Below are 57,671 nucleotides of genomic sequence, written 5' to 3'. Positions count from 1 at the left end.
TTTGGAGCTCTTACAATGTAACCCACACCCGGATTCATAGTTGAAGATGCGTTAACCCAATCTCCTTGTCCAGAATTTGAATTCACTATTGTTGGATTCCATGTCCAATAAAAATTTGAAGGTGTTAATGGTGAAATATTATGTACATCAAAACCTGAAATTGGTGAAGACCAATACACATAATCTTGTAATTTTACAGAAGCAATTCGTTCATAAGAAATATTTCCTGTGTTAACAGCTAAATCATTTTCTTGTATTAACGAACCATTGTTTGAAATAGTAAAATTTCCATTATTGGTTACCTCATTAACTACTAAAATATAGTTGTTTGATTTGATATCGAAATTTACACCTGAATTTACCGCTAAACTGCAACATTCAAAATTACCATTCAAATTGGTATCATAATTTCCATCTACAATAACAGCAATTTGTTTATTAGGGCTTCCATTAGACCAAGTTGTACCGTTCCATGTAGTTGTAATATCCCCACAATTTATTTGTGATTTAGGCCCTATAGCGTAACCTCCTCTTAAATTTGTAGTAAATGTAGCTTGAAAAATTACATCAGAACCAAAAGCTGATATTGTTACTGGTATTTCCTCAATAGTGTAACTACTAAAATTAGTATCATTTACTAAACTAATTGAATTGTCAACAACTTTTATTACGTGTAATTCAGTTCTTGATCTACCTGTTGCTGATTCCCATGCTGTAACTTCTGCATTAGTATAATAAAATGAAACTGTATAGTTTCCAGTAGCATTATCATTTGTAGGATTAACATAAAAAGTTTTTGCCAAAAGATGATTTGAAATAATTGCATCAATAAAAGGCCACGTTGCTGCTCCTAATGAAACTTGACTTCTATCTACTTCTACAGTAGTACATCCATAATCAAAAGTTGATGCATTTTGAATAGTACCCATCACATTATTTGTTGCTGGATCATACCAATTTACTGTTTCATTATTTCTCAAAAGACCATTATCTTTATTGGTGCTATTTACTGCTTCCTGAATTACCGCAACAGTGCTCGAAAACACTCTTACATTATCAACTGCCATACCATAATTCCATCCTCCTCCATCTCTATAACGAAAAGCAATTCTAACATTTGCTTGTCCTAAATAAGGCGCTAAGTCTATTGTGTTTCCATTTACCCATGGGGTGAAATAGATTCCGCTACCTGTTGTAGTGCTTGTATTAGTCAAATTAAGAATTGTTGTCCAAGTAGTTCCTCCATTTACTGAAATACGAACTTCTCCAACTTCAGCTGCAGCAACATCTGCAAAAGCATGATCAAATGTTAAGGTAGCATTAGAGTATCCAACAAGACTAAATACTGGAGAAATCAACATATCATTGTTCTTATTACAATTACATCTATCATCATTAGTAAATGCAAACTGAGTTGTATTTGTATTTTGAACATTCCAAAATGTACTAGATGCTGAAGCTGTATTTCCTAATAAAAATAAATCAGAACCTGCATTACCTGTTGATGTAAATCCATTTGCACCAGAATTAAAATCGGCATTAATAATGTCAACAACAACTGATGGTGAAGGTGCATAATCATCATCATTAATTGTAATTAAATGATCTTTTAAAGTGCCTGTTGTGATTATTGCATCACCAGTAGTAGAAAGAGATAATCCAATTAAAATATTTTCGGTTGACTCTACAACACCATCATTGTAAATTCTAACTGTTACATTTTGAGAAGCGGTTGAGCCTGCAGAAAAAACAACAGATGATGGGAAAATATCAAAATCCAAACCAAGAGTTGCGCTACCAGATGTGGTAAAAGAAACTGTTGCATTTGCCGAAGGTGCTTTTTGAATTCCTACTGATAATACAACATCTTGATAACCGCAATCTGTACCTTCATTAATTAATGTTTCGTCTAAGTTGAATCCAATAATAGGAGCTGGCGGCTGACATTTAGTTGAACTTGCCAATTCCATTCTTCTTGGTGAAACAGTAAAAACAGTTCGAATTCTTGTTTTTTGATCTTCGGTAAAAATGTTCATACAAGCATCATCTGTATAATCCATATAGTTTTCAACCATATCTCTTGGATCAGGTGCAGCATCAACACAACTGTTTGTATTTGGGCAACCAAAATTAGCAGCATCTGAACCTGGGGTATCAGCACAAAAATCATCTACGCTACAGTTTCCATCTCCCCATATATGACGTAATCCTACCCAATGACCAACTTCATGTGTCATTGTTCTACCTAAATTATAAGTAGGATTATAAGAACCTGCGGCATATGCTTGTGAACCAAAGGCATCAAATGAAGAAACTACTCCATCTGTGTTTGCAGCACCTCCACTAGCTGACAATCCAGCTAATCCAGAGTTGTCTGGGAATTGAGCATAACCTAGAGTTCCTGCCATACCTCCACCAAAACGAACCGACCACATATTTAAATATTGTGTCGGATCCCAAATAGTAGTAGTTTTCATAGCATCAGTTGCAGCCATTGAAGTATAACTAGCAACACCGGTATTAACGCGATCTATACCATTTGTAGCCGCACCATTAGGATCGGTTTGTGCCATACAAAATTCGATTTCTATATCAGCACCCACTGGACTTGTATTATATCCAGGCGTACCTAACATACGTCTAAAATCTTCGTTTAACACTCTAATTTGAGAAAGTACTTGAGCATCGCTAATATTCTCACCAGTACCTACTGCATCTCCATCATGGATAACGTGAACTACAACAGGAATTGTTAAAACAGTTGCTCTACTAAGAGTACCATTTGCAACTTGACGTTTATATTCGGTAATTTTTGGAGCTAACCATTCTTCAAAGTCGTTAATGGATCCTCGCTCGGGGTGTTTGATTCTACTAAGAGAATCGGCTTCAGTTGATAAACATCGTATTACTCCAAATCGTCTAACAGATTCTTTATTGTGTTCTGTTAGTTTTAATTGTCTTTTTTGTTCGATTTGGGCTTTGGCTAATACAGTAATAAATAAAAATAATAATAGGTAAGTTTTTTTCATTGTAAATATGTTTGGGACAAATTTGAATGCAATGTAATAAAAAATAATCTTTAACAACTGTTAAAAAACAAAAAAACCGATTCATTTCTGAATCGGTTTTGATATATAAATTTTGGATTAACCTCCAAAGTCGTCGAAACGAACATTTTCTTTTGGCACACCCCAATCATCACACATTTTAACAACGGCTTGATTCATCATAGGCGGTCCACAGAAATAGAATTCGATATCTTCTGGTGAATCATGTAATTTCAAGTGATTATCTATAACAACATTATGAATAAATCCTACGAAACCATCACCTTCGCCATGTGGTCCATCTTTAACTTTCCAGTTATCTTCTGGTAAAGGTTCAGATAAAGCGATATGGAATTTGAAGTTAGGAAAATCTTTTTCTAAAGCTCTAAAGTGATCTACATAGAACAACTCACGTTTAGAACGACCTCCGTACCAATACGTAACTTTTCTTCCCGTTTTCACTGTACGGAATAAGTGGTATAAATGAGAACGCATTGGCGCCATACCAGCTCCACCACCTATGTATAACATTTCAGCTTCAGATTCGTTGATAAAGAATTCACCATAAGGTCCTGAAACAGTTACAGTATCACCCGCTTTTCTAGAGAAGACATATGAAGAAGCAACTCCTGGGTTTACTTTCATCCAATCGTTAGTAGCTCTATCAAAAGGAGGAGTAGCAATACGTACATTCAACATAATTTTTCTTCCTTCAGCAGGGTAAGAAGCCATAGAGTATGCTCTTTCAACCAATTCGTTATTTTTCATAACTAATGGCCACAACTTAAATTTATCCCACTCTAATTTAAATTTATCTGGTTCACCTGGGTGTTCAACTGGGTGAGCCGTGATATCAATATCCGTAAATTTAACTTCACAAGATGGGATTTCAATTTGGATATAACCTCCAGCTTCATAGTGCATATCTTCTGGTAACTCAACGATAAATTCTTTAATGAAAGAAGCTACGTTATAGTTAGAATATACTTTTGCTTCGAATTTTTTGATACCAAAAATTTCTTCTGGCACTTCAATTACCATGTCTTGTTTTACTTTAACTTGACAACCTAATCTCCAACCGTCAGCTAATTCTTTACGAGTAAAGTTTGGAATTTCTGTTGGTAAAGGTTCTCCTCCTCCATCTAATACTTTACATTTACATTGCAAACAAGAACCTCCACCACCACAAGCAGATGGTAAAAAGATTTTATTATTCCCTAAAGTTGTTAAAAGTGTTGCACCCCCACCAACTTCGATTTCATTTTCTCCGTTAATTTTAATCTTAACAGCACCAGAGTTAACTAATTTAGATTTTGCATATAATAGCATAAACACCATTAGTAAAATTAGCGCTAGGAAAGCTAAAATCGAATATGTAATTAATTCAAACATAATTTCAATTTTTAATGTTATACTATTATTTAACTATTTGAGTTGAATCTACCTTAATTGAATCTATTTTAACTGAATCTACGTCCATTTGAGTTGAATCAATCACAGGAGTTTCTACAACTGCAGGAGCTGGAGTTTCTAATTTAGCTTCTGGTTTTTTATTCAATAAGTTAATATCGATACCACCAAAACTCATAAAACCAACAGCCATTAAACCTGTTAAAATAAAAGTAATACCTAAACCTCTTAAAGGAGCTAATACATTAGAATATTCCATTTTTTCACGAATAGCTGCTAAAGCAACAATCGCAATTAACCATCCAATACCAGACGATAATGCAAAAGTGATTACGTGTCCAATATTTTGATATGTTCCAGTATCTACACGTAATTGCATGAATAACGAACCTCCTAAGATAGCACAGTTTACTGCAATAAGAGGTAAGAAAATACCTAATGAATTATATAATGATGGAGAGAATTTCTCCACAATCATTTCTACTAATTGTACTAATGTTGCAACAACTGCGATAAAAATGATAAGATTTAAGAAACTCAAATCCATATCTTTTAATGATGGATCTAACCAACTTAAAGCTCCTGCTTCTAACACATATTTATAAATTAAATAATTTAAAGGTGCAGAAATCACTAATACAAATGTTACAGCAATACCTAATCCAATAGCAGTTGATACCTTTTTAGAAACCGCTAGGTATGAACACATTCCTAAGAAGTATGCAAACACCATGTTATCAATAAACATGGATTTTAAAAATATATTGATATATTCAAACATAGCTATTATTTTTTCTCAATTAATTTTTTATTAATACCTCTTTGTACCCAAATGATAACTCCTACAGTAACCAAAGCCATTGGTGCCAATAACATAAAACCATTGTTTACATATCCATGAGCATAAGCTCCTGTTTTATCTACTGCATTTCCTAAAATTTCAATTCCGAAAATTTTTCCAGAACCAAATAATTCTCTAAAAAATGCAACAATCATTAAAATGATTCCGTAACCTAAACCATTACCAATACCGTCAAGGAAAGATTTCCACGGTCCGTTACCTAATGCAAACGCTTCTAAACGTCCCATTACAATACAGTTGGTGATAATTAATCCTACGAATACCGATAATTGCTTACTTACATCATAAGCATAAGCTTTCAATACTTGGTCAACTAAAATTACCAATGCTGCTACAATTACTAACTGCACTATAATACGAATACGAGCAGGAATTAAGTTTCTAATTAATGAAACAATAACATTACTCAATGCTACTACAGCTGTTACAGAAAGTGCCATTACAAAGGCATTTTTCATTTGAACTGTAACCGCTAAAGCCGAACAAATACCTAATACTTGAACTGTTACTGGGTTATCGTCATTAAATGGATTCGTAATTAACTTAATATTACTTTTTGAAAATAATCCTTCTTTATTGTTATCTGCCATGACGATTATTTTTTATTAGATTTTAAATATTTTTCATATGGTTTTAGACCTCTAACTAACATTTCAGTCACACCATTACCAGTTAAAGTAGCACCAGAAATAGCATCAACTTCACCATCATCTTTGTTGTCTTTACCAGTATATCCTTTAACTACTTTTAAACCTTGTAAGTTTCCGTTAGCATCAAAAACACTTTCACCTTTGAAACTGTTTTGGAAGTAATCCTGAGTAATTTCACCACCTAAACCTGGAGTTTCTCCTTTGTGGTCAAATACAATACCATCTACTTTTAAGTTTTCATCTATTGAAACATATCCCCAGATAGCATCCCATAATCCCATTCCTCTTACAGGAATAACATAGAATTTTTTACCGTCTTTTTCAGCGTTAAAAATTGGGAATTTACCTTTTTCTTTAGCAATATCAACAATAAAAGCATCTTTGCTTATTTCGTTTCCATTTTCATCAAAAACAATTTCACTAATGATATGTTTTTTATATGCTTCTTCAGAGGCATCTCTTTCTACAGCTACTCCAAACGATTTTAGAATGTACTGCATTTTCTCTTTCTTAATGTTTGCTTGTTGATCTGGCTTTAAAGCTGTTGCAGCAAATGCTAATGCAGAAGCTACTAACACTACCATTACAGTCGCAAACAAAAATGTATATCCGTTACTTTCTCTATTCATGACTATGCAGATTTTAATTGTTTAGACTTAGCCAATCTTCTCTTTCTCTTAGTAATGTTTCCATTAACTACGAAATAATCAATAGTTGGCGCTAAAGTATTCATTAATAAGATTGCCAACATTACTCCTTCTGGATAAGCTGGATTGAAAACTCTAATCATAATACTAAAGAATCCTATTAATAAACCATAGATGATTTTACCTTTTTCAGTTTGAGCAGCAGAAACTGGATCTGTTGCCATGAATACAATACCAAAAGCAAAACCTCCTACAACTAAATGATTCATCCAGTCAAAGTTCATCAAAGCAGTTAATCCAACAGCATTGAACATCATTGCTGTTAAAGCTGCACCAATAACTCCAGAAACCATGATTTTCCAACTACCAACTCCTGTTGCAATTAAAATAAATGCTCCAATAAGAATAGCTAAAACCGAAGTTTCACCAACAGATCCTGGAATAAATCCTAAAAACATTTCCATTGTTGAATAAGCAACATCTTTACCTTGTGCTAAAGAACCTAAGATTGTTTCTCCAGAAACTCCATCTATTGTACTAGCATCGCTAACCCAAATTTTATCACCCGACATGAATGTTGGATAAGCAAAGAATGCAAAAGCACGTGCTAGTAAAGCAGGGTTAAAAATATTCATTCCTGTTCCTCCGAAAGCTTCTTTACCAATTACAACAGCAAAAGCAACAGAAATTGCAAGCATCCATAAAGGCAAATCAACTGGCATAACCATTGGAATTAATAAACCAGATACTAAGTATCCTTCGTTTACTTCATGTCCTCTTTTTATTGCAAAAAAGAATTCAATTCCTAATCCAACTGCGTAAGAAACAACAATCATTGGTAAAATTTTCCATAAACCATGGATAAATAAATTACCAAAAGACATATCAGATCCTTCAATTTGAATGAAGTGTTGATATCCAGCGTTGTAAATACCGAAAATTAATGCTGGGATTAACGCAAGAACTACTGTAATCATAGTTCTCTTTAAATCAACAGCATCTCTAATATGAGCTCCGTGTTTAGTTGTATGATTAGGTACATATAAAAACGTATCTAATGCATTAATTGCTGGAGCAAATTTTTCAAATTTTTGCCCTTTCTCAAAAGGCTTTTTAATTTGGTCTATTTTATCTCTTAAAAACTTCATAGCTATTATCCTACTTCTTTTATCATTAAATCAAGAGCACCACGAATTATTTCTTGAGCTTCTAATTTAGATGTGTTAGTATAATCAATTAAAGCAAAATCTTCTGGAGCTACTTCGTAAATTCCTAAGCTTTCCATTTTATCGATATCGCTAGCCAAACAAGCTTTTAATAATTGCATTGGATAAATATCCATCGGCATTACCGATTCCATTTCACCTGTTACAACTAAAGCTCTTTCTTCACCATTTAAATTAGTGTTTGGCGCATATTTTTTTCCAGGCATCAACCAAGACAATCCTGTTCTTGATGCACTATGAATACTTGGTGATGCAAATGGCATCCAACCAAACATTCTGTAAGTATTACCTTCTGGAATAACAGTAACTACATTACTGTAGAAACCTAAAAATCCATTAGATGTTACTTTTTTACCTGTTAATACATTACCAGAAATAATTCTAACATTATCTCCGTTTATATTATTAGCAACCACATCAGCTATTGAAGCACCAGCAACAACATTATAATATTGAGGCTCTTTAACTTCTGATCCTGCTAAAGCTATGGTTCTTGTTAAATTCAATTTACCTGTCAAGAATAATTCTCCAATGATAGCTACATCTTGTGGCGCAACAGTCCAAACTCTTTCACCAGCACAAATAGGGTCAATTTTTTCAATTTGAACCCCTACATTACCTGCTGGGTGAGGACCATAAACTTTATGTAACGCAACACCTTTAACCTCACTAAAAATCGATTTACCTTTACCTTTTAAAGATAAATGAACTTTACCAGAAGTCAATTTGGTTAAAGCTTCAATACCAACTTTGAACGCTTCCATTTTACTTTCTAAAACAAACTCCACATCAGCTTCAAGAGGAGCTGTTGCATAAGCTGAAATAAAAATAGCTTTTGGAGTATCAGCTGAGTTAGCAATCACATCGTAAGGACGTTGATTGATAAATGGCCAACATCCAGAAGCTAACAAATGAGCTTTTACTTCTTCTGTTGATAAATCATTAGGATTTTTCTTGCTATGCTCTACGAAAACATCTTGTGAATCAGCCGCAATAAGAATCTCTAAAATAACTCTCTTTTCACCACGTTTGATTTCTTGAATTTTTCCGCTTACAGGAGCAACGAATTTCACTTTCTCATCTGCTTTAGAATAGAAAATTACTTCTCCTGCTTTAACGTTATCTCCCTCTTTTACAACCATCTTTGGAGTTACTCCATGGAAGTCTGAAGGCTTAACAGCATAGACTTTCGAGCGAGTTACTTCAGCTACTTTGTGAGCCGCTTCACCCTTCAACTTAAGGTCTAAACCTTTTTTAATTCGAATGTCTTTTGACATATTTTTGAAGATATGAGTTGTTAAAAATTTACTATAAAACGTGCAAATTTAATCAAATACATAACAGCTTACCAAAAATATAGCCATGCATTTTACTTATTTATAATGATTCTAAACTAAAAAACCTGATTAATTTAAATTGGATTACTTTTATACTTAAAGTTTTACTATTTTTACATATTTAAAACACGAAAATGAATAAATTTCTATCCATATTTGGCCTGCTAATTTCATTTGTATCATTCTCACAATCAAATGTTGAAATTGATCCGCCTTTTAATATTAAAACGATATCTTTCACAGTAAACAACAATAATGTTATTCCTTTTTTTAGATTAGGCGAATCTTTTGAATTGAGTTTTGATGATTTGTATGGAGATGAAGCGGATTACTATTACACCATAACCCAATACAATTACGATTGGTCTTCTCCATCCAACTTGGCAAAAGTAGAATATCTTAATGGTGTAGATAATCAAAGAATAATTACGTATGAAAATTCATTTAATACGTTACAACTATATTCGCACTACAGACAAGTTTTTCCCAATCGTTTTAATCAAATTACAAAAAGTGGTAATTACTTGATTTCTATACTAAATGACGAAGGCGAAGTTGTATTTACAAGAAAAATTGTAATTTATGAAGAACAAGTTTCAATTGGACTTTTGATTAGAAGAGCCAGAGACTTTGATAGTATAAATGAGAAACAAAATATTGAAATGACCATTAACTATGGTGATCGAATTTTACAAAATCCGATTGAAAATGTTAAAGTAACTCTTTTTCAAAATGGAAATTGGAAAACCAGCATTTCTAATATCAAACCTCAATTCACACTTGGAAGCGAATTAGTATATAGATACAATAAAGAAACACAGTTTTGGGCAGGAAACGAAGCTTACAGTATAGACAATAAAATAATAAGAGCTACAAATAATACGGTTGCTAGAGTAACATCAGGTGATAATATTTACAATACCTATCTTTATGTAAATACACCTAGAAAAAACCAACCTTATACTTATTTTCCCGATATTAATGGGAATTTCTTTATTCAGAATGCAAATGCAACAAATTCTAATATTGAATCAGATTACTCGTGGGTTTATTTTGCTTTAAACACCCCAAAAATGTTAGACAAAAACATCTATATAGTAGGTATGTTTAACAACTATGCTTTAAGTGATGAATACAAAATGGAATTTAATAGTAAATCGGGGTTTTATGAAAAAGCAATTTTATTAAAACAAGGATTTACAAACTTTCAATATGTAATTGCAGATGCATCAGGCAAAATAGATAACCAAAATGCCATTGATGGGAATTTTTTCCAAACCGAAAACAATTATACAGCTATAGTATATTACAGAGGCAACAATGATAGATACGACAGAGTTATTGGAATTGCAAACACAAATAGCGAAGTTATCAAAAATTAAAAATGGGAAGAAAAGACTTAAAATATAGAGGTTCTTGTTGTCTAAATTGCGAAACCCCATTAGATAAAAGCGAAAAATTTTGTCATCAATGTGGGCAATTAAATTCAACCAAAAAACTAACAATTAAAGATTTCATTGAAGAGTTTTTTGCAAATTTTTATGCGTACGATTCTCGATTACGAAATTCGTTACTCTCTATTTTTTCAAAACCTGGTGTTTTAGCCTTGAAATATAACGAAGGAAAACGTCACACCTATGCAAATCCATTTCGTTTATTTTTAAGCGTATCTATTTTATTGTTTATCACCTTTAATTTTACAGAAGGAGATGAAAATACTTCACCTAATAATGTACAACAAAAACAAACAGAAGATCAAATTATTGAACAAATAAAGAAAGATACTGCCGCTTCCCAATTAGTAAATTCTAACAAAAAAATTATTGATAAGTTATCTAAAAAAGAAATTGAATACAGTAGAGATTCCATTTACAACAAAGAATTTATCAATAAGAATATATCATCTGGATTAAGACCTATTATTTATAAGGCTTTGTCTTTTAGAAATTTCCACAGAAAATATCCAAAAAAATCTACCAATGAAGCTTTATCAGAGTTAGGATACGAGAATAACCTGCTAAATACTACTTTTTTTAACAAATCAAAACTCTTTAAATCAAATGAAATTGAAGATGAATTTTTAGATTATTTTTATCAAAAACTACCATTTTTCATATTTTTATCATTGCCTATTCTAACCTTAATGTTTTGGTTGGTTTTCTATTCAAGAAAAATCAATTACACAGAACATTTAGTCTTTACTTATACTTTTTTTACATTTATTTTCATTTGCTTAATGATATTGAACATCATTTCTTTAGTAAGCGAAACATTAGCTTCCTTTTTTGAAGGAATATCATTTGCATTCCTATTTCCAATTTATCTCTATAAATCTTTAAGAAATTTTTATCAACAAAGCCGTTGGATTACAATTCTAAAATTCTTAATTTTGAATCCGTTATTCTTTTTATTATTAGGTATTTGTATTGTAATAATGATGTTTATAGGAATAATTTTATTTTAATTTATGGTAAGTCAAATTACAAGAGGCATAAAAATTTCAGTATTAACTAGTTTTGAAGGAACTTACTTCAAGAACTACAAAATTCATTTTGCCTTCTCCTATCATGTTACCATAGAAAACCAAAGTAAAGATTCGGTTCAATTAACCACACGTCATTGGGAAATATACGATGCCCTTAACAATTTAGAAGTTGTAGATGGCGAAGGTGTAATTGGTAAAAAACCTGTTATTAAGCCTGGCGAAAGTTACACCTATTCTTCTGGATGTTTACTTTCTTCTCCTATTGGTGCCATGAAAGGCTACTTCAATATGGTTAACTTTACCTCAACTAGAAGTTTTAGAGTTATTATTCCCACTTTTAAACTTAGCGCTCCTTTTGCTATTAACTAAATAGCAAACAAATTAGCTTCGTAACATTTGTTATCGATAATTCAAAATATACTTCGTATTTTTGTATTCGTTTACGATAATTTCGTAAATCAATGCACAAAATTGTCTAATTTCAAAATACAACACCATGTTAAAAGGATTTTTTAATGTCCCTAAAGCGGTTAATGAACCGGTAAAATCTTATGCTCCAGGTTCGCCTGAACGAGCAAAAGTTGCAGAAACATACAAAGCCATGTGGAATGCTCAAGTTGAAGTTCCATTATATATAGGTAGCGAAGAAATCAAAACTGGAAACACAAAAAAAATGTCAGCACCTCATGACCACCAACACATTGTAGGTGTTTATCATCAAGCTGATAGAGCCTTAGTAGAAAAAGCCATTACCGAAGCATTAGAAGCTCGTAAAAAATGGGCAGCTTTATCTTGGGAAAATCGTGCTAGTATCTTCTTAAAAGCAGCTGAATTATTAGCGGGTCCATACCGCGCTAAAATCAATGCAGCGACTATGATTGCACAATCAAAAACAATTCACCAAGCCGAAATTGACTCTGCTTGTGAATTAATTGACTTCTTACGTTACAACGTAGAATTCATGACAAAAATTTACGCAGACCAACCAGCCTCTACTTCAGACATGTGGAACCGTGTTGAATACAGACCATTAGAAGGTTTTGTATATGCTATTACTCCTTTTAACTTTACCGCTATTGCAGGAAACTTACCTTCAAGTGCTGCATTAATGGGAAATGTGGTAGTTTGGAAACCAGCAGCAACTCAAGTATATTCTGCTAATGTGATTATGCAAGTTTTCAAAGAAGCAGGTTTACCAGACGGTGTTATCAATATGGTAATGGGTGATTCTGGAATGGTTTCTGACGTAGTTTTATCAAGTCCACATTTAGCAGGAGTTCACTTTACAGGTTCGACTGGTGTTTTCAATGACATTTGGAAAACTATCGGAAATAACATTGCAACTTACAAAACCTATCCAAGAATCGTTGGAGAAACTGGTGGAAAAGATTTCATCATTGCACATCCATCAGCTAATGCAAAACAAGTAGCAACCGGAATTTCTCGTGGTGCTTTTGAATTCCAAGGACAAAAATGTAGTGCAGCTTCACGTGTTTACATTCCACAAAGTTTATGGCCAGCGGTTAAGTCTAATTTAGAAGCAGATTTAGCTTCAATGAAAATGGGTTCTCCAGAAGATATGAGTAATTTCATTACAGCAGTTATTTCAGAAGCTTCATTTGACAAATTAGCACGTTACATTGATCAAGCTAAAAACGATAGCGATGCAGAAGTTATCATGGGTGGAAATTATGACAAATCAAAAGGGTATTTCATTGAACCAACAGTTATCTTAACTACAAATCCAAAATATACTACTATGGAAACCGAATTATTCGGACCAGTAGTTACGATTTATGTTTATGAAGATGCTAAATGGTCTGAAACATTAAAATTAGTTGACGAAACTTCAGAATACGCTTTAACTGGTGCGGTATTTAGCCAATGTCGTTATGCGGTAGAAGAAGCTACAGTTGCGTTACAAAATGCAGCAGGAAACTTCTATATCAACGACAAACCAACAGGTGCTGTTGTAGGAATGCAACCATTTGGAGGAGCAAGAGGTTCTGGAACTAACGATAAAGCTGGTTCAGCACAAAACTTATTGCGTTGGGCTTCTGTTAGAACAATTAAAGAAACTTTCGTAACACCAGAAGATTATAAATATCCGTTTTTAGGATAATTCTTGATTGGAAATTTGTAAATTGTTTAATTTTTATTTGAATAAATTTGAGAATTGTAACTTGGAACTGCAATGGTGCGTTTAGAAATAAGTTTGAAAATATCTTAAACTTTAAGGCAGATTTGTATATTATCCAAGAATGTGAAGATCCAGCAGAGACCAATCATAAAAACTATCAAGAATGGGCCAAGAATTATGTTTGGATTGGAGACACCAAAAACAAAGGAATCGGAATTTTTGCAAGTCCTGATATTGAATTAGAAAAATTAAATTGGTCTAATAAATTTAAGGATCATACCGTAAAGCATTTTTTACCTTGTAAAATAAACAACGATTTTGTCATTTTAGGAGTATGGACTCATAAAAATAACTCACCCAATTTTGGATATATTGGTCAGTTATGGAAATACATCCAAGTTAATAAAGATAAATTAAATAAAACAATAATTGCTGGAGATTTTAATAGTAGTGTAATTTGGGATGAATGGGACAGATGGTGGAATCATTCAGATGTAGTTAACGAATTAAATGAAATTGGAATTGAAAGTTTTTATCACAAATTTACAGGAGAACAACAAGGAAAAGAAACAAATCCAACTTTATATTTTCAAAGAAAAACAACTAGACCATATCATATTGACTATATTTTTGGAACACATCATTTCTATGATAAAATAAAAAAAATTGAAATTGGCAAAGCAAATAAATGGCTTACTATTAGTGACCACATGCCTATATATTGCGAATTTTAATTAAAATTTAAATCCCCGATTTTCAAATGAAAATCGGGGATTTTATTTATAACTAATCACTAATTAATTTTCACTAATCACTATTTTTTATACTTCAACGGCAAATGCACCACTTTTTTAGTCTCAAAAAACTCATCTGAAAAGAAATCGGATAAATTGTATTGAGTTGCTTTTGGAAAAGCTGCCAATTCTTCGGTTAAATCGCCGCCTTTTAAATATAAAATTCCGTTAGCTAATTCGTGATTTTGCTTTTTAGTTACTTTATCATCAACCCATTTAACAAAATCAGGCATATTGGTTACGGCACGACTTACAATGAAATCAAATTCTTGTTTCACTAATTCGGCACGTTTTTGTTCGGCTTTTACGTTTTTTAATCCTAAACCTGCGGCTACTTCATTCACTACACGGATTTTTTTCGCAATAACATCAATCAAATAAAAATCAACTTCTGGAAATAAAATTGCCAATGGAATTCCAGGAAAACCACCACCTGTTCCCACATCCATAATTTTAGAACCTGGACGGAATTCCATAATTTTTGCAATCCCTAACGAATGCAAAACGTGACGTGTATATAATTCGTCAATATCTTTTCGTGAAATTACATTAATTTTGGCATTCCAATCTTCGTATAAATCTTGCAATTTTTGAAACTGAAATATTTGATTTTCAGACAAATCAGGAAATTGCTTTAAAATTTCTTCCATTCGTTAAATTTTACACAAAAATACGCTTTTTAGTGAATAAAAAATGATGATTATCATAAATGAAAAAATTATAATAATTATCTTTGACGAAAATTGAATACAAAAAATATGAATACCACAACTCCGATTTTCTCAAAAGAGGACAATCTGAAATTTTTCAGAACTTTAAATAAACGAGTAAACGACTATTTCAAAGAAAACAAAATTAACAAAACTGGAAACTGGAAATTACACTTAAAAACAATTGTAATGTTCGGTCTTTTCTTAACACCTTATTTCTTCTTGTTAGCTATGGATATGCCGTTTTGGGTATATTTATTATTAAACGTAGTAATTGGTGTTGGAATGGCAGGTGTTGGAATGAACGTAATGCACGATGGTAATCACGGCGCTTACTCAACCAAGTCTTGGGTAAACAAATTAATGGGCGGAAGTATCTACATCTTAGCCGGAAATGTTTACAACTGGCAAGTACAACATAATGTTTTACACCATACATATACCAACATTATTGGTCACGATGAAGATTTAGAAGCGGGAAGAATTTTACGTTTTTCCAAAACAGCCAAATGGTACAGTCACCACAGATTTCAACATTATTATTCTGTTTTCTTATACGGATTATTAACCTTCAACTGGGCAATCACTACTGACTTCTTACAGATGAAACGTTACTTAAAAAGAAAATTATCGTATGGAGAAGCAAAAAGTCCAGCTTTCCAATGGACTACACTTATCATTACGAAAGCCATTTACTTTTCTATTTGGATTGTTTTACCAATAATCGTTGGTGTTACATGGTGGAAAGTACTTTTAGGTTTCGTTGTGATGCACTACACTGCCGGATTAATTTTGAGTGTTGTATTCCAATTAGCTCACGTTGTAGAGGATACTATAAATCCAATGCCAGATGAAAACGGGGAAATTGAAAATACTTGGGCGATTCACCAATTATTTACAACAGCTAACTTTGCACCAAAAAACTGGATTGTAAATTATTATACTGGGGGTTTAAATCACCAAATTGAACACCATATTTTCCCAAATATCAGTCACATTCACTACAATAAAATTGCTGAAATTGTAAAACAAACAGCAGCAGAATGTAACTTACCGTATCATGAGTTCAAAACGACTCGAGCGGCAATAGCTTCTCACTTCAAGCATTTGAGAGAATTAGGAAGAAAACCACAATTAGCATAATAAAGAAGAGACGCGAGGAATCGCGTCTTTTGTATTAACTATAATAACTAACACACAATGAACCCGTTATCGGATAGAATCAACAACTTAGCCGTTTCTCAAACTTTAGCTATGGCGGCTTTGGCAAGAGAATTAAAAGCACAAGGAAAAGACATTATTAGCCTTAGTTTAGGAGAGCCAGATTTCAACACTCCTGAATTCATTAAAGAAGCTGCAAAAAAAGCTATCGACGAAAATTACAGTACGTATACTCCAGTAGAAGGTTACTTAGAATTGAAAGAAGCGATTTGCAAAAAATTCAAAAGAGATAATAATTTAGACTACAAACCATCACAAATTGTAGTTTCTACAGGAGCAAAACAATCGTTATATAACATTGCTCAAGTAATGTTGAATGATGGTGATGAAGTAATTCTACCAGCTCCATATTGGGTTTCGTATTTCGAAATTATCAAACTTTCTGGCGGAGTTCCGGTTGAAGTTCCAACTTCTGTTGAAAGTGATTTCAAAATTACACCAGAACAATTAGAAGCAGCCATCACACCAAAAACAAAAATGATGTGGTTCAGTTCGCCTTGTAACCCAAGTGGTTCGGTTTACAATCGTGAAGAATTAACGGCTTTGTCCAAAGTTTTAGAAAAACATCCACACGTATATGTAGTTTCTGACGAAATCTACGAACACATTAACTTTTCAGGTACATTTTGCAGTATTGGTTCTATACCAGGAATGTTAGAAAGAACGATTACTGTTAACGGTGTTGCAAAGGCATTCGCAATGACAGGTTGGAGAATTGGTTACATCGGAGCACCAGAATTCATTGCAAAAGCGTGTACAAAAATTCAAGGACAAGTTACTTCGGGAGCAAATTCTATTGCACAAAGAGCAACGATTACTGCTGTTGAAGCGGATCCAAGTGTTTTAAACGAAATGGTTACTGCTTTCAAAAATCGTAGAGATTTAGTTGTGGGATTAGTAAACGAAATTCCAGGTTTCAAATTGAATGTTCCAGAAGGAGCTTTTTATGTATTCCCTGATGTTTCTTCTTTCTTCGGAAAAACTTTAAAAGGTCAATTAATCAAAGACGCAACCGATTTCTCTATGTTCTTATTAGCTGAAGCAAACGTAGCAACTGTAACAGGAGACGCTTTTGGAAATCCAAATTGTATTCGTTTCTCATACGCAACAAGCGAAGCTTTATTAACAGAAGCAATGAGAAGAATCAAAGAAGCGGTTTCTTAAATTATAATAAAAGGTTCTCAAAATGCACTTTGTCATTCCGAACTCGTTTCGGAATCTAATTGAGAAGCTGAAACAAGTTCAGCTTGACAAAAATCGTTTTTTTGAGAACCTTTTTTTTATTTTCTACTTAGCTAAATTCAATCTGAAACTAAAAAAATTCAAATTAGAATTAGAAATCTCCAATTTTTTATAAGAACTTTGCACACTTTTTTTCGGCAAATCCCGAAAGATTAAAGATTTAGAAATGAAAAAGAAGATTGAAATTTTAGCTCCTGCAAAAGATTTACTTACCGGAATTGCTGCTATCAATGCTGGTGCCGATGCGGTTTATATTGGTGCACCACAATTTGGAGCGCGTTCCAATGCTCATAATTCGCTTGAAGATGTTGCAGCACTTGTGCAATATGCACACTTGTATAATGTGCAAGTTTTTGTGGTAATCAACACGATTTTATACGATGATGAATTAGAAACGTGTCGACAATTGATCTGGAAATTATATGATGCTGGAGTTGATGCTTTAATCATTCAAGACATGGCAATTATGGAAATGGAGTTGCCTCCTATTGCACTTCATGCAAGTACCCAAGCCAATAATCGTGATGCCGATAAAATTAAATTCTTAGCCGATGCCGGAATTCAAAGAGTGGTTTTGGCACGTGAATTAAACTTACACCAAATCAAAGAAATTAGTCAGGCAAAGGACGTGGAATTAGAGTTCTTTGTAACAGGTGCATTATGTGTTTCGTTTAGTGGGAATTGTTACATGAGTGTGGCGAATGGAGAGCGCTCGGCAAACCGTGGTTCTTGTGCACAAAATTGTCGTTTACCTTATAATTTGATTGATGGAAATGGCGATACATTAATTAGAAATAGTCATTTACTTTCGATTAAAGATTTTGATGTAACCGACCAAATTCCAAATTTAATTGAAGCTGGAATTGTTTCTTTTAAAATTGAAGGGCGTTTGAAAGATATCGTCTATGTGAAAAATAACGTTTCATACTTACGTCAGAAATTGGATGATTTCTTAGAAAAAAACAGCGATAAATATACCAAAGCTTCTTCGGGAAGTTGTACTTATACTTTCGATGCGGCTTTAAACAGAACCTTCAATCGAGGTTATACTGATTATTTCGTAAATGAAAGACATCAAGCCATTGGTTCTTGGGAAAGTCCAAAATCAAAGGGACAATATATTGGTAAATTGGTAAAAACTGTTGGGAATTCTTATGTGATTGAAAACGGAGAATTGCTAAACAACGGTGATGGATTGTGTTACATCAACGCCAATAACGAAGCCGAGGGAATCTACGTAAACAAAGTAGAAAACGGAATCGTATATCCAAACGTATTGAAAGAAATCAAAGAAGGCACTTTCATTTACCGAAATAACGATGCGGCTTTCATTAAATTAGTAGAACGCGAAGACAGTGCGGTTAGAAAAATCAGCACTACTTTATTAATGACTGAAAACGAAACTGGGTTTGAATTAATTGCTACCGATGAAGATGGAAATGTGAGCGTTGTAAAATTAGAGCATTCTAAAGAACGCACTAAAAACAACGAATCCATTGAAGAAAACATCAAAACACAATTGGCTAAAACAGGATTTACGCCTTATACTGCTGATGAAATTTCGGTTATATTCTCTGAAAATTGGTTTTTACCTATTTCAAAAATCAATGAAATGCGAAGAACGGTTTACGAACAATTATCGGAAATTCGTTTGAAAAATTATGTTCGCAAAGAACACCAATTGGTAAAAACATCGCATCCATATCCAGAAACAAAATTGGATTTCATGTACAATGTTGCCAATAAAACAGCCCGTAAATTCTACGAACGTCATGGAGTAACCGAAATCGAAAAAGCATTCGAATTGCAATGGGATCCAGGAAAATCTCGTGTAATGACTACTAAATATTGCATCAAATACGAATTAGAGCGTTGCCCAAAATACCACAGAGAAAACATGGACAAAAAGCTAAAGGAACCTTTAGTTTTAAAACAAGGCGAATTGGAATACAAATTAAAATTCAATTGTAAACCTTGTGAAATGGAAATTTGGGAAAAAGATGCCGAATTTGAAATTGAAGAAGATCACTTTCATTAATATATAAACCGATGTATAATGCATCGGTTTTTTCAATAAATAAGCTATAATAATTTATTATTACCAACAATCTATCTATTATAAACACAAAAGTGTAGTATTTTTGTTAAAAAATTAAAACAGTAATAAATATTTTTAAATTATAAGTAATTATAATTACAATCCTTTTTCTTTAAAATACTTTTACATTGCAATAATGGCCTCATATTTTTTTGTCCATTATCCTTTGAGATTACATACTGTTGCCCCTCTTTAATGTATTCCTTTAAATCAATTATTAACTAAATGCAATTGACTATGGAAATTTATTTTAATGAAAAGGAAGCTGTAAAAGTAGTAACTAACAATAAGTTAGTAAAATTTGAAGTAAAAGACATTGACAAAATTTATGTTACTTACGATTATTTTTTATTATTTAAAGTGTACTACTTAAAAATCATTACTAAAAGTGGCAATGTATTTTCTACACCTATTAATAGAAAATACAAATCTAAAATCAAAAGAGAATTAACTGAATTTAGAATTTTACTTAATTGGGGAAGATTAGTGAATCAAGCCTAAACATTTACTTTTTAAAACGTATATTAATTAAATAGTTTTGTACTTTTGAAAGTATGAAATCTATTTTAGAAAACATAAATAGTCATGTTTCTTTAACTGAAAAGGAATGTGACTTTTTTTTATCAAAAACTTCAACAAAAAAAATCAAAGCTAAGACTGTCTTATTAAGTGCTGGCGAAATAGCCAATTGTACCTATTTTGTGAATTCTGGAATTATACGAAGTTTCAATATTAATGACAATATAATAGAACACGTTTTGCATTTTGCTTGCGAAGGTTGGTGGATTGGCGACATGTATAGTTACATTTCAGAAAAACCAGGAAACTTATTTATAGAAGTTATCGAAGATGCCGAAGTAGTTATCATCACTAAAGAAAACCACCAAATTCTTTACAATGAAATTCCAAAACTAGAACGCTTTTTTCGAATTTTAGCCGAAAACTCTTTAGTTGCTCATCAAGAGCGTTTAATGGATAATTTGAGCCTAACTGCAGAAGAACGTTTTGAAAAATTCTGTTCAAAATATCCTACTTTAATTCAAAAAGTTCCTCAAAAACAAATTGCTTCTTATATTGGAGTTACTCCTGAATTTTTCAGTAAGATGAAAGCGCGTTTGTTAAAGAAATAATTTCTTAATCTAGGTTAAGTGCTTTCTAAATCATCTGTTTATAAATTTGTATCATAATAATTACTAAATTTATACATAATGAAAACGATACTACATAAAGCAAATGAAAGAGGTCATGCAAATCATGGTTGGTTAAATGCTTACCATAGTTTTAGTTTCGCTAGTTGGTACAACCCAGAAAAAATTCAATTTGGAATGCTTCGCGTTTTGAATGACGACACAATAGCTGCTGGAATGGGCTTTGGCACACATCCGCATGACAATATGGAAATTATTACGATTCCATTGGAAGGCGATTTAGCACATAAAGACAGTATGGGAAATGGCACAATCATCAAAAGTGGCGACATTCAAGTGATGAGTGCTGGAACCGGAATTCAACACAGTGAATTCAATCCAAATCATGACCAACATACTAAACTGTTCCAAATTTGGTTGTTTCCAAAATTCAGAAATGTGGAACCTCGTTACCAACAAATTACCTTAGACCAATCGTTACAAAAAAATGATTTTGCTCAAATTTTATCTCCAAATCCAGACGATGCTGGTGTTTGGATTCATCAAGATGCTTGGTTTTATTTAAGTGATTTTGATGCTGATTTTTCAAAAAAACTTTCACTTAAAAAAGAAGGAAATGGTTTTTACATCATGAATATTGAAGGTGAAATTGAAATAAACGGCGAAAAACTTGAAAGAAGAGATGCTGCTGGAATTTGGGAAACGAATGAAATTGAAATCAAAGCGAATTCAAGTTCTAAGTTTTTAGTAATGGAAGTTCCTATGGAACAATAATTAGTATTCAGTGTTCAGTTATTAGTGTTCAGTTAAAAAAAATGTTATTTTTGCCTTTAAAGAAAAACTTGAAACTTTAAACTTGAAACAAAATTTATGAAAGCATACGTATTTCCAGGTCAAGGAGCTCAATTTACAGGAATGGGTAAAGATTTATATGAAAACTCACCTTTAGCTAAAGAATTATTCGAAAAAGCAAATGATATTTTAGGTTTTAGAATCACCGATATCATGTTCGAAGGAACAGCTGAAGAATTAAAAGAAACTAAAGTAACCCAACCAGCCGTTTTCTTACACTCTGTAATTTTAGCCAAAGTTTTAGATGTAAAACCAGACATGGTAGCTGGACACTCTTTAGGAGAATTTTCAGCTTTAGTCGTAAACGGTGCTTTATCTTTTGAAGACGGATTAAAATTAGTTTCTCAAAGAGCTATGGCAATGCAAAAAGCATGTGAAATCGCTCCTTCAACTATGGCGGCTGTTTTAAACTTAGACGACAAAATTGTAGAAGATATTTGCGCATCGATAAATGGTGTTGTAGTTCCTGCAAATTATAATTGCCCTGGTCAATTAGTGATTTCTGGAGAATACAAAGCAGTGGAATTAGCTTGTGAAAAAATGAAAGAAGCAGGTGCAAAACGCGCTTTAATTTTGCCTGTTGGTGGTGCTTTCCATTCACCAATGATGGAACCAGCAAGAGAAGAGTTAGCAGCAGCTATTGAAGCAACAACTTTTTCAACTCCAATTTGTCCAGTATATCAAAACGTTACAGCAAATGGAGTTTCTGATGCTACAGAAATTAAGAAAAACTTGATTTCACAATTAACAGGTGCGGTTAGATGGACGCAATCGGTACAACAAATGATTACAGATGGAGCTACGAGTTTTACAGAAGTTGGCCCAGGAAAAGTATTAGTTGGATTGGTAAATAAAATCAACAAAGACGTAGAAACGATTTCTGCCTCTTTGTAAAATGAAATACTCTTAAAATAGAATTCCTCATGAAGTTTATTCGTGAGGAATTTTTATTTTTGAGAAAAAGAAAAACATGGAAAATCTAATAGCCTTATTTAAATCTATTGAAGCAGCTAAAGTAATTGCACCAGAAATTAATTATTATGATTATGTTCCTTTGGATTTATCAATATCAAACCCTGAATTACTGCATCAGAAGTTACAAACTGCTAAAGATTATGAGATTTTCATACAAAATCATTTAGATAAAAATCAAGCTAAAATTGCTTTTGGTGGCTATATCGAAACTCGAAATTTATATCAAAGAAGCACTGTTTTTAAAAACTCAAATTCAGACGAACGTAATATTCACATTGGACTAGATTTATGGATAAACGAATCCGCTCCAATTCATGCAGCTTTAGACGGAACTATCCATAGTTTTCAAAACAATACTGCGTTAGGTGATTATGGTCCAACCATTATTTTATCACATGAAATTGAAGGTTTCAAATTCCATACATTATACGGACACTTAAGTGAAGCATCTTTAAACGGAAAAAAGGTTGGAGATGTTGTAAAAAAGGGGGAACAAATTGCCACTTTAGGTTTACCTCCAATTAATGGCGATTATGCTCCTCATTTGCATTTTCAAATCATCATTGATATGGAAGGGAAAGTTGGAGATTATCCTGGTGTTTGTAATGAAAAGACTCTTTTGTTTTACCAATCAAATTGTCCTGATCCTAATTTTTTATTAAAAATTATGTAAAAATTCGTTCTGAAATTGCATTTTATTTCGTACCTTTAAGATGTACAATTTTAATATTTATATATGAGAAAGGTATTGTTAGGATTAATGATTTTAGCATTAATTTCAGTTTCATGCAAAGATGAAACAAAAGAGAAAATTGAAGAAGCAAATGAAGCTGTTGGTGCTGAAATGGAAGAAAAAATGGACTCCGCCTCTGTACAAATCGACAAAGCAATGGATACCTTAAAATCTAAAACTGGAGATGTTTTAGAAAAAGGTGCAGAAAAATTAAATAAAGCAGCTGATGATTTAAAAGAAGCAGCCCATAAATAACAAGAAATCCCAAGCAAAACTTGGGATTTTTTTATTTTCTTGTCTTGTCCTGAAAAAAGTTGACTAAAAATCACATAATATGTCAACAAAAAAGAAAATTTCAAAAATTCCAACTGTCCCACAAATTTACAGCGAAGCATTTAAACGTCAAGTTGTAAGTGAATTTGAGAGGGGTTTATTTACAAAAGCAGAGCTTCGAAGACGTTACAATATTTTAGGTAGTAGTTGTATACCAAGATGGTTAAAAAAATATGGTAAATTTACCTATGAAGATAAATTAACTATTGGTCGTCCTATGAAAGATCCTCAACAACAGCGTATAAAAGAGCTAGAAGCTCAATTAGCGAAAAAAGAAGAAGAATTAAAAGTATTTAAACGATTTATTGAAATAGCTGAACGTGAACTTAAAATTGATATTGTAAAAAAGTCTGGTTCCAAGCAGTCGAAGAAATAAATATAAATAGTTCATTGACTATTTATGAGTTATGCGAACTGTTTGGATACACAAAACAAGCATTTTACAAGCGAAAGTCAAAGGTAAAAACACCTAAATACAACTCAGAATTATTACGAAGTTTGGTAGTTACTATTCGTAAGCAATTACCCCGAACAGGTGGTAAAAAACTTCATGTAATGTTACAAGATGAATTTATAAAACACCATATATCAATTGGTCGGGATAATTTTTTAGATTTTTTAAAAGCAGAATATTTACAAGTTCCTAAAGCTCGAAGATATTACAAAACAACAAATTCAAGACATTGGATGAAACGCTATCCAAATTTAATTAGCAATTTAGTACTTAACAGACCTGAGCAGGTTTGGGTTGCTGATATAACATATTTACGAACAAAAGAGAAAACATATTATTTGCATTTACTCACTGATGCGTGTTCCAAGAAAATTGTAGGATATCAATTGTCAGATAATTTAATGAGCTCAACTACTGTAAAAGCTTTAGAAATGGCTTTGATTAAGAGGAAAACAAAAAATCAACTCATTCACCATTCTGATAGAGGTTTACAATACTGTAGTAAAGAGTATACCGAATTGTTAAAGAAAAACAATATTTTAATTAGTATGACGCAAGAATACGACCCATATGAAAATGCAGTGGCAGAAAGAGTAAATGGAATTTTAAAAGAAGAATTTGGTTTACATGAAATATTTGAAAACTATCAAAATTTAAACAAACAAGTTACACAGGCCATAACTTTATACAACAATTTTAGAATACATATGTCAATTAATATGATAACTCCAAACCAAGCACATCAACAAAAAATAATACATTTAAAACAATGGAAAAAAATAAATCGTAACAGAATTAATTCTGTTACGATTTAACTATATTTGGATTATTAACGAGTCAACCTTTTTTAGGACAACTCATCTAATTTTTTGTTCCCATTTCCAGGCACTTAATAAAGCGTCTTCTAGTGAGGATTTTGCTTTCCAACCTAAAATTGTATTTGCTTTATCAGTGTTTGCATAAGCTTCAATAACATCTCCTTCTCTTCTACCTACAATTAGATAATTCAATTTCTGTTGGGATACTTTTTCAAAAGCCGATATCACTTCTAAAACGGAACTTCCGGTTCCGGTTCCTAAATTAAATGTTTCAACTTTTTCTGAATTTTGTTTTTTTAATAAACGTTGTAAAGCAACTACATGAGCTTTAGCCAAATCCACCACATGAATGTAATCCCGAATAGCCGTTCCATCTGGTGTTGGATAATCATTGCCAAAAACAGATAATTTTTCTCGTAGTCCAATAGCTGTTTGCGTAATAAAAGGGACTAAATTTTGCGGAACACCTAATGGCAACTCTCCTATTTCAGCCGAAGGATGTGCTCCAATCGGATTAAAATAACGCAACAAAACAGCATTAATATTCGTTACTTTAGCAACATCGTTAATAATTTCTTCACCTATTTGCTTTGTATTACCATAGGGCGACATGGCTACTTGAATAGGAGCATTTTCAGTAATCGGCATTTTTTCAGCTTGACCGTAAACTGTACAAGACGAACTAAAAATAAAATGCGCTTCTGATTTTTTCTGTAATTCTTGAAGTAAATACACTAAAGAATTGATGTTGTTTTCATAATACAACAAAGGATTTTCAACACTTTCTCCCACCGCTTTTGAAGCAGCAAAATGAATCACTCCTGAAATATCTTGATATTTAGAAAAAAAACTTTGTACAGCTAATTTATCTCTCAAATCGATGTTTTCAAACAAAGGCTTTTTTCCTGTAATGCGCTCAATTCCATCCAAAACATCGATAGATGAATTCGACAAATTATCAATCGCAATTACTTCAAAACCTTCATTTTGCAATTCCACAACGGTGTGCGAACCTATAAATCCTAAACCTCCTGTAACTAATATCTTCATTTTTCTCGTACAGACGCGATTTATCGCGTCTCTATTTCTTTTTTAAAAGACGCAATGAATTACGGTCTTCTACATCAATTTTTAAATCGCTATTAATAGCGTTTCTATATATTCATTTATACGAATAGACGCGATAAATCGCATCTCTATCCGATATATTCTAAAACAGCATCTGTAATAAATTTTATTTGTTCATCATCTAATTCCGTGTGCATTGGTAATGCAATTACTTCTTTTACCAATTGATTCGTAACAGGAAAATCTTCTTCTTTATAACGAGCATCAGCATACGCTTTTTGGCTATGTAACGGAATTGGATAATAAATAGCGCATGGAATTCCTTTTGCTTGTAAATGTTCCAATAATCCATCGCGTTTTCCGTTTAAAATTCGAATAACGTATTGATGGAATACATGACAATCACAATTTTCACAAATAGTTGGAACCCATATATTTTGATTTTTTCCTAAAATTTCAGAATACTTTCTTGCTGCTTCTTGACGTGCTTTGTTGTAAGCATCCAAATGTGGTAATTTCGCTTTTAAAACTCCAGCTTGAATACTATCTAAACGAGAATTTACACCTACCACATCATGGTGATATCTTTCATACATTCCGTGATTTACAATTCCTCTGATCGTATGAGCTAATTTATCATCATTAGTAAAAATCGCTCCTCCATCACCATAACATCCTAAGTTTTTTGATGGGAAAAATGATGTTGCTGCTACATGTCCTAAAGTACCTACTTTCTTTTTAGAACCATCTTTTGAAGAATAATCGGCTCCAATAGCTTGAGCATTATCTTCGATAACATACAAATTATGTTCTTTGGCAATTTCCATAATCGCATCCATATTCGCAGCCCGACCAAATAAATGAACTGGCACAATTGCTTTAGTTTTTGGTGTTATTGCTTTACGAATTCCTTCTAACGAAATGTTCATATTGTTCATATCTACATCTACTAAAACTGGAGTTAATTGCAACAAAGCAATAACTTCAACCGTAGCTGCGAATGTAAAATCGGCTGTAATTACTTCATCTCCTGGTTTCAAATCCAATCCCATCATGGCTATTTGTAACGCATCAGTTCCGTTTGCACATGGAATTACGTGTTTTACTCCCAAATATTTTTCTAAATCCGCTTGAAATTGATGAACCAAAGGTCCGTTGATGTATGTATTTGTGTCTAAAACCTCTTGAATAGAAGCATTTACTTCTTCTTTTATTTTTTCGTATTGACTTTTTAAGTCAACCATTTGTAATTTTCTCATTGGAATAAAATTAAGTCAAGCAAAAATATGAAATTCTATAGTACAAATTTTATCTAACTTAAAAAGAAACGTATTTTAGCACCATAAAATTCAATTATGCTATTTTTATACAACATAATTACGCTTTTAGCTAGCCAACTTTTGAAGCTTGTAGCTCTTTTCAGTCCGAAAATGAAACTTTTTATTGATGGAAGAAAGTCGGTTTTTCAAACGTTAGCGAATAAAATTCAAACTTCGGATAAAACAATTTGGTTTCACGCAGCGTCTTTAGGTGAATACGAACAAGGCTTACCTGTAATTGAAGCTATCAAACAACAATTCCCAAATCATAAAATTGTGATTACGTTTTTTTCGCCTTCGGGTTATGAAGTTCGAAAAAACAATACCGTTGCCGATGTTACGGTTTATTTGCCTTTGGATACTATTTCGAATGCGAAACAATTCATTCAATTAGTTCATTCCGAAATGGTATTTTTTATCAAATACGAATATTGGCCAAATTATCTTAACGAACTAAAAAAACAACAAATCAAAACCTATTTGATTTCTGGAATTTTACGAGAAAATCAAGCCTTTTTTAAGTGGTATGGTGGATTCTATCGAAACGCTTTAAAAACATTTGATTACTTTTTTGTGCAAAATGAAAGTTCTAAAAAATTGCTTCAAAGTATCGGATTCAACAATGTGAAAATTTCAGGAGATACGCGTTTTGACCGAGTAGTTTCAATTTTAGATCGTGATAATTCTTTGGATTTTATCGAACTATTTAAAGATAATAAAACCACTATTGTAATCGGAAGTTCTTGGCCAAAAGATGAAAGTTTATTAGTAAATTATATCAATCAATGTTCGGATGATGTGAAATTTATTATTGCTCCGCATAATATCAAATCGGAACAAATTTCAAATCTCAAAAATCAAATTCAAAAGAAAACGATTTTGTTTTCTGATGTAGAGACGAGATTAATCGCGTCTCTACAGGAAAACAACGTTTTTATCATTGACACTATCGGGATTTTAACCAAAATTTATTCCTATGCCGATATTGCCTATGTTGGCGGTGGCTTTGGAAATCCGGGTGTTCATAATATTTTAGAACCAGCAACTTTTGGAGTTCCAGTTGTAATTGGTCCAAATTACTCGCATTTTGCTGAAGCTACAGCATTGGTAAATATGGAAGGTTGTATTTCGATTCAAAATCAAATCCAATTAAATGAAGCTTTTGATTTGCTTATTCAGAATGAAGACGAACGATTAGAAAAAGGACATATTTGTAGCACATTTGTTCAGATGAATAAAGGAGCAACTCAAATAATTATGAATTATATTACTAATGAAACTATAAATTGATTTAAGTTGCAAAAGTAAAATTGTAACTTGCACCCATTAATATTAATAAACTATGAAATTTTTAAGATTACTACTTATTTTAGTTGTTTTCCAAGTTCAAGCACAACAAGGAGGTATGTGGATTCCTTCTTTATTGAAAGGAGCAAACGAAAAAGAAATGAAAGCATTGGGAATGAAAATTAGTGCCGATGATATTTATTCGGTAAATAATTCTAGCTTAAAAGATGCTGTTCCTCATTTTGATGGCGGTTGTACAGCGGAAATGATTTCCCCAAAAGGACTTTTATTAACGAATCACCACTGCGGTTATGACAACATTCAAAGTCACTCTACAGTTGAAAACGATTATTTAACGAATGGTTTTTGGGCTTACAAAATGGAAGACGAATTGCCAAATAAAGATTTAACCGTAACCTTCATCATCAAAATTGAAGATGTTACTACTAAAATTTTTGAAGGCGTTTTAAATCTTCCAACCGAAAGCGACAAACAAAAAAGAATCCAACAAAATATTGCTACCGTTAGCAAAAGTTTCCAAAAAGAAGCTTGGCAAGATGTAATGATTCGTGCTTTTTATGATGGAAACCAATACTTATTATTTGTAACCGAAAATTTCAAAGATGTTCGTTTAGTAGGAGCACCACCAAGTTCAATTGGAAAATTTGGATCGGATACAGATAACTGGGTTTGGCCACGACACACGGGAGATTTCTCTTTATTTAGAGTTTATGCTGACAAAAACAATCGTCCAGCTGAATATTCAAAAGACAATGTTCCATACAAACCAAAACACTTTTTCCCAGTTTCTGCTAAAGGAATTCAGGAAAACGATTTCACTATGGTAATGGGTTATCCAGGAAGAACTCAGGAATATTTGCCATCGTTTGCCGTAGAACAAATTGTAAATGATTTGAATCCAGCAAAAATTGAAATTCGTGATGCTGCTTTAAAAGTTCAAGATGGTTTCATGAGAAAAGACAATGCAATTAAAATTCAGTATGCTTCAAAATACGCTAGTGTTGCCAATTATTGGAAAAAATGGATTGGTGAAACAAAAGGATTGAAAAAATCGAATGCAGTTGCTATCAAACAAGATTTTGAAAAGAAATTTCAAGAAAGAGTAAATAAAGCAGGAAAACAAGCTGAATACGGAACTATTTTAGCTGATTTTGAAAAGAACTACAAAGAAATAAGAGAATATGCTATTGCAAGAGATTACTTTACAGAAGTTGTATTACGTAATTCTGAAATTTTATCTTTTGGGTATCGCTTATTTCAATTAGAGCAAATCTATAAGACTAAAGGCGAACAAGCTTTTAATGATAGAAAAAACAATTTAATTTCAGGATTTGAAGGTTTGTATAAAGATTATAGCGCTCAAGTGGATGAGAAAGTTTTCGAACAATTGATCAATTTATATGCTACAAAATCACCAAAACAGTTTTTACCTGAAAGTTTAAACAATTTTAATGCTGCAGAATTGTCAACTGCCATTTTTAGCACTTCAAAATTAACTTCATACGAAGGATTAAAAGAATTATTAAATGGTGATGCCCAATCTATTTTGGACAAATTAAATCAGGATAAAGGATATGTATTGGTAAAATCCATTGCTGAGAGCTATCAAAAAAATGTGGCTCCTAAATTTGATGAAATTAATTTAAAAAATATCGCATTACAAAGAACGTACATGAAAGGTATTATGGAATTCTTCCCGAACGATAGAATTTTCCCTGATGCTAACAGTACATTGCGTGTAACATACGGAAAAGTTAAAGGATACAAGCCTAGCGATGCAGTTATTTATGAACCTGTAAGTTATTTAGATGGTGTAATTGAAAAATATGTACCAGGCGATTATGAATTTGACGTTCCTCAAAAATTAATTGACTTATATAACGCAAAAGATTACGGAAGATATGCCGATAAAAATGGGAAAATGCCATTAGCGTTTATTGCAACCAATCATACTACTGGTGGAAACTCAGGAAGTCCGGCTTTAGATGCAAAAGGAAATCTTATCGGATTAAACTTTGATAGAGTATGGGAAGGCACCATGAGTGATATTTATTACAGCCCAGAAATTTGTAGAAATATCATGGTGGACACCCGTTATATTTTATTTGTAATTGACAAATTTGCTGGTGCAAAAAACCTTATTGAGGAAATGACAATTGTATATCCTAAGTCTCAAAAGGCCAAATAATTACAAATATTTTAACAAAAAAACAAACGGGTATACTATTGGAATTAATCTATTTTGGAATCTAAAGAAAAAAAAATTAAAAAATTTGTCTAAAAATATTTTGACATGTCAAAAAATTTATATCTTTGCTCCGAATTAATAATTAACCTTTTATAATTTAGTAAGATGAAAAAAGTTGTTTTAAGTTTAGCAATCGTTGCTGCTATGTTCGTATCTTGTAAAGAAAATGCTGCTGAAGAAACTGCAGTTGCTGATACAGTTGTTGAAGCTCCAGTTGAAGAGGCTGCTCCAGTAGCTGATACTACTGCTGTTGATACTGCTGCTGCTTCTACAGAAGCTGCTCCAGCTGAAGCTGCTCCAGCAAACTAATTATTGCTAGAATAAAAAAATTAATCCCGATTAAATCGGGATTTTTTTTGCTTTAAAAATTAATTTTAAAAAGTTTAAGATTATGAAAAAAATTGTATTTAGTTTAATTATTGTCTCTACTTTTATTTCTTGTAAAGAAAACACTAACGAAACAGTAAAAACAGAAGACACTGTTATTGTAGAAACACCTGTTGTTCAAGACACAATTATAACAGAATCAAATACAGCAACTATTGATTCTGCTGTTGCAAAATCTCAAGAAACTGCAAAAGTTAAGTTTCAAAGAATTGATGAAGTTGCAAAATAAAACTTATAAATAAATTAAGCCCTATTTTAATAGGGCATTTTTTATGCTATATCTCCAAAAATATCTTCTGAAGATGAAAAATCTAAAAATTCTGCTTTACCAGCATACTTAACAATTTCATCAATTCCTTTTTGAAGTAACAACTGAGTCGTATATCTTCTACTAACAGCGATTTCATGCTCATCTAATATCAATCTAAAGAAAAACTTCCCACTAGACGATTTAAAACGCATAAAAACGCATTTATCAATTGAATTTTTCAAACGCTCAATTTCTTCTTCACATTCAAAACGCAATTCAAAATCATTACTAGTAAAAATAGTTTTACCTTTTCGTGAAACAAATTCATATTTATAAGCTCCGTTTAATCGTTGTGCGATTACAAATGTTCCCATTAGATTTTTTTTGAAATGAATTTTCTAAAGATAAAATAAAAAATCAATTTGATTCTTTTAGAAATAAAAAAAGCTCCAAACATAGTTTGAAGCTTTTTGTACTCAAGGCGGGACTTGAACCCGCACGGGCATTACTACCCACTGGATTTTAAGTCCAGCGTGTCTACCAATTCCACCACTCGAGCGTTGGTAATTATCTGAAAATTTAAAAATAAAGCCTTTTTGAACCAAGCAAAAAGGCTTTAGTACTCAAGGCGGGACTTGAACCCGCACGGGCATTACTACCCACTGGATTTTAAGTCCAGCGTGTCTACCAATTCCACCACTCGAGCAAAATTTAAATTTTCATTGAGCGAAAAACGGGGTTCGAACCCGCGACCTCAACCTTGGCAAGGTTGCGCTCTACCAACTGAGCTATTTTCGCGTATAATTAAGAACGTTTTCTTGATTGCGAGTGCAAATATATAATATATTTTTCTTTCCACAAGAACTTTTAAACAAAAAATCTAACTTTTTCATAACACTTTGATTACGAATAAATTATTTTTTTACCAACATTCGTTTTATTTCGTTCAACTTCATCAATGCTTCAACCGGAGTTAATGTGTTGATGTCAATATTCACAATTTCTTCTTTAATTTCTTCTAAAAGCGGATCATCTAAATTGAAGAAACTCAATTGCAACTCATCACTTGCGGATTTTATTCCCGATAATTCTTCACTCGAATGTCTTTTCTCTAACTGTTTTAATAGTTTTTGTGCTTTTTGAATTACTATTTGAGGTATTCCAGCCATTTTTGCTACGTGAATACCAAAACTATGCGCACTTCCACCTTTAACTAATTTGCGAATGAATAAAACAGTATCTTTTAATTCCTTTACCGAAACATTATAATTTTGAATTCTATCAAACGTAACTTCCATTTCATTTAATTCATGATAATGCGTAGCAAAAAGTGTTTTCGGTTTATTCGGATGTTCGTGCAAATATTCTGAAATTGCCCAAGCAATCGAAATTCCATCGTAAGTTGAAGTTCCTCTTCCAATTTCATCTAACAATACTAAACTTCTTTCCGAAATATTATTCAAAATAGAAGCAGTTTCGTTCATTTCCACCATAAAAGTAGATTCACCCATTGAAATATTATCACTAGCTCCAACTCTAGTGAAAATTTTATCGACCACACCCATTCTCACGCTTTCTGCTGGAACAAAACTTCCCATTTGCGCCATCAACACAATCAAAGCCGTTTGACGCAAAATTGCCGATTTACCCGACATATTCGGACCGGTAATCATGATAATTTGTTGGGTTTCTCTGTCTAAATACACGTCATTCGTTATGTAAGGCACTCCAACAGGCAATTGCTTTTCAATAACGGGATGGCGACCTTCTTTGATTTCCAAATCAAAACTTTCATCTAAGTCGGGACAAACGTATTTGTTATCAATTGCTAACTGTGTGAAAGAAGTCAAACAATCCAATTGCGCTATTAAATTAGCATTCAACTGAACATGTTTGATGTATGTCGCAATCCAATTTACCAATTGCTCAAACAACTGCGTTTCCAATTGATGGATTTTTTCTTCTGCACCTAAAATCTTCGATTCGTATTCTTTTAGTTCTTCTGTAATATATCGCTCCGCATTAACCAAAGTTTGTTTGCGAATCCATTCCGCCGGAACTTTATCTTTATGCGTATTTCGAACTTCAATGTAATAACCAAAAACATTATTGAAAGACACTTTTAAGGAAGGAATTCCTGTTGCAGCACTTTCTCTTTGTTCTAATGCTTCCAAATACCCTTTTCCTGTAGATGAAATATTTCGCAATTCATCTAATTCCGGATGAACGCCAACAGCAATTGCATTTCCTTTATTTACGCTTACAGGTGCGTCTTCTTGAATAGTGGTTTTTATTTTCTCACGCAACAATTCACAAGCATGTAAACTATCTCCAATTACTCTCAAAGCTTCATTTGAACTTGCTAAAGCCAAAGTTTTAATCGGAATTATAGCATCTAATGAATCTTTCAAGAAATTCACTTCTCTTGGCGAAATTTTTCCAGTAGCTACTTTTGAAATCAAACGCTCCAAATCGGAAATTTGCTTGATTTGATATTGAATTTGTTGTAAAACTTCGGGATTGGATTTCAAATACGAAATCACTTCATGACGACTTCTAATTTTTGAAATATCTTTCAACGGAAGTGCTAACCAACGTTTCAAAAGCCTTGCACCCATTGGCGAAAGCGTTTTATCAATCACATCTAAAAGTGTTACTGCATTAGGATTATAACTGTGATATAATTCTAAATTTCGAATGGTAAATTTATCCATCCAAACGTAAGCGTCTTCGGCAATACGTTGAATGTTTGTGATATGCTGAATTTTATTATGTTGCGTTTCTGATAAATAATACAAAATAGCCCCCGAAGCAATCAAACCTTCGGTTAATTCTTCCACACCAAAGCCTTTCATTGAATTGGTTTGAAAATGTTTCGTCAAACTTTCTAACGCATAATCTTCCTTATATACCCAATCTTCCAAAAAGAACGTATGAAAATCGTCTCCAAAAACAGAATGAAATTGATTTTTAAACTGTTTTGGAATTAAAATTTCACTTGGACGGAAGTTTTGCAACAATTTATCGATGTATTCTTCATTGCCTTGGGCTACTAAAAATTCGCCTGTTGACACATCTAAAAATGACACCCCAACCGTTTTCTTTCCAAAATGAACCGAAGCTAAAAAGTTATTTGACTTCGAATGCAACACCTCATCATTCATCGAAACACCTGGTGTAACCAATTCTGTAACACCACGTTTTACAATCGTTTTTGTCATTTTTGGATCTTCTAATTGATCGCAAATCGCCACTCGAAGTCCAGCCTTAACCAATTTAGGTAAATAGGTATTTAATGAATGGTGTGGGAAACCCGCTAACGCAGTTTCGCTATCGCTTCCTGCTCCACGCTTGGTTAAAGTAATTCCTAAAATTCCTGCAGCACGAACAGCATCTTCTCCAAAAGTTTCATAGAAATCGCCTACGCGAAACAGCAAACAAGCATCTGGATACTTGTTTTTAATTTCGTTATATTGTTTCATCAAAGGGGTTTCCTTTGGAGCTTTGTCAGAAGTTGTTGCAGATTTTTTAGCCACAATTTTTTAATTTTAAGTAGAGTTGCGAAGGTAAGAATTTCAAATACAATCACAATATGAATTTCAAAAATCGAATTTTCAAGTTTTATAATTAATCTTTACTTTTGTGGCATGAGAAAATTAGCCAACGCAGAATTAGAACGCAAAAACATCGACGAGTTTAAAAAAGCTCAAAAAACACCCATTATTGTAATCTTAGATGATATTAGAAGTTTACACAATATTGGTTCGGTTTTTAGAACTTCGGATGCTTTTTTAATAGAAAAAATCTATTTGTGCGGCATTACGGCAACTCCTCCAAACAAAGAAATTCACAAAACAGCTCTTGGCGCTACGGAAACTGTTGCTTGGGAATATGCGAAAGACGTTTTAGAAGTAGTTAATGAATTGAAAAAAGAAAACATAAAAGTGTATTCTGTGGAGCAAACTGAAAATGCTATTATGTTGGATGATTTTCAACCAGAAACCAATACAAAATATGCCTTAATTTTTGGAAACGAAGTAAAAGGTGTTTCGCAAGAGGCTATTAATTTAAGCGATGGTGTAATTGAAATTCCGCAATTGGGAAGCAAACATTCGTTGAATATTTCGGTGAGTGCTGGGATTGTGATTTGGGATTTTTTTCAGAAGATGAAATAAATTTTCGGAACACTGATTGAAGAAATTAAATAAACTTTTAAAATTCTAGACGCAAAGTTTTTCGCAAAGGACGCTATGAATTTGTGATAATTAGCGAAATTCGAGTTTAATTAAGTCAAAAGAGACGCTTTCAGCGTGACAAGTTTGGGTGAAAATCCGTTAAAATCTGCGTTGCGTAGCATCAGTTTCATCCGCGTGCTAATACTATTTTCTTATTAATCTCATTCAACAAAAACACATAATCCTCCTGTTTCTTCACAAAATCCAAATCGGAAACATCGATAATCAATACATTCAAATCGGTTTGCGTTTTGATGTAATCTAGATATCCTTGATTGATTTTCTCTAAATAATCGGCAGGAATTTCTTGCTCATAACTTCTGCCGCGTTTTTTTATGTTTTCTAACAATCGTTCGGTATTTTGATACAAATACACATACAAATCAGGTTTTGGCATTTCCTTGTGAATGATATCGAACATGGTTTTGTACAAACGAAATTCGTCTTCTTGCAGTGTAACTTTAGCAAAAATCAAAGATTTAAAAATGTGATAATCGGCCACAACAAAGTCTTTAAACAAATCAAATTGCGCCAAATCATCTGATAATTGTTGGTATCTATCCGCTAAAAACGACATTTCTAATGGAAACGCATAACGACTTTGGTCTTTATAAAACTTTGGTAAAAATGGATTATCTGCAAAGCGTTCTAACACTAATTTAGCATTGCAATCTTCTGATAATTTGGCTGATAAAGTCGTTTTTCCTGCTCCAATATTTCCCTCAATCGCGATGTAATTGAATTGCTGTAATTGGAGTTTTTCAATAGGTGAAATTATAGAATGAACGACTTTAATTTCGCTTATATCTTCCGTTTGAAGTAGAAGTTGTGAAACAGATTTTTTCAATATTGGATGTTCCCAATTCAATCCTAAATCCATCATGGGTTGCAAGACAAACTTTCTATTCTGCATTAATGGATGCGGAACTTGCAAGTTTTCAGTAGAAATAATTTCCTCGTCAAAAGCAATGATATCAACATCAATAATTCGCGCTTGATATCCTGAATCTTTGGTACGAATTCTACCTAACTTCTTTTCTACTCTCAAAACCTGATTCAAAATTTTTTGAGCCGATTTTGTAGTGTGAATTAAAATTGCAGCATTATAAAAAGGCTCACTTTCAAAACCCCAAGCTGGCGTTTCGTAAATTTTGGAAACCTTTACAACCGTTGCTACTTCACTATGAATCAAATCAATACAAGCCTGAATCGTTTCAAAACGATTTCCTTGATTACTTCCTAACGATACTATAACTTGGTGTTGACTCATATTGGCAAAATAACAAACATTTTTAGACTTCTAATTTACCTTTTCCATTTTTTTATGAACATGTAACAATTTTTGAGTTTTTTCTACTAATGCTATGAATTAAAATGAAAATGAAATGAAATTTTTAGGAAATGTATTAGCTACAATTGTTGGGTTATTTGTTTTTTGCATAATGTCCTTTTTTGGTATTATCATAATTGGTGCCATTGCAGGAGGCGGAGACGAAACCGTTACTGTAAAAAATAATTCCGTTATTGAATTAGATTTATCAAAAGTAAGTTTGGATTATGCTGGAAAAACCAACTACAAAGACTTTAATTATTTTGAAGCGCATCATGATGGTGTTACCGATATTTTAAATGCCATTGAAGCTGCAAAAAAAGATAAAAAAATTAAAGGAATTTCGATTCTTAACAACCAATCACAACTAGGTTTAGCCCAAAGCAAAGCAGTACGAGATAAATTAGAAGATTTCAAAAAATCTGGAAAATTTGTATATGCTTACGCTAATTTTTACACACAAGGCGAATATTATTTAAATTCGGTTGCAGACCAAGTATATTTAAACCCAATGGGGGAAGTTGATTTCAAAGGATTATCTTCTGAAATTATCTACATGAAAGAGTTACAAGAAAAATCAGGTGTTAAGTTTGAAGTAATTCGTCATGGAAAATATAAAAGTGCTGTTGAACCTTACTTAGCACAAGAAATGAGTCCAGAAAACCGCGAACAAATGACTGTTTTGTTAAACTCGGTTTGGACTACTATTGTAGAAGATATTGCTAAAAGCAGAAAACTATCAGTAGCGCAATTAAATGCTATAGCCAATTCATTAGGAGCAAGAACACCAGAATTAGCTTTAGCAAATAAATTAGTGGATAAAATAGCTTATGAAGACGAATATCACGATATGATTAGAGCGAAATTAAAGCTTGACAAAAAAGAAAAATATGATATTGTAAGCATTACAGAATATGCAAAAACTGCCGCTTCAACAGTTGAAGATTATACAAAGAAAGACATCATAGCGGTAATTTATGCACAAGGTGAAATTGCTGGCGGTGAAGGTGATGTAAATATCATAGGAGAAGGTTCAATTAAGCGATCTTTACAAGAAGCAAGAGAGAATGAAGATGTAAAAGCAATTGTTTTACGTGTAAATAGCCCTGGTGGAAGTGCTTTGACTTCAGAGTTAATTTGGAGAGAAATTGAAATAACTAAAAAAACAAAGCCTGTTGTAGTTTCTATGGGGAATTATGCCGCTTCTGGAGGATATTACATTGCAGCTAATGCCGATCGAATTTTCGCAGAACCAAACACGATTACAGGTTCAATTGGAGTTTTTGGAATGCTACCCAACATGAATCAATTAGGTAAAAATATCGGAATTAACGCTGAACAAGTAAAAACTCATGATAACGCAAGTGGTTACAGTATTTTTGAACCTATTGACGAAAACTTCAAAGGGTATATTTTAGAAAGCATCGAAAAAACATACGCTACTTTCTTACAACGTGTAGCTGATGGAAGAAAAATGACCACTGAACAAGTTGATGCCATTGCACAAGGAAGAGTTTGGACAGGAGTAGATGCACAAAAACTTGGACTGGTTGACGAAATTGGTGGTTTAGATGCAGCCATTAAATATGCAGCAAAACTTGGAAAAACAAATTCGTATAGAACCGAAAACTTCCCAGAATACGAAAAAAGCTTTGAAGATTTACTTGCCGATTTCACCGGAATGGCGATGTTTAAAACTAAAGAGCAATTGTTAAAAGAGCAATTAGGTGAAGAAGGCTTTCAAATGCTAGAACAAATCAAACGCGTAAAAAGCAGAAAAGGTATCCAAGCTATGATGCCATATGAAATTGAGATTCATTAATCTTTACTATAAACACTAAAATCCCAAAAACAAAATGTTTTTTGGGATTTTTTTTACATATTCACTTAAAATTAATATTTAAATTTACAATTGGTATTACTTTTGTATCATTGAATTTTAATCATCCCTAATTACACTATCATGTTAAAGAAAGTTTTAAAAGGTTTAGGAATATTTCTTTTGGTAACCATTATCGCATTAGCAGCCGCTCCATATTTGTTTAAAGACAAAATCAAGGAAATGATTGCTAAAACATTAAACGAAAATGTTAATGCTAACATTGCATTTGAAGATGTGGATTTGAGTTTGTTTAAAAGTTTTCCACAAGCTCATGTAACAATTGATAAGCTGAGCATCATAAACAAAGCTCCTTTTGCTGGAGATACGCTATTGTATGCTGGAGAAACTAATGTAACTATGAGTGTAAAAGAACTTTTTAAAGGCGATGGTGAAACCATGAGTTTAGAAAGTTTTAGCGCTGTTAACGGAATTGTAAATATCATTTTCAATAAAGAGGGTGTAGGTAATTTTGACATCGCTATAAAAGAAGCAGAAGAAAAAAAACCTTCTGATAGTAAGCCATTTTCTTTAGACATACAAAAATATGGAGTTGAGAATCTAAAATTCAGTTATATTGATGAAGGTTCGAACATGAAAATGGTTTTAGACAGCATTTATCATGAAGGAAAAGGAAATTTTGCTGCTCAAAAATTAGATTTAGAAACCAAAACTTCGGCAAAATTATATTTTGAAATGGAGAAAATGAACTACATGAACAATGTAGGAATCACTTTAGATGCTATTTTAGGAATTGATTTAGAGAAAAGCAAATACGAATTCAAAGACAATAAAGCCTTAATCAATCAATTACCATTAGAATTTAATGGATTTATTCAAATGGTGGAAGCGGGTCAAACCTATGACTTAACATTCAAAACACCAACCTCTGATTTCAAAAACTTCTTAGGATTAGTTCCTGCTGCTTATTCTGGCGATATTAATAAAGTAAAAACATCAGGACAATTCTCGGTAGATGGAAAAGTAAAAGGAAATTTAACCGAAACTACGATTCCAACATTTGATGTGAAAATTGCTTCGAATAATGCCTCTTTCCAATATCCTGATTTACCAAAATCAGTAAATAATATTGTAATTAACACCCATATTGTTAATGAAACTGGTGCAATGAATGACACTTATGTAAATTTACATCAATTGTCATTTGCAATTGACCAAGACGTTTTTAATGCAAAGGCAATTGTAAAAAATATTGCTACAAACGCATTAGTAGATGCCGAATTAAAAGGAACTATCAATTTAGCAAACGTTACAAAAGCCTATCCGGTAAAATTAGACAAACCCTTAACTGGAATTCTAAAAGCCGATGTAAAAACGAAGTTCGATATGCAATCGGTTGAGAAAAGTCAGTATCAAAACATACAAAACTCGGGAACCGTTAGTTTAACTGGATTTAATTATGAAGGTCCAGAAATGGCAAAACCATTTAAGATTAATCAAGCTGCAGTTGCTTTTAATCCAAATCATATCAACTTGAGTCAATTTGATGCTAAAACTGGAACATCTGACATTCAGATTAATGGAACTCTAGATAATTTTTATGGCTTTTTATTTAGAAACCAAATTTTGAAAGGAAACTTTAATATGAATTCGACCAAATTAGTAGTTTCTGATTTCATGGCACCTACTACCACAACTAGTGATGATGGCAAAAAAACTACCGAAGCTGTTAAAATTCCTTCATTCTTAGATTGCAGCATTACAGCTAAAGCGGGAACAGTTATTTATGACAATTTAAACTTAAAAGATGTTTCAGGTAACCTAACTATTCGTGACGAAGCTGTTATGTTAAACAACTTAAAAATGGGAGTTTTTGGAGGAAATATTGGTTTAACCGGAACCGTTTCAACAAAAGGAAAAACTCCAAAATTTGATATGAATTTAGGATTAAATTCGGTTAACATTGCAGAATCTTTTACACAATTAGACATGCTAAAATCGATTGCTCCAATTGCAGGAGTTGTCAATGGAAAACTGAATTCGACCATTAAATTATCTGGTGATTTACAAAATGATATGACCCCAAATTTAAAAACGATTTCTGGTGATTTATTTGGACAATTATTATCAACTACTATTAATGAAAAGAATTCAGCTTTGTTAACTGCATTGAGTTCCAACATGAAATTCATTGATATGAGTAAAGTAAATCTTAATGATGTAAAAGCGGCTTTATCATTTAAAGATGGAAAAGTAAACGTAAAACCTTTCGATATCAAATATCAGGACATAACTGTAAATGTGGGCGGAAGTCATGGTTTTGACCAAACGATGAATTACAATTTAAAATTTGATGTTCCTGTGAAATATTTAGGAAAAGAAGTAACAAATTTAGTGGCAAAATTAACCCCTGCCGACCAAAAACAGATTACAAGTATTCCAGTTACAGGATTGATGACTGGTAACTTCACTCAACCTAAATTTAATTCTGATTTAAAACAATCTACTACTAATTTAACCACACAGTTGGTTAAAATGCAGAAAGACAAATTGGTTAATCAAGGAACTTCTGCCTTGAGCAATTTAATTAACGGCACAAAAGGAAATAACTCTGGAACTACAACAGCTACAGACACTACTAAAACTAAATCTACTCCTAAAGAAGAAATTAAAAACACCATTAAAGACAAAGCTGGTGCAATAAAAAATTTATTTGGCGGTAAGAAAAAGGAAGAATAAACAATAAACAAATAAATAATAACAAAAACCCTTTCAATCGAAAGGGTTTTCTATTATAAGCTCATCTTCACCACATAACCTTCATAAGTTCTAACATTAAAAACGGTTCCATCTTCAAATATCAGATATTGACCTTTAATGCCAGTTAGCGTTCCAGAGAAGTTTGGTGTTTTATCTAAATTCAAACTCGTTATTTTTTTAGGATATTGCAATACTGGAAAATCGAGTTGGATAATTTTTTCTTCTTTTGGAAAATAGTCTTTTACTTCAGTTGGCAACCAATCAAAAACTTTATTACGTTCAGCAATCAAATCCATAGCGAGATATTCATTTTTTAACATTTTTTGCCAATTGGTTTTATCTGCAAAATGATTTTTCAAGGCAACTTCTGTAATTCCTGCTAAATACCTATTTGGAACTTCAACTATTGGAATAGCTTGCACAGCGCCTTGGTCTATCCATCTAGTAGGAACTTGTGTTTTTCTTGTTACCCCTACTTTTACTTCACTTGATAAGGCTAAATACACTACATGAGGTTGTAATTGTACGCGTTTTTCATATTCCAAGTCTCTATCTTCAATATCTAAATGCGCGGTACTTAATTCGGGCTTCATAATCCAATCGCCTACAGCCGGACTACTCATAAAACAATCATAACAAAATCCTTGACGGAAAATTTTCTTGGCTTTTCCACAATTTAAACACTGGTACCCTTGAAATTCAATAGTTAATGGTTTCCCTAAAAGTTGATTGATGTTTAAAAAACTATTTTCAAAAACCAAATAATATTGAATTGGATTTCCAAACTCTGTTTGCATTTTTGAGAGTGTACCTTCGTATGTCATTTAAGTTAAGATTTACTTTTTAGTATTATTATTTAAAAAAAATGCTATTTTTGGTAAAGTTATTATTCCCAATTAATAATTCAAAATTAGAAATAGGTAAATGCCACTGCAAATTATAAATTCTGTTGCCACTTGGATATTGAAGAAGCGAATTCATCAAATGGAATTGTTTTTAAAATATCCTCAAGAAGTTCAAGAAGAATTACTTTTTAGCTTAATTAAATCGGCAGAAAATACACTAATTGGAAAAAAATACGAATTTTCATCCATAAAAAATTATGCTACATTTAATGAACGCATACCTATTTCAACTTATGAAGATTTAGAACCTTTAATTGAACGAACAAGACAAGGAGAACAAAATGTTTTTTGGAATACGAATATTAAATGGTTTGCAAAATCAAGCGGAACAACCAATGCTAAGAGCAAATTCATTCCTGTAAGTTCAGAAGCATTAGAAAATTGTCATTACAAAGCAAGTAAGGATTTATTGTGTTTGTATTTAAATAATAATGAAGATTCACAACTGTTTGTAGGAAAAAGTCTTCGTCTTGGCGGTAGCAAGCAATTGTATGAAGATAATAATACGTTCTTTGGTGATTTATCTGCCATTTTAATTGACAATATGCCAATATGGGCCGAGTTTAGCTCTACTCCTAGTAGTAAAATTTCCTTAATGGGAGATTGGGAAACCAAACTTCCAGCAATTATAAATGAGACTATCAATGAAAATGTAACGAGCTTGGCTGGAGTTCCAAGTTGGATGATGGTATTATTACAAAAAACACTTGAAACTACTGGGAAAAACAATTTACTTGAACTTTGGCCAAATGCTGAAGTTTATTTTCATGGAGGGGTAAATTTTGACCCGTATAGAGAATTATATAAAAAATTATTCCCAAAAGATGATTTTAAATATTATGAAATCTATAATGCATCTGAAGGATTTTTTGCTATTCAAGATTTAAACAACTCAAACGAATTGTTATTAATGTTAGATTATGGCATTTTCTACGAATTTATCCCAATGGAAACTTTTGGCACTTTAAATCAAAGAACCATTCGTTTAAATGAAGTTGAGTTGAATAAAAATTACGCTTTGGTAATTACAACGAATTCAGGATTATGGCGCTATTTGATTGGCGACACTATTCGATTTACATCATTACAACCTTACCGAATAAAAGTAACAGGTAGAACAAAACATCACATTAATGTTTTTGGAGAAGAATTAATGGTTGAAAACACAGATACTGCCTTAGCTAAGACGTGTAAAGAATTTAATTGTGAGATCAAAGATTATACCGTAGCCCCAATATTCATGAGTGACAATCAAAAAGGGGCACATGAATGGATTATTGAATTTATAACAAAACCGCACAACATTGCAAATTTTTGTAAAGCTTTAGATGAGAATCTTCAAAATATTAATTCAGATTATGAAGCGAAGCGATACAATAATATGACATTAAATCCGTTAGTTGTGCATGTTGCTAGAGAAAATTTATTCTATGATTGGTTAAAACAACAAGATAAATTAGGTGGTCAACATAAAATTCCACGACTTTCAAATGAACGAATTTACTTAGAAAGTTTATTGTTATTAAATTAAATATGAAAAAATCAGTACTTCTATTAGTTATTATTTGCGCTTCGAGTATTTCAATATCATGTGGACCCAGAAGATACAAATGTGGACCATACAGAAAATGCAGCACAAGCATAAAAAACAGCGAAATCCCATTTCATGATAAATTTATCAATTTAAATCGCTGCTAAACTCCATTAATTAAATAATTCGCAAAAAAACAAGTCGCATTTAGCTTCCTATCATTTTTTTTGCATTAAATACCAAAAAAAAGTAAATTATTTTCACTATTTATTTTTTTTGTGAAATTTTATTATATTTTTGCACAAGTTTTAAAAAAACATTAACCCCCTATTAATTAAGTATTTAATTTTATGAAACTAAGAAAAATCTTTACTTTATTTTTACTTATAGTTAATCTATTTTCTTTTGGGCAAGAACCTAGACGTTCAGAGGGAACAGAAGCAACAATAAATACTATTAATAAAAACACTAAGGGAATTTCATTTGTTATTAGTGACACAGGGATTAATTCTGAATTAAACGAAATAGGCACTACTTTTTTTAAAAATAAATATATTATTTTATCAAACAAAAAAAGACGTCATGCAGAAGTAACGGTTAATCCAATTACTAATACTCCAAATAATAATTTATATTGTGTAGATGTTAAAGAAGATGGAAGTTTATCTTTTCCATTATTATTCTCAAAAACTCTTGATTCAGAAAACGATGAAGGTTCAATAGGATTTTCTCACGATCAAAAAACAATATTTTTTACTCAAGAAGACCCAAATAGTAAAGAAAAATTCAATTTATACAGAGCGGTTCTAGATGAAAACGATGTAAAAAAATGGACAAACATCACAAACTTAAATATTGTTCCTGACGGATATTCTATTGAAACGCCAAGTGTATCATCTGATGGGAAAAAAATATTTATTGCAACAAATATCCCAGGTGGATTTGGTGGATTTGACATTTATGAAGCTACTATTAATGAAGACGGTAGCATAGGAAAACTTGTAAATTTAGGACCAAATGTAAATACAGAAGCTGATGAAAAATACCCATTCATGTCATCAGATAATAAATTTCTGTATTTCTCTTCAAAAGGTCATACTAACTTAGGTGGATATGATGTATTTAGATCGGCATATGTTGAAAACAAATTTTTAGAACCAATGAATTTAGGTACTGATTTGAATTCAAGAAGAGACGATATAGCTTTTGTTTTAACTTCACCTACAAAAGGTTACATTTCTACAGACAAACATCAATCTGGAAATTTTGATATTTTAAAATTTGAAATTAGAAAACAAGACAACATTTCTCTTAACTATATTGTTGCAGAAGAGGTTACTAAAACAGCATTACCAAACGCCAAAGTTATTGTAACTGATGAATTTGGCACAATTATTACAGAAACATTTACAGACAATAATGGTAAATTTAAATTTGCAGTTGAACCATTAACTCTTTATAATGTACAGGTGAATAAAGAAGGCTATGAAACTAAAAAAGTAAATGTAAGCTCAGGAGATACTGAAAAAAATATTTTCCTAACGCAAGAAAAAGCTGTAGTTACAGAAGATGCAATTGTTATAGAAAATATTTATTTTGATTTTAACAAATCTACAATTAAAAAAGAGTCAGAATTGTCTTTAAACAAGATTGTAGAAGTACTTAAAAGTAATACTAACATGAGCATTACAATTAATGCACATACTGACAGTAAAGGATCAGAAACTTACAATCAAAAATTATCTGAGAGTAGAGCAAAAGCAGCTTATCAATATTTAATTAAAAAAGGAATTCCTACTAATCAATTATCTTATAAAGGATATGGAGAAAGTGAACTTCTAGAAAAATGTGATAAGTGTACAGCAGAACAAGATCAAAAAAATCGTAGAATTGAATTCAAAATTATAAAATAAATTCTCCTCAATTAAACTCAAAAAAAATGAAAAAAATCTCATTAGTAGTAGCGGTATCAACATTAGTATTATTAACATCTTGCTCAAGCGGATGGAGTTGCCAAAAAAGATATTGCAACACAAAACAATCAAAAACATTAGAACAAAAGAAAAATGCATAATACAAAAAAAGGTTGCCAATCGGCAACCTTTTTTATTAAGATATTAAGAAACTGCTTTTAAACGCTGAAGTAAATTTTTACTTAGACTCTTTTCAGCATAACCTTTTGTTACTTGTAAATTTGTTTCGTTTGAACTAGGTAACTCATACATAGCATCAGTCAAAATAGCTTCACATAACGAGCGCAAACCTCTTGCTCCTAATTTGTATTCTAATGCTTTAGAAACAATATAATCAAGTGCTTCTTCTTCAAAATTTAAATCCACCTCATCCATCTCAAACAATTTCTTATATTGTTTTACTAAGGCGTTTTTAGGTTCTGTTAAAATAGCTCTTAACGTTTCCGCATCTAAAGGATCCATATGTGTTAAAACTGGTAATCGACCTATGATTTCTGGTATTAATCCAAAATCTTTAACATCTTTTGGAATCAAATATTGAAGTAAATTATCCTTATCAATTTGATCTGTTCCTATTGACGAACTATAGCCTACCGCTTGTCTATTTAAACGTTTTGAAATAATTCTTTCAATTCCGTCAAAAGCACCACCTGCGATGAACAAGATATTTTGTGTATTAACTTCCACAAATTTTTGATCTGGATGTTTTCTTCCTCCTTTTGGTGGAACATTAACCACTGTTCCTTCTAATAATTTCAACAATGCTTGTTGTACACCTTCTCCCGAAACATCTCGAGTAATGGATGGATTATCACTTTTACGAGCAATTTTATCGATTTCGTCAATAAATACGATTCCTCTTTCAGCTTTAGCGACGTCGTAATCAGCTGCTTGTAACAAACGAGTTAAAATACTTTCTACATCTTCCCCTACATAACCCGCTTCAGTTAAAACAGTTGCATCAACGATAGCCAATGGAACATTCAACATTTTTGCAATTGTTTTTGCAACTAATGTTTTTCCAGTTCCGGTTTGACCCACCATTAAGATGTTACTTTTTTCAATCTCAACTTCGTCTTCTAATTGAACTTGCATCAAACGTTTATAGTGATTGTAAACAGCTACACTCATTACTTTCTTCGTTTGTTCTTGTCCAATTACATAATCATCTAAAAACGCACGAATCTCTTTTGGTTTTAAAAGAATTAAATCGGCAATCAAATTAGAATTACCTGATTGTTTTAATTCCTCTAAAACAATTCCGTGAGCTTGTTCGATACATTTGTCGCAAATATGCGCATTAATCCCTGCAATTAATAAATTGGTTTCAGGCTTTTTCCTTCCGCAGAATGAACACTCTAATACTTCTTTAGCCATCCTTTTTTAGTTAGCAGTCACAGTATACAGTCACAGTTATATCGCTGAAAACTGTGACTGAAAACTGAAAACTATATTTATTTATCTTGTTAAAACCTCATCAATCATTCCGTATTCTTTTGCTTCAGCAGCAATCATCCAGTAATCTCTTTCACTGTCTTTATAAACTTTCTCGTAAGGTTGTTTTGAATGATGAGAAATGATTTGATATAATTCTTCTTTTAATTTCAACATTTCTTTCAAGTTGATTTCCATATCCGTTGCCACTCCTTGAGCTCCTCCTGATGGTTGGTGAATCATTACTCTTGAATGTGGTAAAGCCGAACGTTTTCCATCAGCCCCAGCACATAATAAAACCGCTCCCATTGAAGCCGCCATTCCTGTACAAATTGTAGCTACATCAGGTTTTACAAATTGCATTGTATCATAGATTCCTAATCCAGCATACACACTTCCACCTGGTGAATTAATATAAATACTGATATCTTTAGAAGCATCAACACTTTCTAAAAACAACAATTGCGCCTGAATAATGTTTGCTACATAATCATCAACTCCTGTTCCTAAGAATATAATTCTATCCATCATTAAACGAGAGAACACATCCATTGAAGCAACATTTAATTGACGCTCTTCAATGATGTATGGAGTCATACTGCTCACAATTTTATCGTAATATAAACTGTTTACTCCGTGATGCTTCGTAGCATATTTTTTAAATTCTTTTCCGTAGTTCATTTTATGACTTATTTTAAATAATTAATGTTATAAATCTGAATAAAATTCAGAATAAAAAAAGCGTCAAAACTAGTCTGACGCTCAAAGATAATTATTTTTTGTGAGATATTATTCTCCGTACATTTCTTTGATGAATTGCTCGTAATTAACCTCTTTAGTTTTAGCTTTTACTTTTTCTTTGTAAAGACCTAACATTTTTTCGCTCATTACTTGCTCTGATAAACGTTTCACCTCGTCTTGATTAGACATTACACGAGCAACAATTCCATTAATTTCATCTTCTGATGGATTTAATTGACCAAATTGTGCCATTTGTTTCTTGATTAAATCAGCAGTATGCGCTTGTAAATCTTCAAACGTAATTTGTAAATTATTTTCAGCCATTACTTTCCCTTCAATTAATTGGAAACGTAATCCTTTTTCAGATTTTACATACTCTTCTTCAGCTTGCTCTGCAGTTAATGGAGTTTCACCTACGTTTTGAATCCATCTTTTTAAGAATTCAGCTGGCAAATCAAATTTTGTATTTTCAATTAAAAACTCAGTAACATCATTTAAGAATTTTTGATCAGCTTGTTGAGCAAATTGTCCTTCAGCATCTTCTTTGATTTTAGCTTTTAATTCTTCAACAGAAGAAATAACTCCAGGTCCAAATAATTTATCAAATAATTCTTGATTTAACTCTGCTTTTTCAATTGAATTAATTTCTTCAATTGTAAAATCAACATTGATATCTAAACCGTGAACATCATCATGACTTACTTTTAAGTAATCCATTAATTTGTGATCGTCATCAAATAAACCTTTAGTTCCGATAGTTACAATATCACCTACTTTTTTACCAACAAATGCTTTAGCTGTTTTTTTGTCAGCAAAAATATCTAAACTAAAGTTTGCTGGAGCGTTGATTCCTTTTTCTTCGTTAGTAAAAGTCCCTCTAACTTCATAATCTGCTTTTACTTCAGCTTGAGAAATTAATTTTCCGTATTGTTTTTGGATTCTTTCAACTTGCTCATTCAACATTTTATCATCAGCAATAACATTGAACTTTGTAATATTATTTTTCGCTGTTAAATCAACTGAAAATTGAGGTGCTAATCCTAATTCAAAATCAAAAGATAAATCATCATTATCCCAGTTAAAATCTTCTGTTACTTTTGGAAGAGGGTTACCCAGAATATCTAATTTTTCAGCAACTAAATAATCGTTTAAAGACGATTGTAAAATTTTATTTACTTCATCTAATAATACTGCTTTACCATATTGCTTATGGATTAAACTCATTGGAACTGCTCCTTTTCTGAATCCCGGAATTGAAGCATTTTTTCTATAATCAGCTAATACTTTTTCTACTTTATCAGAATAATCTTCTTTTGTAATTGCTACTGTTACAATAGCATTCAAATCATCAACTTGCGTTTTTGTAATGTTCATTATTTCTTTTATTTAATACCATAAAATTTGGGTTGCAAAATTATAGAATTTTTACAACCCAAACAAGTTTTTAATTCATTGAAATTCAAATCGCTAAAAATTAATCTTCACTCACAAAGATTTTATTTAAAACAGATTGACTAATAGACAACAAAACACTAAAAATCAAAGCAGTTAAAAATCCATCAACTCTAAATTCATCAATAAAATAATCGCATATCAAAATAATGATTGCATTAATTACCAAAAGAAACAAACCTAGAGTAAATAGTGTAACAGGAATGGTAAGAAAAACAAGTATTGGTTTTAAAAAAGTGTTTAACAAACTCAATACAACAGCTACCATTAAGGCTCCTGTTAAGCTAGTAATGGTAACACCCGGAACAAGATAAGAAAGAACAAATACTATAATTGCACTTAAAAGGAGTTTAATAATTAAATTCATTTTCTTCAATTTTTATTACTACTAAAAAAGGCATCAATAATGATGCCTTTTCTTATATAAAGTATAAAATATTAATTAGTCTGTAAAATTGTCGCACCTGGTAGGCTTGGAGCGTATACATAAGGTATATTTGCATTATAATGATTATTAATCACTTTAATTATTTCATTTGCAATCACCCCATAGCCTTTTGCATTTGGATGCACACCATCTAAAGAAAATAATACTGAACTTGCAGTAGCTGAAGAAAAATAATTTGCCGTATAAACAGTTCCATCTTCAATTCTTAAACCAGTCACCAATTGATTCATAATAGCATTCATATCTGCAACAGCAAGATCATTAGAATTTGCAATTGAAACAATTGTTGCGTTGTAAGCCGCTGTAGCATTAGCTACTTTGTTTTTTTCATTTGACGTCAAAATCCATTTGTTTGCTAATGGCTGTGTAACTCCTTGGATATTAAATGGAGTCGGATTAGCCGAAGTAGTACCTATTACAGACGAAGCAGGTAAAACAATTAAATCAGCAGATGTTGTTTGTCTAGCTTTACCGTATAAAGCCCCTAAAGTTGAAGCATTTGCAATTAATAATGGATCTCCAGAATTATTTGCATAAAATGTTATTTGTGCGCTTAAATCTGTCAAATCTGCATCATTGATTAATACGGGATTAGAAACTCCATCTGTTAAGTTTAACGGTGCAATTCTTCCATTAGTAGCAACTGCTAAAAATTGATATAATTGAACTAATAATGCTGCTTGTGGATTTGCATTTAAAGCCGCATCCGAAACAGGCGCATATGGAACAGTTGTAAAATAAGGAATAGAGGTTACACTTGGAATTGTACATACCACTCCTTTTGCACCATTTGATGTTAATGTTGTAATAATCGTTGAATAAACACTTGCAAACACATTTGAATTTGTAATATCGTTTGCTCCATAAGTAGCAGGATTAGTATTACCAGTTACATTGTGATCATTCGCTGGCGTTACACCATCAGATTGAGCACCACCATTTGTAGCATATGACAATACATCATTTGCACCAATCCAGTTGGTAAAAAATGTTGGATTCTTAGACATAGCATCTCCTAATACAGTAGTGGTAGGTGAAGTAGCATGTCTAACAAAGTATGGATTTGCTTGTCCTAAAGCAACACCTGCAATATTTCCATAACCTTGCGCTATTAAGTGAAAAGATTTTGCGCCAGGCACTCCCATGTTATTATAAGCTGTAGCTTGTAAATTAGAAACTTCAATTGTCGAAGAACCCGCAATATTTTCAGGTCGACCTTCTGATGCGTCAATTACCAATCTTGTACTTGCAATTGGGAAACCACCTAATAACAATCCTCCTAAATTATTAACGTCATCTGCGTAAGAAGGCTGTGTAAATTCACCACCTCCAACTAAAGCAAACTGTTGCGCTAATAAATTAGGAAAAGAATTGGTTTGACTTCCTCTTGAAACCGTACCATCCATATAACCCGCAGTTAATGAATTTCCAACAGCTACATAAGTTGTAAAATCAGCATCTCCAGAAGTATAGTTTGCACTTACTTCGTTTTCAAATTCTGGTTCACATGAAGCAAAACCAGCTGCTATAATAGCTAAATATATAAATTTATTTTTCATCTTTCTAATATTAAAAATTAAAACCCGTAAGTTATACCTATTCCAGGTGAAAATACAACTGACTTGTACGTACCTCCAAAACTACTTCCATCGCTTACATAATCATAAGAATTATCCACTTCATCAAAATGTAAGTATAAGAACGAAACATCAATTCCTAATTTACTATTTACTTGATATGTTAATCCTCCTGTATATCCCATAGAATCGTTTCTTGGAGTTTCAGGTGCAAAATATCCATCTTGTACTGGACTTTCATCAAAATACCAACCTGCTCTAAAAGTAAATTTATCATTCGCTTTATATTGGGTACCTACCCTGTAAGTACTAGAACTTTTATAATTTCTGGGATTATTTGAATCTGGAAGTGCTGGATTTGTAAAATCTACATATAAATTCTCATAAACACTCCACATTGCTCTATTATAATCAAAAGCAACTAACCATTTATTTGTCACTTGGTAAGACATACCAACAGTTAACTCTGCAGGTAAAGGTAAATCAGCATTAAATTTTGTTGTTGGAGCTGTAGTAGGATAATCATTAAAAGTTGCATCACCATCACGAGCTTCCATCATTATTTCAGAACGGTAATTCATACCAATTCTGAATTTATCCGTTGGATTAAACATAAAACCAGCAGTATAACCCCAAGCAGTAATTCCTTTAGACTCAATAGTCAAATCTGTTCTATCACCTTCAAAATTTATTGTTGATCTATCTACATTTCTATTAAAATTAACTGAACCTGTTGCAAAAATAGGACCACCACCAATGCTAAAATGTTCACCAATTCTAACCGAAATTGATGGTTGAACAAAAATTGCTTTTAAATCAATGTTGTTAACCAAATGAGAACCCTGCCAATCTTGATCCCATTCTACAGAACTTCCGTAAGGAGTATAAACTGCTAATCCAGCGGTAAACCAATCATTTAATTTATACGTAGCATACACATTAAATGGAGTACCTAAATTATTAGTCTCTGCTTCCCAATTGTATTGAGAATTTTGAAATTTTGTATTAGCAAATAATGCGTTTCCACCCACTGATAAGTTAAACTTTTTATCCAAATAAGCCATACCTGCTGGGTTAAAAAACGCAACCTCAGCGCTATTAACCACCGCAACACCCGTGTGTCCCATAGCCAATTGTTTTTGACCTTGAATACTAACTCTATATCCACCTGCAAATGCAGTAGAGCCAGCTAAAGCCAATAATGTTAAAGAAAGTAATTTTCTCATAATGTAAAATGTGTTAGTTTTTTCTTTGTTTGTAAAATCTTAACTTCAAAATTATAACAAAATATGAATTTTACAATTTTTTTAACTAAAAAATTATGCATGCATAATTTTTTAGTAGAATTATTTTATAAAATTAATAACATAAGTGAAGAAATCTTTTGGATTTTCTGCATGCAACCAATGTCCGGCATTTTGTACAGTTTTAATATTTGCTTCTGGAAAATGATGATAAATGGTTTCAAAATCACTATCCAAAATATAATCTGACTTATCACCTCTTAAAAACAAGGTTTCTTTATTAAAAATGTTTTCAAATGGTAATGCTGTTCCAATAACTTCAATTTTCTCATTGAACACTTTTAAATTAAATCGGAAAGCCAATTGTTCTGGTGCAGCCCAATATAAATTTTTCAATAAAAATTGTCGCGTTCCAAAATCTTTAATGTATCCCGAAACAATTTCTTCTACTTCACCTCTATTTGGTTTTTTTGAAAAATCTACAGCATTTAAAGCAGCTAAAATAGTTTGATGATGTGGCGCATAATATTTTGGACCAATATCCGCTACTATTAATTTAGACACCAATTCAGGATGCGTTGTTGCTAAAAGCATTGCTACTTTTCCACCCATCGAATGCCCGATAATGTTGATATTTGTTAGTTGATGATAATCGCAATATTGTTTTACATCTTGAGCCATTATTTCATACGAAAAATCATCCGAATGAAAACTCTTTCCGTGATTTCGTAAATCTATAGCGTGAACTTGAAAACCTTCATTAGCAAATTGAGTACCTAAAGTTTTCCAATTGTCTGACATCCCTAAAAACCCATGAATAATAACTAAAGGCTTTCCTTCTCCTTCTATCCTTGAATGTAATAACATCTTATTTCAATTTTTGAAGATACATATTCACAACATTTTCCAATCCTAGATATAAGGATTCTGAAATTAATGCATGACCAATAGAAACCTCAAGCAATCCTGGGATATTCTCTTTAAAAAACTTGATATTATCTAAGCTCAAATCATGACCTGCATTAATTCCTAAACCTAGTTCATTTGCTTTTAAAGCTGCCTTAACATAAGGTTCAATTCCTTTTTTATTACCTAATCCATACTCATGAGCAAATGATTCGGTATACAATTCAATTCTTTCTGTTCCAGTTGCTTTTGCGCCTTCAATCATTCTTTCATCAGCATCAACAAAAATAGAAGTTCTAATTCCATTTCTTTGAAACTCTTGAATTACTTCTAATAAATACGAGTGATGTTTAATAGTATCCCAACCCGCATTTGAAGTCAGAGCGCCAATTGCATCTGGCACTAAAGTAACTTGAGTTGGCTTGCACTCTAGAACCAAATCAATAAAATTATGTTGCGGATTTCCTTCTATATTATACTCAGTGTAAACAACCGATTTTAAATCGCGTGCATCTTGATAACGAATATGTCTTTCGTCTGGTCTTGGATGAATCGTAATTCCATCTGCACCAAACTGCTGAATATCTTTTGCAACTTTCAATAAATCAGGAACATTACCTCCTCTTGAATTACGGAGAGTAGCAATTTTATTAATATTTACTGATAACTTTGTCATAATAATTTTAATTTATACAAAAATACAAAGTATAAGTTAGCTAGCATGTGGTATTTTTTGATTATTTTGCGATATAATTTCAATAAACCAAAAATGCATAATTTATCGAGCTATATTAATAACGAAATAAAACCACTAAAAAACACAGATTCTATAGCTGATGCTCAGGATTTGTTTTTAGATTTCCCATATTCACATTTTCCTGTAACAGAAGATGGTGTGTATATAGGATGCCTAAATAAAGAAAGTGTAGATCTTTTAAATAGTGATAGCATTATTAACGATAGTAGATTTCATTTTGAACGATTCTTTGTTCGAAATAACACCATTTGGTTAGATGTTTTAGAGATTTTTGCTAAAAACGACAGCAATATTATTCCGGTTTTGGATGAAAAAAACACGTATTTAGGCTATTATGAACTTGAAGATGTAATACGTTTTTTTCATGAAACACCCTTTTTAAAAGAAGAAGGAGGAATAATAGTAGTAGAAAAAGAATCCGATAAATTTTCTATGAGCCAAGTAGCTCAAATAGTTGAAAGCAACAATGCCAAAATATTAGGATTGTTCATCTCTACGATTTCTGGAAACAAAGTAGAAATTACCATAAAGATAAGTCAAAGCGGTTTAAACGATATCATTCAAACATTCAGACGATTTGAATATGAAATTATTTCAGAGCATCAAGAAGATTCGTATTTAAATAGTTTAAAAGAACGCTCAGATTACTTAGATAAATACTTAAATATTTAAATTAAGGTCCTAATGAAAATAGCATTATTTGGTCAGTATTATCAAAACAGCACAGCCGAAACAGTTCATAAAGTTGTAACATTTTTAGAATCTAAAGAAATTGAAATTACTTTTGAAGCAACCTTTTTATCTATTTTAAAAGAAAAAAATATCCTTTCAAAAGATTACAAAACCTACTCAAATTATTCCACTTTAGATAGCGACTGTAAAGCATTGATAAGCATTGGAGGAGACGGAACTATATTAAAAGCAGCTACGTTTGTTAGAGATAAAAATATCCCAATAATTGGAATAAACTCTGGAAGATTAGGTTTTTTAGCTACGATTCAATTAGATAATATTGAACCACTACTTCAAAAACTACTTGATAATGATTATGCTATCTCTAAGAGAACTTTATTAAGCATTAAGACTACTCCTGATTATGAAAATTTTAGTGAATTAGATTTTGCATTAAACGAAGTAACTGTAGCTCGAAAAGACACAACTTCGATGATTACTATTATCACTTATTTAAATAGAGAATATCTTACTTCTTATTGGGCAGACGGACTTATTATTTCAACTCCAACAGGCTCTACTGGATATTCATTAAGCTGTGGTGGTCCAGTTCTTACACCTAATGTTGCCAGTTTGGTCATTACCCCAATGGCACCTCACAACTTAAATGCTAGACCTTTAGTAATTACAGATGATATGGAAATAGAGCTAAGAATTTCTGGGAGAGAAGAACAATTCTTGATTTCATTAGACTCTAGAATTTCGGCCGTTTCTAAAGACACGATTGTAACCATAAAAAAATCTCCTTTCACGATTTCAATAATTGAATTTAAAGAGGAATCTTTCCTAAATACCATTCGAAAAAAACTACTTTGGGGTGAAGACAAAAGAAATTAACATTCTTTTTTATATCATTTTTCATTTTTTAACGTTTTAAGCGTTTTAAATAACAACAAAAAAATCCCATAAAATAGGGATAAGTAGTCAATATTGTTATATTTGCAAACTATTTTAAAAAATGAAGTACTTTTTATTTTATATATTACTGATTTTCTGCGGTTTCAACACCTATTCTCAAATTAATGAATTAGGAGTGTTTGGAGGTGGTATTAACTATATTGGAGATGTTGGACCTACCGATTATATTTCGCCAAACGAGCCTGCTTTTGGAATTATTTACAAGTGGAATAGAAGTCCGAGACATGCTTATAGATTTTCCTATATGCAAGGAAAACTAACTTCTAATGATGCTGACAGTGATATTCCAAGTAGAAATTTAAGAGGGAATTCATTTGAAAATAAAGTAAAGGAATTTTCAGCTGGATTAGAGTTTAATTTTATGGACTTTAATTTACATGATGGTGAACCTAAAATTTCTCCATATGTTTATTCTGGAATAAGCTATTTTATTTATGATGAAATTTTTATTTTAGATAACAATAGTAGATTAGATTACCAAAGTAGCACTTTTGCAATACCTATGGTTTTAGGAATAAAAGCAAGAGTTTTAGACAAATTTATTTTAGCAGCAGAAGTTGGATTTAGATATACTTTCACCGATAATTTAGATGGAAGTAATCCTAAAAATGATAATTTTGAAACTTTACGTTTTGGAAATAAAAATAGTAACGATTGGTATGTATTTACTGGTTTAACATTAACTTATACATTTGGGCAAAACCCATGTTTTTGTGCAGAATAATATGGAATTATTAAAAAAAATAAATACCGATTATTTACCTCAACATTTAGCCATAATAATGGATGGAAATGGCAGATGGGCTAAACAAAAAGGAATGCTTCGTGCCTTTGGCCATGAAAATGGAACAAAGTCAGTACGAACAACTGTAGAAGCTTGTGCTAAATTAGGCATTAAAAATCTAACACTTTATGCTTTTTCAACTGAAAACTGGAACCGACCAAAACTAGAAGTTGACACTCTTATGAAGTTATTAGTTTCCTCTTTAAAGAAAGAAATTAAAACTTTACAAGCTAATAATATCAAATTAAACGCCATTGGAAATTTAACAAATTTACCTGATAGCGTACAAAAAGAATTACAAGAAGTAATTGAAAAAACAGCTGAAAACACAAGGATGACATT

General features: G+C 32.1%; 51 protein-coding genes and 3 tRNA genes (2 of these 54 only partly in view). 29 read left to right on the top strand and 25 right to left on the bottom strand.

Going from position 1 to position 57,671, the window contains the following annotated elements; translation table 11 throughout:
* The 7 genes from LOS86_RS02445 to LOS86_RS02415 form a co-directional block, all read right to left on the bottom strand.
* Positions 1-3,029, bottom strand: the 5' portion of a protein-coding gene (locus LOS86_RS02445; RefSeq protein WP_231843074.1) for a RemA C-terminal-like gliding motility protein. 1,174 nt of this gene lie to the left of the window's left edge; only the first 3,029 of its 4,203 coding nucleotides appear in the window; its start codon is at positions 3,027-3,029; its stop codon lies beyond the left edge, outside the window.
* Between the two features lie 117 nt (positions 3,030-3,146).
* Complete coding sequence (nqrF, locus tag LOS86_RS02440; protein WP_231843073.1) at positions 3,147-4,439, bottom strand: NADH:ubiquinone reductase (Na(+)-transporting) subunit F; 1,293 nt, start codon at positions 4,437-4,439, stop codon at positions 3,147-3,149.
* 25 nt (positions 4,440-4,464) lie between these two features.
* Positions 4,465-5,238 carry an NADH:ubiquinone reductase (Na(+)-transporting) subunit E gene (gene nqrE, locus LOS86_RS02435; protein WP_231843072.1) on the bottom strand — a complete coding sequence of 258 codons (774 nt, stop codon included), beginning with the start codon at positions 5,236-5,238 and terminating at the stop codon, positions 4,465-4,467.
* Between the two features lie 5 nt (positions 5,239-5,243).
* Complete coding sequence (locus LOS86_RS02430; protein ID WP_231843071.1) at positions 5,244-5,909, bottom strand: NADH:ubiquinone reductase (Na(+)-transporting) subunit D; 666 nt, start codon at positions 5,907-5,909, stop codon at positions 5,244-5,246.
* A 5-nt stretch (positions 5,910-5,914) separates the two neighbouring features.
* Positions 5,915-6,598, bottom strand: coding sequence for an NADH:ubiquinone reductase (Na(+)-transporting) subunit C (gene nqrC / locus LOS86_RS02425; protein ID WP_231843070.1), 684 nt, complete (start codon positions 6,596-6,598; stop codon positions 5,915-5,917).
* Positions 6,599-6,600: 2 nt separating this feature from the next.
* A complete protein-coding gene (locus tag LOS86_RS02420; RefSeq protein ID WP_231843069.1) occupies positions 6,601-7,764 on the bottom strand; it encodes an NADH:ubiquinone reductase (Na(+)-transporting) subunit B in 1,164 nt (387 codons plus the stop codon).
* A 5-nt stretch (positions 7,765-7,769) separates the two neighbouring features.
* Complete coding sequence (locus LOS86_RS02415; RefSeq protein ID WP_231843068.1) at positions 7,770-9,119, bottom strand: Na(+)-translocating NADH-quinone reductase subunit A; 1,350 nt, start codon at positions 9,117-9,119, stop codon at positions 7,770-7,772.
* Between the two features lie 194 nt (positions 9,120-9,313).
* Between LOS86_RS02415 and LOS86_RS02410 the strand changes: the two genes are divergently transcribed.
* The 5 genes from LOS86_RS02410 (at position 9,314) to LOS86_RS02390 (ending at position 14,538) form a co-directional block, all read left to right on the top strand.
* Complete coding sequence (locus tag LOS86_RS02410; RefSeq protein ID WP_231843067.1) at positions 9,314-10,561, top strand: type IX secretion system plug protein; 1,248 nt, start codon at positions 9,314-9,316, stop codon at positions 10,559-10,561.
* Between the two features lie 2 nt (positions 10,562-10,563).
* The gene (locus LOS86_RS02405) at positions 10,564-11,643 is read left to right on the top strand and encodes a DUF3667 domain-containing protein (protein WP_231843066.1); all 1,080 of its coding nucleotides are present in this window, start codon (positions 10,564-10,566) and stop codon (positions 11,641-11,643) included.
* Positions 11,644-11,646: 3 nt separating this feature from the next.
* Positions 11,647-12,033 carry a Co2+/Mg2+ efflux facilitator ApaG/CorD gene (gene apaG, locus LOS86_RS02400; protein ID WP_231843065.1) on the top strand — a complete coding sequence of 129 codons (387 nt, stop codon included), beginning with the start codon at positions 11,647-11,649 and terminating at the stop codon, positions 12,031-12,033.
* A gap of 127 nt (positions 12,034-12,160) precedes the next feature.
* Positions 12,161-13,786 carry an L-glutamate gamma-semialdehyde dehydrogenase gene (gene pruA, locus LOS86_RS02395; protein WP_231843064.1) on the top strand — a complete coding sequence of 542 codons (1,626 nt, stop codon included), beginning with the start codon at positions 12,161-12,163 and terminating at the stop codon, positions 13,784-13,786.
* A 47-nt stretch (positions 13,787-13,833) separates the two neighbouring features.
* Complete coding sequence (locus LOS86_RS02390) at positions 13,834-14,538, top strand: endonuclease/exonuclease/phosphatase family protein (RefSeq protein WP_231843063.1); 705 nt, start codon at positions 13,834-13,836, stop codon at positions 14,536-14,538.
* 80 nt (positions 14,539-14,618) lie between these two features.
* Here the strand turns inward: LOS86_RS02390 and rsmG are convergent, their stop codons facing one another.
* Positions 14,619-15,248 (bottom strand): 16S rRNA (guanine(527)-N(7))-methyltransferase RsmG, encoded by a 630-nt coding sequence (gene rsmG, locus LOS86_RS02385; protein ID WP_231843062.1) that lies wholly within the window; start codon positions 15,246-15,248, stop codon positions 14,619-14,621.
* Positions 15,249-15,356: 108 nt separating this feature from the next.
* On the opposite strand from rsmG, the gene LOS86_RS02380 reads away from it, so the two are divergent.
* The 10 genes from LOS86_RS02380 to LOS86_RS02335 all read left to right on the top strand — a co-directional run bounded on the left by LOS86_RS02380 (position 15,357) and on the right by LOS86_RS02335 (position 25,179).
* Positions 15,357-16,451 (top strand): fatty acid desaturase family protein, encoded by a 1,095-nt coding sequence (locus tag LOS86_RS02380; RefSeq protein ID WP_231843061.1) that lies wholly within the window; start codon positions 15,357-15,359, stop codon positions 16,449-16,451.
* Positions 16,452-16,508: 57 nt separating this feature from the next.
* The gene (locus LOS86_RS02375) at positions 16,509-17,693 is read left to right on the top strand and encodes a pyridoxal phosphate-dependent aminotransferase (RefSeq protein WP_231843060.1); all 1,185 of its coding nucleotides are present in this window, start codon (positions 16,509-16,511) and stop codon (positions 17,691-17,693) included.
* Between the two features lie 244 nt (positions 17,694-17,937).
* Positions 17,938-19,809 carry a peptidase U32 family protein gene (locus LOS86_RS02370; RefSeq protein WP_231843059.1) on the top strand — a complete coding sequence of 624 codons (1,872 nt, stop codon included), beginning with the start codon at positions 17,938-17,940 and terminating at the stop codon, positions 19,807-19,809.
* A 297-nt stretch (positions 19,810-20,106) separates the two neighbouring features.
* Positions 20,107-20,370, top strand: coding sequence for a hypothetical protein (locus LOS86_RS02365; protein WP_231843058.1), 264 nt, complete (start codon positions 20,107-20,109; stop codon positions 20,368-20,370).
* 53 nt (positions 20,371-20,423) lie between these two features.
* Entirely contained in the window at positions 20,424-20,999 is a 576-nt protein-coding gene (locus LOS86_RS02360; protein ID WP_231843057.1) for a Crp/Fnr family transcriptional regulator, read from the top strand.
* 75 nt (positions 21,000-21,074) lie between these two features.
* The gene (locus LOS86_RS02355; RefSeq protein WP_231843899.1) at positions 21,075-21,791 is read left to right on the top strand and encodes a pirin family protein; all 717 of its coding nucleotides are present in this window, start codon (positions 21,075-21,077) and stop codon (positions 21,789-21,791) included.
* Positions 21,792-21,887: 96 nt separating this feature from the next.
* Positions 21,888-22,763, top strand: coding sequence for an ACP S-malonyltransferase (fabD, locus tag LOS86_RS02350; RefSeq protein ID WP_231843056.1), 876 nt, complete (start codon positions 21,888-21,890; stop codon positions 22,761-22,763).
* A 76-nt stretch (positions 22,764-22,839) separates the two neighbouring features.
* Positions 22,840-23,517: a peptidoglycan DD-metalloendopeptidase family protein gene (locus LOS86_RS02345; RefSeq protein ID WP_231843055.1), complete on the top strand. Its 678-nt coding sequence runs from the start codon at positions 22,840-22,842 to the stop codon at positions 23,515-23,517.
* 63 nt (positions 23,518-23,580) lie between these two features.
* Positions 23,581-23,832, top strand: a complete 252-nt coding sequence (locus LOS86_RS02340) for a hypothetical protein (protein WP_231843054.1) — start codon at positions 23,581-23,583, stop codon at positions 23,830-23,832.
* A 79-nt stretch (positions 23,833-23,911) separates the two neighbouring features.
* A protein-coding gene (locus LOS86_RS02335; RefSeq protein ID WP_231841609.1) for an IS3 family transposase occupies positions 23,912-25,179 on the top strand; the annotation gives its coding sequence in 2 pieces (ribosomal slippage) (positions 23,912-24,251 and positions 24,251-25,179; 1,269 coding nt in all).
* Positions 25,180-25,221: 42 nt separating this feature from the next.
* Here the strand turns inward: LOS86_RS02335 and galE are convergent.
* Together galE and LOS86_RS02325 are read right to left on the bottom strand one after the other, a co-directional pair.
* The gene (gene galE, locus LOS86_RS02330) at positions 25,222-26,232 is read right to left on the bottom strand and encodes a UDP-glucose 4-epimerase GalE (protein ID WP_231843053.1); all 1,011 of its coding nucleotides are present in this window, start codon (positions 26,230-26,232) and stop codon (positions 25,222-25,224) included.
* Between the two features lie 146 nt (positions 26,233-26,378).
* The gene (locus LOS86_RS02325) at positions 26,379-27,509 is read right to left on the bottom strand and encodes a DegT/DnrJ/EryC1/StrS family aminotransferase (protein WP_231843052.1); all 1,131 of its coding nucleotides are present in this window, start codon (positions 27,507-27,509) and stop codon (positions 26,379-26,381) included.
* A 96-nt stretch (positions 27,510-27,605) separates the two neighbouring features.
* Between LOS86_RS02325 and LOS86_RS02320 the strand changes: the two genes are divergently transcribed.
* The 4 genes from LOS86_RS02320 (at position 27,606) to LOS86_RS02305 (ending at position 31,741) form a co-directional block, all read left to right on the top strand.
* A complete protein-coding gene (locus LOS86_RS02320) occupies positions 27,606-28,859 on the top strand; it encodes a 3-deoxy-D-manno-octulosonic acid transferase (RefSeq protein ID WP_231843051.1) in 1,254 nt (417 codons plus the stop codon).
* Between the two features lie 52 nt (positions 28,860-28,911).
* Positions 28,912-31,065 (top strand): S46 family peptidase, encoded by a 2,154-nt coding sequence (locus LOS86_RS02315; protein ID WP_231843050.1) that lies wholly within the window; start codon positions 28,912-28,914, stop codon positions 31,063-31,065.
* Between the two features lie 165 nt (positions 31,066-31,230).
* Positions 31,231-31,434, top strand: coding sequence for a hypothetical protein (locus tag LOS86_RS02310; RefSeq protein ID WP_231843049.1), 204 nt, complete (start codon positions 31,231-31,233; stop codon positions 31,432-31,434).
* A gap of 82 nt (positions 31,435-31,516) precedes the next feature.
* Positions 31,517-31,741, top strand: a complete 225-nt coding sequence (locus tag LOS86_RS02305) for a hypothetical protein (RefSeq protein ID WP_231843048.1) — start codon at positions 31,517-31,519, stop codon at positions 31,739-31,741.
* Positions 31,742-31,782: 41 nt separating this feature from the next.
* On the opposite strand, the gene LOS86_RS02300 is transcribed toward LOS86_RS02305, so the two are convergent.
* The 5 genes from LOS86_RS02300 to mutS all read right to left on the bottom strand — a co-directional run bounded on the left by LOS86_RS02300 (position 31,783) and on the right by mutS (position 35,244).
* Entirely contained in the window at positions 31,783-32,136 is a 354-nt protein-coding gene (locus LOS86_RS02300) for a YegP family protein (RefSeq protein ID WP_231843047.1), read from the bottom strand.
* Positions 32,137-32,235: 99 nt separating this feature from the next.
* Positions 32,236-32,321, bottom strand: a tRNA-Leu gene (locus LOS86_RS02295).
* Positions 32,322-32,382: 61 nt separating this feature from the next.
* Positions 32,383-32,468 (bottom strand) — tRNA-Leu (locus tag LOS86_RS02290).
* A gap of 19 nt (positions 32,469-32,487) precedes the next feature.
* Positions 32,488-32,560: transfer RNA gene (locus LOS86_RS02285), tRNA-Gly, on the bottom strand.
* A gap of 116 nt (positions 32,561-32,676) precedes the next feature.
* Positions 32,677-35,244 (bottom strand): DNA mismatch repair protein MutS, encoded by a 2,568-nt coding sequence (gene mutS, locus LOS86_RS02280; RefSeq protein ID WP_231843898.1) that lies wholly within the window; start codon positions 35,242-35,244, stop codon positions 32,677-32,679.
* Positions 35,245-35,409: 165 nt separating this feature from the next.
* On the opposite strand from mutS, the gene LOS86_RS02275 reads away from it, so the two are divergent.
* Positions 35,410-35,937 (top strand): RNA methyltransferase, encoded by a 528-nt coding sequence (locus LOS86_RS02275; protein ID WP_231843046.1) that lies wholly within the window; start codon positions 35,410-35,412, stop codon positions 35,935-35,937.
* Positions 35,938-36,124: 187 nt separating this feature from the next.
* Here LOS86_RS02275 and folK read toward each other — a convergent pair whose 3' ends face one another.
* The gene (folK, locus tag LOS86_RS02270; RefSeq protein WP_231843045.1) at positions 36,125-37,267 is read right to left on the bottom strand and encodes a 2-amino-4-hydroxy-6-hydroxymethyldihydropteridine diphosphokinase; all 1,143 of its coding nucleotides are present in this window, start codon (positions 37,265-37,267) and stop codon (positions 36,125-36,127) included.
* A 115-nt stretch (positions 37,268-37,382) separates the two neighbouring features.
* Here folK and sppA point away from each other — a divergent pair, with 115 nt between their 5' ends.
* Both sppA and LOS86_RS02260 read left to right on the top strand, forming a co-directional pair.
* Entirely contained in the window at positions 37,383-39,149 is a 1,767-nt protein-coding gene (gene sppA, locus LOS86_RS02265; RefSeq protein WP_231843044.1) for a signal peptide peptidase SppA, read from the top strand.
* Positions 39,150-39,290: 141 nt separating this feature from the next.
* Entirely contained in the window at positions 39,291-41,906 is a 2,616-nt protein-coding gene (locus LOS86_RS02260) for an AsmA-like C-terminal region-containing protein (RefSeq protein ID WP_231843043.1), read from the top strand.
* 53 nt (positions 41,907-41,959) lie between these two features.
* Here LOS86_RS02260 and LOS86_RS02255 read toward each other — a convergent pair whose 3' ends face one another.
* A complete protein-coding gene (locus tag LOS86_RS02255) occupies positions 41,960-42,751 on the bottom strand; it encodes a DUF2797 domain-containing protein (protein WP_231843042.1) in 792 nt (263 codons plus the stop codon).
* A gap of 100 nt (positions 42,752-42,851) precedes the next feature.
* Here LOS86_RS02255 and LOS86_RS02250 point away from each other — a divergent pair, with 100 nt between their 5' ends.
* The 3 genes from LOS86_RS02250 to LOS86_RS13645 all read left to right on the top strand — a co-directional run bounded on the left by LOS86_RS02250 (position 42,852) and on the right by LOS86_RS13645 (position 46,437).
* Positions 42,852-44,363 (top strand): GH3 auxin-responsive promoter family protein, encoded by a 1,512-nt coding sequence (locus LOS86_RS02250; protein WP_231843041.1) that lies wholly within the window; start codon positions 42,852-42,854, stop codon positions 44,361-44,363.
* A 350-nt stretch (positions 44,364-44,713) separates the two neighbouring features.
* Entirely contained in the window at positions 44,714-46,276 is a 1,563-nt protein-coding gene (locus LOS86_RS02245) for an OmpA family protein (protein ID WP_231843040.1), read from the top strand.
* A 26-nt stretch (positions 46,277-46,302) separates the two neighbouring features.
* Positions 46,303-46,437, top strand: coding sequence for a hypothetical protein (locus LOS86_RS13645; RefSeq protein WP_255674281.1), 135 nt, complete (start codon positions 46,303-46,305; stop codon positions 46,435-46,437).
* A 43-nt stretch (positions 46,438-46,480) separates the two neighbouring features.
* Here the strand turns inward: LOS86_RS13645 and clpX are convergent, their stop codons facing one another.
* The 8 genes from clpX to LOS86_RS02205 all read right to left on the bottom strand — a co-directional run bounded on the left by clpX (position 46,481) and on the right by LOS86_RS02205 (position 54,814).
* Positions 46,481-47,713: an ATP-dependent Clp protease ATP-binding subunit ClpX gene (gene clpX, locus LOS86_RS02240; protein WP_231843039.1), complete on the bottom strand. Its 1,233-nt coding sequence runs from the start codon at positions 47,711-47,713 to the stop codon at positions 46,481-46,483.
* A gap of 81 nt (positions 47,714-47,794) precedes the next feature.
* On the bottom strand, positions 47,795-48,451 hold the full coding sequence (clpP, locus tag LOS86_RS02235) for an ATP-dependent Clp endopeptidase proteolytic subunit ClpP (RefSeq protein WP_231843038.1): 657 nt from the start codon (positions 48,449-48,451) through the stop codon (positions 47,795-47,797).
* Between the two features lie 108 nt (positions 48,452-48,559).
* On the bottom strand, positions 48,560-49,885 hold the full coding sequence (gene tig, locus LOS86_RS02230) for a trigger factor (protein ID WP_231843037.1): 1,326 nt from the start codon (positions 49,883-49,885) through the stop codon (positions 48,560-48,562).
* 100 nt (positions 49,886-49,985) lie between these two features.
* Positions 49,986-50,330 carry a phage holin family protein gene (locus LOS86_RS02225; protein ID WP_231843036.1) on the bottom strand — a complete coding sequence of 115 codons (345 nt, stop codon included), beginning with the start codon at positions 50,328-50,330 and terminating at the stop codon, positions 49,986-49,988.
* A 71-nt stretch (positions 50,331-50,401) separates the two neighbouring features.
* Complete coding sequence (locus tag LOS86_RS02220; RefSeq protein ID WP_231843035.1) at positions 50,402-51,970, bottom strand: G-D-S-L family lipolytic protein; 1,569 nt, start codon at positions 51,968-51,970, stop codon at positions 50,402-50,404.
* Positions 51,971-51,987: 17 nt separating this feature from the next.
* Positions 51,988-53,214, bottom strand: coding sequence for an OmpP1/FadL family transporter (locus tag LOS86_RS02215; RefSeq protein ID WP_231843034.1), 1,227 nt, complete (start codon positions 53,212-53,214; stop codon positions 51,988-51,990).
* 120 nt (positions 53,215-53,334) lie between these two features.
* Positions 53,335-54,099, bottom strand: a complete 765-nt coding sequence (locus tag LOS86_RS02210) for an alpha/beta fold hydrolase (protein WP_231843033.1) — start codon at positions 54,097-54,099, stop codon at positions 53,335-53,337.
* Position 54,100: 1 nt separating this feature from the next.
* Positions 54,101-54,814, bottom strand: coding sequence for a pyridoxine 5'-phosphate synthase (locus LOS86_RS02205; RefSeq protein ID WP_231843032.1), 714 nt, complete (start codon positions 54,812-54,814; stop codon positions 54,101-54,103).
* 93 nt (positions 54,815-54,907) lie between these two features.
* On the opposite strand from LOS86_RS02205, the gene LOS86_RS02200 reads away from it, so the two are divergent.
* The 4 genes from LOS86_RS02200 to uppS form a co-directional block, all read left to right on the top strand.
* Positions 54,908-55,567 (top strand): CBS domain-containing protein, encoded by a 660-nt coding sequence (locus tag LOS86_RS02200; protein WP_231843031.1) that lies wholly within the window; start codon positions 54,908-54,910, stop codon positions 55,565-55,567.
* Between the two features lie 12 nt (positions 55,568-55,579).
* Complete coding sequence (locus LOS86_RS02195) at positions 55,580-56,464, top strand: NAD kinase (protein WP_231843030.1); 885 nt, start codon at positions 55,580-55,582, stop codon at positions 56,462-56,464.
* Positions 56,465-56,585: 121 nt separating this feature from the next.
* Positions 56,586-57,269 (top strand): type IX secretion system protein PorG, encoded by a 684-nt coding sequence (gene porG, locus LOS86_RS02190; protein ID WP_231843029.1) that lies wholly within the window; start codon positions 56,586-56,588, stop codon positions 57,267-57,269.
* A 1-nt stretch (position 57,270) separates the two neighbouring features.
* Positions 57,271-57,671, top strand: the 5' portion of a protein-coding gene (gene uppS, locus LOS86_RS02185) for an undecaprenyl pyrophosphate synthase (protein ID WP_231843028.1). The gene runs 343 nt beyond the window's last position; only the first 401 of its 744 coding nucleotides appear in the window; its start codon is at positions 57,271-57,273; the stop codon falls past the right edge of the window.

Origin of the sequence: Flavobacterium cyclinae (assembly GCF_021172145.1) — a bacterium.
Lineage (GTDB): Bacteria > Bacteroidota > Bacteroidia > Flavobacteriales > Flavobacteriaceae > Flavobacterium > Flavobacterium cyclinae.
Note: the sequence above shows the minus strand (reverse complement) of the source record. Positions and strands in the feature narration are given on the sequence as shown.

Coding starts and splice junctions, on each gene's coding strand:
- nqrF (WP_231843073.1), bottom strand. CDS start 4,439: ATGTTTGAATTAATTACATATTCGATTTTAGCTTTCCTAGCGCTAATT.
- nqrE (WP_231843072.1), bottom strand. CDS start 5,238: ATGTTTGAATATATCAATATATTTTTAAAATCCATGTTTATTGATAAC.
- LOS86_RS02430 (WP_231843071.1), bottom strand. CDS start 5,909: ATGGCAGATAACAATAAAGAAGGATTATTTTCAAAAAGTAATATTAAG.
- nqrC (WP_231843070.1), bottom strand. CDS start 6,598: ATGAATAGAGAAAGTAACGGATATACATTTTTGTTTGCGACTGTAATG.
- LOS86_RS02420 (WP_231843069.1), bottom strand. CDS start 7,764: ATGAAGTTTTTAAGAGATAAAATAGACCAAATTAAAAAGCCTTTTGAG.
- LOS86_RS02415 (WP_231843068.1), bottom strand. CDS start 9,119: ATGTCAAAAGACATTCGAATTAAAAAAGGTTTAGACCTTAAGTTGAAG.
- LOS86_RS02410 (WP_231843067.1), top strand. CDS start 9,314: ATGAATAAATTTCTATCCATATTTGGCCTGCTAATTTCATTTGTATCA.
- LOS86_RS02405 (WP_231843066.1), top strand. CDS start 10,564: ATGGGAAGAAAAGACTTAAAATATAGAGGTTCTTGTTGTCTAAATTGC.
- apaG (WP_231843065.1), top strand. CDS start 11,647: ATGGTAAGTCAAATTACAAGAGGCATAAAAATTTCAGTATTAACTAGT.
- pruA (WP_231843064.1), top strand. CDS start 12,161: ATGTTAAAAGGATTTTTTAATGTCCCTAAAGCGGTTAATGAACCGGTA.
- rsmG (WP_231843062.1), bottom strand. CDS start 15,248: ATGGAAGAAATTTTAAAGCAATTTCCTGATTTGTCTGAAAATCAAATA.
- LOS86_RS02380 (WP_231843061.1), top strand. CDS start 15,357: ATGAATACCACAACTCCGATTTTCTCAAAAGAGGACAATCTGAAATTT.
- LOS86_RS02375 (WP_231843060.1), top strand. CDS start 16,509: ATGAACCCGTTATCGGATAGAATCAACAACTTAGCCGTTTCTCAAACT.
- LOS86_RS02370 (WP_231843059.1), top strand. CDS start 17,938: ATGAAAAAGAAGATTGAAATTTTAGCTCCTGCAAAAGATTTACTTACC.
- LOS86_RS02365 (WP_231843058.1), top strand. CDS start 20,107: ATGGAAATTTATTTTAATGAAAAGGAAGCTGTAAAAGTAGTAACTAAC.
- LOS86_RS02360 (WP_231843057.1), top strand. CDS start 20,424: ATGAAATCTATTTTAGAAAACATAAATAGTCATGTTTCTTTAACTGAA.
- fabD (WP_231843056.1), top strand. CDS start 21,888: ATGAAAGCATACGTATTTCCAGGTCAAGGAGCTCAATTTACAGGAATG.
- LOS86_RS02345 (WP_231843055.1), top strand. CDS start 22,840: ATGGAAAATCTAATAGCCTTATTTAAATCTATTGAAGCAGCTAAAGTA.
- LOS86_RS02340 (WP_231843054.1), top strand. CDS start 23,581: ATGAGAAAGGTATTGTTAGGATTAATGATTTTAGCATTAATTTCAGTT.
- galE (WP_231843053.1), bottom strand. CDS start 26,232: ATGAAGATATTAGTTACAGGAGGTTTAGGATTTATAGGTTCGCACACC.
- LOS86_RS02325 (WP_231843052.1), bottom strand. CDS start 27,509: ATGAGAAAATTACAAATGGTTGACTTAAAAAGTCAATACGAAAAAATA.
- LOS86_RS02320 (WP_231843051.1), top strand. CDS start 27,606: ATGCTATTTTTATACAACATAATTACGCTTTTAGCTAGCCAACTTTTG.
- LOS86_RS02315 (WP_231843050.1), top strand. CDS start 28,912: ATGAAATTTTTAAGATTACTACTTATTTTAGTTGTTTTCCAAGTTCAA.
- LOS86_RS02310 (WP_231843049.1), top strand. CDS start 31,231: ATGAAAAAAGTTGTTTTAAGTTTAGCAATCGTTGCTGCTATGTTCGTA.
- LOS86_RS02305 (WP_231843048.1), top strand. CDS start 31,517: ATGAAAAAAATTGTATTTAGTTTAATTATTGTCTCTACTTTTATTTCT.
- LOS86_RS02300 (WP_231843047.1), bottom strand. CDS start 32,136: ATGGGAACATTTGTAATCGCACAACGATTAAACGGAGCTTATAAATAT.
- mutS (WP_231843898.1), bottom strand. CDS start 35,244: ATGAAACAATATAACGAAATTAAAAACAAGTATCCAGATGCTTGTTTG.
- LOS86_RS02275 (WP_231843046.1), top strand. CDS start 35,410: ATGAGAAAATTAGCCAACGCAGAATTAGAACGCAAAAACATCGACGAG.
- folK (WP_231843045.1), bottom strand. CDS start 37,267: ATGAGTCAACACCAAGTTATAGTATCGTTAGGAAGTAATCAAGGAAAT.
- sppA (WP_231843044.1), top strand. CDS start 37,383: ATGAAATTTTTAGGAAATGTATTAGCTACAATTGTTGGGTTATTTGTT.
- LOS86_RS02260 (WP_231843043.1), top strand. CDS start 39,291: ATGTTAAAGAAAGTTTTAAAAGGTTTAGGAATATTTCTTTTGGTAACC.
- LOS86_RS02255 (WP_231843042.1), bottom strand. CDS start 42,751: ATGACATACGAAGGTACACTCTCAAAAATGCAAACAGAGTTTGGAAAT.
- LOS86_RS02250 (WP_231843041.1), top strand. CDS start 42,852: ATGCCACTGCAAATTATAAATTCTGTTGCCACTTGGATATTGAAGAAG.
- LOS86_RS02245 (WP_231843040.1), top strand. CDS start 44,714: ATGAAACTAAGAAAAATCTTTACTTTATTTTTACTTATAGTTAATCTA.
- LOS86_RS13645 (WP_255674281.1), top strand. CDS start 46,303: ATGAAAAAAATCTCATTAGTAGTAGCGGTATCAACATTAGTATTATTA.
- clpX (WP_231843039.1), bottom strand. CDS start 47,713: ATGGCTAAAGAAGTATTAGAGTGTTCATTCTGCGGAAGGAAAAAGCCT.
- clpP (WP_231843038.1), bottom strand. CDS start 48,451: ATGAACTACGGAAAAGAATTTAAAAAATATGCTACGAAGCATCACGGA.
- tig (WP_231843037.1), bottom strand. CDS start 49,885: ATGAACATTACAAAAACGCAAGTTGATGATTTGAATGCTATTGTAACA.
- LOS86_RS02225 (WP_231843036.1), bottom strand. CDS start 50,330: ATGAATTTAATTATTAAACTCCTTTTAAGTGCAATTATAGTATTTGTT.
- LOS86_RS02220 (WP_231843035.1), bottom strand. CDS start 51,970: ATGAAAAATAAATTTATATATTTAGCTATTATAGCAGCTGGTTTTGCT.
- LOS86_RS02215 (WP_231843034.1), bottom strand. CDS start 53,214: ATGAGAAAATTACTTTCTTTAACATTATTGGCTTTAGCTGGCTCTACT.
- LOS86_RS02210 (WP_231843033.1), bottom strand. CDS start 54,099: ATGTTATTACATTCAAGGATAGAAGGAGAAGGAAAGCCTTTAGTTATT.
- LOS86_RS02205 (WP_231843032.1), bottom strand. CDS start 54,814: ATGACAAAGTTATCAGTAAATATTAATAAAATTGCTACTCTCCGTAAT.
- LOS86_RS02200 (WP_231843031.1), top strand. CDS start 54,908: ATGCATAATTTATCGAGCTATATTAATAACGAAATAAAACCACTAAAA.
- LOS86_RS02195 (WP_231843030.1), top strand. CDS start 55,580: ATGAAAATAGCATTATTTGGTCAGTATTATCAAAACAGCACAGCCGAA.
- porG (WP_231843029.1), top strand. CDS start 56,586: ATGAAGTACTTTTTATTTTATATATTACTGATTTTCTGCGGTTTCAAC.